The organism is Streptomyces sp. NPDC001781 (genome assembly GCF_053596035.1).
In genome coordinates this window covers 114,236-167,695 of the sequence record NZ_JBSFFI010000003.1, presented here as the reverse complement: position 1 = coordinate 167,695, position 53,460 = coordinate 114,236, and the positions used below count along the sequence as shown (strand labels likewise).

At 67.9% G+C, this 53,460-nt stretch carries 67 protein-coding genes and 4 tRNA genes (2 of these 71 only partly in view); 62 read left to right on the top strand and 9 right to left on the bottom strand.

Translation table 11 applies throughout. The features are described 5' to 3' along the window. The 3 genes from htpX to ACWCV3_RS03945 all read left to right on the top strand — a co-directional run. A protein-coding gene (gene htpX, locus ACWCV3_RS03955; RefSeq protein WP_135783667.1) for a zinc metalloprotease HtpX crosses the window boundary here: on the top strand, positions 1-487 show its 3' portion. 377 nt of this gene lie to the left of the window's left edge; only the last 487 of its 864 coding nucleotides appear in the window; the start codon falls outside the window, past its left edge; its stop codon occupies positions 485-487. After that, on the top strand, positions 484-882 hold the full coding sequence (locus ACWCV3_RS03950; protein ID WP_135783668.1) for a YccF domain-containing protein: 399 nt from the start codon (positions 484-486) through the stop codon (positions 880-882). The genes htpX and ACWCV3_RS03950 overlap by 4 nt, the downstream gene beginning before the upstream one ends. Positions 883-987: 105 nt before the next feature. Further along, positions 988-1,254: a GlsB/YeaQ/YmgE family stress response membrane protein gene (locus ACWCV3_RS03945; protein ID WP_451217894.1), complete on the top strand. Its 267-nt coding sequence runs from the start codon at positions 988-990 to the stop codon at positions 1,252-1,254. Positions 1,255-1,268: 14 nt separating this feature from the next. On the opposite strand, the gene ACWCV3_RS03940 is transcribed toward ACWCV3_RS03945, so the two are convergent. Next, positions 1,269-1,529 carry a hypothetical protein gene (locus ACWCV3_RS03940; RefSeq protein WP_451217891.1) on the bottom strand — a complete coding sequence of 87 codons (261 nt, stop codon included), beginning with the start codon at positions 1,527-1,529 and terminating at the stop codon, positions 1,269-1,271. Between the two features lie 70 nt (positions 1,530-1,599). Further along, entirely contained in the window at positions 1,600-2,088 is a 489-nt protein-coding gene (locus ACWCV3_RS03935) for a YajQ family cyclic di-GMP-binding protein (RefSeq protein ID WP_086693011.1), read from the bottom strand. A gap of 193 nt (positions 2,089-2,281) precedes the next feature. On the opposite strand from ACWCV3_RS03935, the gene ACWCV3_RS03930 reads away from it, so the two are divergent. Beyond that, positions 2,282-2,363, top strand: a tRNA-Tyr gene (locus ACWCV3_RS03930). Between the two features lie 133 nt (positions 2,364-2,496). Here the strand turns inward: ACWCV3_RS03930 and ACWCV3_RS03925 are convergent. Further along, complete coding sequence (locus ACWCV3_RS03925; RefSeq protein ID WP_451217888.1) at positions 2,497-2,673, bottom strand: hypothetical protein; 177 nt, start codon at positions 2,671-2,673, stop codon at positions 2,497-2,499. 394 nt (positions 2,674-3,067) lie between these two features. Then, positions 3,068-3,673, bottom strand: coding sequence for a lamin tail domain-containing protein (locus tag ACWCV3_RS03920; protein WP_451217885.1), 606 nt, complete (start codon positions 3,671-3,673; stop codon positions 3,068-3,070). Between the two features lie 347 nt (positions 3,674-4,020). Here ACWCV3_RS03920 and ACWCV3_RS03915 point away from each other — a divergent pair, with 347 nt between their 5' ends. After that, positions 4,021-4,233, top strand: a complete 213-nt coding sequence (locus ACWCV3_RS03915; protein ID WP_451217882.1) for a hypothetical protein — start codon at positions 4,021-4,023, stop codon at positions 4,231-4,233. 27 nt (positions 4,234-4,260) lie between these two features. Here the strand turns inward: ACWCV3_RS03915 and ACWCV3_RS03910 are convergent, their stop codons facing one another. Next, positions 4,261-4,917 carry an SDR family oxidoreductase gene (locus ACWCV3_RS03910; RefSeq protein ID WP_451217879.1) on the bottom strand — a complete coding sequence of 219 codons (657 nt, stop codon included), beginning with the start codon at positions 4,915-4,917 and terminating at the stop codon, positions 4,261-4,263. A 158-nt stretch (positions 4,918-5,075) separates the two neighbouring features. After that, the gene (locus ACWCV3_RS03905) at positions 5,076-6,314 is read right to left on the bottom strand and encodes an amidohydrolase family protein (protein WP_451217876.1); all 1,239 of its coding nucleotides are present in this window, start codon (positions 6,312-6,314) and stop codon (positions 5,076-5,078) included. A gap of 232 nt (positions 6,315-6,546) precedes the next feature. Here ACWCV3_RS03905 and ACWCV3_RS03900 point away from each other — a divergent pair. From ACWCV3_RS03900 to ACWCV3_RS03875, 6 genes are all read left to right on the top strand, one after another. After that, a tRNA-Thr gene (locus tag ACWCV3_RS03900) sits at positions 6,547-6,619 on the top strand. Between the two features lie 46 nt (positions 6,620-6,665). Next, positions 6,666-6,738 (top strand) — tRNA-Met (locus ACWCV3_RS03895). Between the two features lie 90 nt (positions 6,739-6,828). Further along, positions 6,829-6,993: a 50S ribosomal protein L33 gene (gene rpmG / locus ACWCV3_RS03890; protein WP_003948671.1), complete on the top strand. Its 165-nt coding sequence runs from the start codon at positions 6,829-6,831 to the stop codon at positions 6,991-6,993. Positions 6,994-7,091: 98 nt separating this feature from the next. After that, positions 7,092-7,544: an FAS1-like dehydratase domain-containing protein gene (locus ACWCV3_RS03885; RefSeq protein WP_451217874.1), complete on the top strand. Its 453-nt coding sequence runs from the start codon at positions 7,092-7,094 to the stop codon at positions 7,542-7,544. A gap of 6 nt (positions 7,545-7,550) precedes the next feature. Next, complete coding sequence (locus ACWCV3_RS03880) at positions 7,551-7,979, top strand: MaoC family dehydratase (protein ID WP_451217871.1); 429 nt, start codon at positions 7,551-7,553, stop codon at positions 7,977-7,979. A gap of 79 nt (positions 7,980-8,058) precedes the next feature. Further along, a complete protein-coding gene (locus ACWCV3_RS03875) occupies positions 8,059-9,114 on the top strand; it encodes a UDP-N-acetylmuramate dehydrogenase (RefSeq protein WP_451217868.1) in 1,056 nt (351 codons plus the stop codon). A gap of 45 nt (positions 9,115-9,159) precedes the next feature. Here the strand turns inward: ACWCV3_RS03875 and ACWCV3_RS03870 are convergent, their stop codons facing one another. Then, a complete protein-coding gene (locus ACWCV3_RS03870; protein WP_451217865.1) occupies positions 9,160-10,203 on the bottom strand; it encodes an adenosine deaminase in 1,044 nt (347 codons plus the stop codon). A 127-nt stretch (positions 10,204-10,330) separates the two neighbouring features. Beyond that, a complete protein-coding gene (locus tag ACWCV3_RS03865) occupies positions 10,331-11,557 on the bottom strand; it encodes a pyridoxal phosphate-dependent aminotransferase (protein ID WP_451217862.1) in 1,227 nt (408 codons plus the stop codon). 259 nt (positions 11,558-11,816) lie between these two features. Here ACWCV3_RS03865 and ACWCV3_RS03860 point away from each other — a divergent pair. The 49 genes from ACWCV3_RS03860 to truA all read left to right on the top strand — a co-directional run bounded on the left by ACWCV3_RS03860 (position 11,817) and on the right by truA (position 51,658). Continuing rightward, positions 11,817-11,889, top strand: a tRNA-Trp gene (locus ACWCV3_RS03860). A 111-nt stretch (positions 11,890-12,000) separates the two neighbouring features. Beyond that, positions 12,001-12,285, top strand: a complete 285-nt coding sequence (gene secE / locus ACWCV3_RS03855) for a preprotein translocase subunit SecE (protein WP_030811625.1) — start codon at positions 12,001-12,003, stop codon at positions 12,283-12,285. 80 nt (positions 12,286-12,365) lie between these two features. After that, complete coding sequence (nusG, locus tag ACWCV3_RS03850) at positions 12,366-13,241, top strand: transcription termination/antitermination protein NusG (protein WP_451217858.1); 876 nt, start codon at positions 12,366-12,368, stop codon at positions 13,239-13,241. A gap of 167 nt (positions 13,242-13,408) precedes the next feature. Continuing rightward, on the top strand, positions 13,409-13,843 hold the full coding sequence (rplK, locus tag ACWCV3_RS03845) for a 50S ribosomal protein L11 (protein ID WP_030811629.1): 435 nt from the start codon (positions 13,409-13,411) through the stop codon (positions 13,841-13,843). Between the two features lie 108 nt (positions 13,844-13,951). Continuing rightward, the gene (gene rplA, locus ACWCV3_RS03840; protein WP_030811632.1) at positions 13,952-14,677 is read left to right on the top strand and encodes a 50S ribosomal protein L1; all 726 of its coding nucleotides are present in this window, start codon (positions 13,952-13,954) and stop codon (positions 14,675-14,677) included. Between the two features lie 157 nt (positions 14,678-14,834). After that, positions 14,835-15,698, top strand: coding sequence for a hypothetical protein (locus ACWCV3_RS03835; RefSeq protein ID WP_451217853.1), 864 nt, complete (start codon positions 14,835-14,837; stop codon positions 15,696-15,698). Between the two features lie 283 nt (positions 15,699-15,981). Beyond that, the gene (rplJ, locus tag ACWCV3_RS03830; protein ID WP_086689993.1) at positions 15,982-16,512 is read left to right on the top strand and encodes a 50S ribosomal protein L10; all 531 of its coding nucleotides are present in this window, start codon (positions 15,982-15,984) and stop codon (positions 16,510-16,512) included. A gap of 116 nt (positions 16,513-16,628) precedes the next feature. Next, positions 16,629-17,012, top strand: coding sequence for a 50S ribosomal protein L7/L12 (gene rplL / locus ACWCV3_RS03825; RefSeq protein WP_030811641.1), 384 nt, complete (start codon positions 16,629-16,631; stop codon positions 17,010-17,012). 565 nt (positions 17,013-17,577) lie between these two features. Continuing rightward, a complete protein-coding gene (rpoB, locus tag ACWCV3_RS03820) occupies positions 17,578-21,063 on the top strand; it encodes a DNA-directed RNA polymerase subunit beta (protein WP_451217849.1) in 3,486 nt (1,161 codons plus the stop codon). Between the two features lie 97 nt (positions 21,064-21,160). After that, a complete protein-coding gene (locus ACWCV3_RS03815) occupies positions 21,161-25,060 on the top strand; it encodes a DNA-directed RNA polymerase subunit beta' (protein ID WP_451217846.1) in 3,900 nt (1,299 codons plus the stop codon). Between the two features lie 305 nt (positions 25,061-25,365). Further along, the gene (locus ACWCV3_RS03810) at positions 25,366-25,827 is read left to right on the top strand and encodes a DUF1707 and DUF4190 domain-containing protein (RefSeq protein WP_451217843.1); all 462 of its coding nucleotides are present in this window, start codon (positions 25,366-25,368) and stop codon (positions 25,825-25,827) included. A gap of 336 nt (positions 25,828-26,163) precedes the next feature. Further along, positions 26,164-26,535, top strand: a complete 372-nt coding sequence (gene rpsL, locus ACWCV3_RS03805) for a 30S ribosomal protein S12 (RefSeq protein WP_003948652.1) — start codon at positions 26,164-26,166, stop codon at positions 26,533-26,535. Between the two features lie 2 nt (positions 26,536-26,537). After that, on the top strand, positions 26,538-27,008 hold the full coding sequence (rpsG, locus tag ACWCV3_RS03800; protein WP_003992340.1) for a 30S ribosomal protein S7: 471 nt from the start codon (positions 26,538-26,540) through the stop codon (positions 27,006-27,008). Between the two features lie 39 nt (positions 27,009-27,047). Further along, positions 27,048-29,174, top strand: coding sequence for an elongation factor G (gene fusA, locus ACWCV3_RS03795; RefSeq protein ID WP_135783685.1), 2,127 nt, complete (start codon positions 27,048-27,050; stop codon positions 29,172-29,174). 142 nt (positions 29,175-29,316) lie between these two features. Then, entirely contained in the window at positions 29,317-30,510 is a 1,194-nt protein-coding gene (gene tuf, locus ACWCV3_RS03790; RefSeq protein ID WP_030811655.1) for an elongation factor Tu, read from the top strand. Positions 30,511-30,682: 172 nt separating this feature from the next. Continuing rightward, a complete protein-coding gene (locus ACWCV3_RS03785) occupies positions 30,683-31,117 on the top strand; it encodes a hypothetical protein (protein ID WP_451217838.1) in 435 nt (144 codons plus the stop codon). 9 nt (positions 31,118-31,126) lie between these two features. Next, a complete protein-coding gene (locus ACWCV3_RS03780) occupies positions 31,127-32,953 on the top strand; it encodes an alpha/beta hydrolase (protein WP_451217835.1) in 1,827 nt (608 codons plus the stop codon). Positions 32,954-33,060: 107 nt separating this feature from the next. Then, positions 33,061-33,879 (top strand): hypothetical protein, encoded by an 819-nt coding sequence (locus ACWCV3_RS03775; protein ID WP_451217832.1) that lies wholly within the window; start codon positions 33,061-33,063, stop codon positions 33,877-33,879. Positions 33,880-34,273: 394 nt separating this feature from the next. Next, positions 34,274-34,582: a 30S ribosomal protein S10 gene (gene rpsJ, locus ACWCV3_RS03770; RefSeq protein WP_003948644.1), complete on the top strand. Its 309-nt coding sequence runs from the start codon at positions 34,274-34,276 to the stop codon at positions 34,580-34,582. 17 nt (positions 34,583-34,599) lie between these two features. After that, entirely contained in the window at positions 34,600-35,244 is a 645-nt protein-coding gene (rplC, locus tag ACWCV3_RS03765) for a 50S ribosomal protein L3 (RefSeq protein WP_030811658.1), read from the top strand. Positions 35,245-35,249: 5 nt separating this feature from the next. Beyond that, positions 35,250-35,906 carry a 50S ribosomal protein L4 gene (gene rplD, locus ACWCV3_RS03760; protein WP_030811662.1) on the top strand — a complete coding sequence of 219 codons (657 nt, stop codon included), beginning with the start codon at positions 35,250-35,252 and terminating at the stop codon, positions 35,904-35,906. After that, on the top strand, positions 35,906-36,325 hold the full coding sequence (gene rplW, locus ACWCV3_RS03755) for a 50S ribosomal protein L23 (protein ID WP_030811665.1): 420 nt from the start codon (positions 35,906-35,908) through the stop codon (positions 36,323-36,325). Before rplD ends, rplW begins: the two co-directional genes overlap by 1 nt. Positions 36,326-36,365: 40 nt before the next feature. Then, positions 36,366-37,202: a 50S ribosomal protein L2 gene (gene rplB / locus ACWCV3_RS03750; protein ID WP_030811669.1), complete on the top strand. Its 837-nt coding sequence runs from the start codon at positions 36,366-36,368 to the stop codon at positions 37,200-37,202. Between the two features lie 12 nt (positions 37,203-37,214). Then, entirely contained in the window at positions 37,215-37,496 is a 282-nt protein-coding gene (gene rpsS / locus ACWCV3_RS03745; protein WP_003948639.1) for a 30S ribosomal protein S19, read from the top strand. Between the two features lie 44 nt (positions 37,497-37,540). Then, entirely contained in the window at positions 37,541-37,888 is a 348-nt protein-coding gene (gene rplV, locus ACWCV3_RS03740; RefSeq protein ID WP_003974262.1) for a 50S ribosomal protein L22, read from the top strand. Further along, the gene (gene rpsC / locus ACWCV3_RS03735; RefSeq protein WP_030811675.1) at positions 37,888-38,718 is read left to right on the top strand and encodes a 30S ribosomal protein S3; all 831 of its coding nucleotides are present in this window, start codon (positions 37,888-37,890) and stop codon (positions 38,716-38,718) included. Before rplV ends, rpsC begins: the two co-directional genes overlap by 1 nt. Positions 38,719-38,723: 5 nt before the next feature. Next, a complete protein-coding gene (gene rplP / locus ACWCV3_RS03730) occupies positions 38,724-39,143 on the top strand; it encodes a 50S ribosomal protein L16 (protein WP_030811678.1) in 420 nt (139 codons plus the stop codon). Next, positions 39,143-39,367: a 50S ribosomal protein L29 gene (rpmC, locus tag ACWCV3_RS03725; protein ID WP_007494763.1), complete on the top strand. Its 225-nt coding sequence runs from the start codon at positions 39,143-39,145 to the stop codon at positions 39,365-39,367. Before rplP ends, rpmC begins: the two co-directional genes overlap by 1 nt. Beyond that, complete coding sequence (gene rpsQ, locus ACWCV3_RS03720; RefSeq protein ID WP_030811683.1) at positions 39,364-39,648, top strand: 30S ribosomal protein S17; 285 nt, start codon at positions 39,364-39,366, stop codon at positions 39,646-39,648. The genes rpmC and rpsQ overlap by 4 nt, the downstream gene beginning before the upstream one ends. Before the next feature lie 250 nt (positions 39,649-39,898). Then, positions 39,899-40,267 (top strand): 50S ribosomal protein L14, encoded by a 369-nt coding sequence (gene rplN / locus ACWCV3_RS03715; protein WP_003992364.1) that lies wholly within the window; start codon positions 39,899-39,901, stop codon positions 40,265-40,267. 2 nt (positions 40,268-40,269) lie between these two features. Beyond that, positions 40,270-40,593 carry a 50S ribosomal protein L24 gene (rplX, locus tag ACWCV3_RS03710; RefSeq protein ID WP_018543913.1) on the top strand — a complete coding sequence of 108 codons (324 nt, stop codon included), beginning with the start codon at positions 40,270-40,272 and terminating at the stop codon, positions 40,591-40,593. Continuing rightward, on the top strand, positions 40,593-41,150 hold the full coding sequence (gene rplE, locus ACWCV3_RS03705) for a 50S ribosomal protein L5 (protein WP_007494758.1): 558 nt from the start codon (positions 40,593-40,595) through the stop codon (positions 41,148-41,150). The genes rplX and rplE overlap by 1 nt, the downstream gene beginning before the upstream one ends. 5 nt (positions 41,151-41,155) lie before the next feature. Continuing rightward, the gene (locus ACWCV3_RS03700; protein ID WP_003948630.1) at positions 41,156-41,341 is read left to right on the top strand and encodes a type Z 30S ribosomal protein S14; all 186 of its coding nucleotides are present in this window, start codon (positions 41,156-41,158) and stop codon (positions 41,339-41,341) included. A 211-nt stretch (positions 41,342-41,552) separates the two neighbouring features. Then, positions 41,553-41,951: a 30S ribosomal protein S8 gene (rpsH, locus tag ACWCV3_RS03695; protein WP_030811690.1), complete on the top strand. Its 399-nt coding sequence runs from the start codon at positions 41,553-41,555 to the stop codon at positions 41,949-41,951. Positions 41,952-41,975: 24 nt separating this feature from the next. Next, complete coding sequence (rplF, locus tag ACWCV3_RS03690) at positions 41,976-42,515, top strand: 50S ribosomal protein L6 (RefSeq protein WP_030811694.1); 540 nt, start codon at positions 41,976-41,978, stop codon at positions 42,513-42,515. 3 nt (positions 42,516-42,518) lie between these two features. Beyond that, entirely contained in the window at positions 42,519-42,902 is a 384-nt protein-coding gene (gene rplR, locus ACWCV3_RS03685) for a 50S ribosomal protein L18 (protein WP_030811697.1), read from the top strand. Positions 42,903-42,943: 41 nt separating this feature from the next. Then, positions 42,944-43,549 (top strand): 30S ribosomal protein S5, encoded by a 606-nt coding sequence (gene rpsE / locus ACWCV3_RS03680; protein WP_007494753.1) that lies wholly within the window; start codon positions 42,944-42,946, stop codon positions 43,547-43,549. Then, the gene (gene rpmD, locus ACWCV3_RS03675; RefSeq protein ID WP_003974250.1) at positions 43,549-43,731 is read left to right on the top strand and encodes a 50S ribosomal protein L30; all 183 of its coding nucleotides are present in this window, start codon (positions 43,549-43,551) and stop codon (positions 43,729-43,731) included. The genes rpsE and rpmD overlap by 1 nt, the downstream gene beginning before the upstream one ends. 2 nt (positions 43,732-43,733) lie before the next feature. After that, entirely contained in the window at positions 43,734-44,189 is a 456-nt protein-coding gene (gene rplO, locus ACWCV3_RS03670) for a 50S ribosomal protein L15 (RefSeq protein WP_023547373.1), read from the top strand. 201 nt (positions 44,190-44,390) lie between these two features. Continuing rightward, positions 44,391-45,704, top strand: coding sequence for a preprotein translocase subunit SecY (secY, locus tag ACWCV3_RS03665; RefSeq protein WP_451217822.1), 1,314 nt, complete (start codon positions 44,391-44,393; stop codon positions 45,702-45,704). Then, positions 45,704-46,369 (top strand): adenylate kinase, encoded by a 666-nt coding sequence (locus tag ACWCV3_RS03660; protein WP_451217819.1) that lies wholly within the window; start codon positions 45,704-45,706, stop codon positions 46,367-46,369. Before secY ends, ACWCV3_RS03660 begins: the two co-directional genes overlap by 1 nt. Positions 46,370-46,472: 103 nt before the next feature. Then, on the top strand, positions 46,473-47,309 hold the full coding sequence (map, locus tag ACWCV3_RS03655; RefSeq protein WP_451217816.1) for a type I methionyl aminopeptidase: 837 nt from the start codon (positions 46,473-46,475) through the stop codon (positions 47,307-47,309). 153 nt (positions 47,310-47,462) lie between these two features. Beyond that, complete coding sequence (gene infA / locus ACWCV3_RS03650; protein WP_003948620.1) at positions 47,463-47,684, top strand: translation initiation factor IF-1; 222 nt, start codon at positions 47,463-47,465, stop codon at positions 47,682-47,684. Between the two features lie 60 nt (positions 47,685-47,744). Continuing rightward, entirely contained in the window at positions 47,745-47,858 is a 114-nt protein-coding gene (gene rpmJ / locus ACWCV3_RS03645) for a 50S ribosomal protein L36 (protein WP_003974245.1), read from the top strand. Positions 47,859-48,045: 187 nt separating this feature from the next. Then, positions 48,046-48,426 (top strand): 30S ribosomal protein S13, encoded by a 381-nt coding sequence (gene rpsM, locus ACWCV3_RS03640; RefSeq protein ID WP_030811707.1) that lies wholly within the window; start codon positions 48,046-48,048, stop codon positions 48,424-48,426. A gap of 70 nt (positions 48,427-48,496) precedes the next feature. After that, entirely contained in the window at positions 48,497-48,901 is a 405-nt protein-coding gene (gene rpsK, locus ACWCV3_RS03635) for a 30S ribosomal protein S11 (RefSeq protein ID WP_003956432.1), read from the top strand. Between the two features lie 124 nt (positions 48,902-49,025). Further along, positions 49,026-50,048: a DNA-directed RNA polymerase subunit alpha gene (locus ACWCV3_RS03630; protein WP_003966937.1), complete on the top strand. Its 1,023-nt coding sequence runs from the start codon at positions 49,026-49,028 to the stop codon at positions 50,046-50,048. A 179-nt stretch (positions 50,049-50,227) separates the two neighbouring features. Then, positions 50,228-50,713, top strand: a complete 486-nt coding sequence (rplQ, locus tag ACWCV3_RS03625; RefSeq protein WP_030811710.1) for a 50S ribosomal protein L17 — start codon at positions 50,228-50,230, stop codon at positions 50,711-50,713. A 90-nt stretch (positions 50,714-50,803) separates the two neighbouring features. Next, entirely contained in the window at positions 50,804-51,658 is an 855-nt protein-coding gene (truA, locus tag ACWCV3_RS03620) for a tRNA pseudouridine(38-40) synthase TruA (protein ID WP_451217811.1), read from the top strand. A gap of 39 nt (positions 51,659-51,697) precedes the next feature. Here the strand turns inward: truA and ACWCV3_RS03615 are convergent, their stop codons facing one another. Further along, complete coding sequence (locus ACWCV3_RS03615; RefSeq protein WP_451217808.1) at positions 51,698-52,576, bottom strand: hypothetical protein; 879 nt, start codon at positions 52,574-52,576, stop codon at positions 51,698-51,700. 330 nt (positions 52,577-52,906) lie between these two features. Between ACWCV3_RS03615 and rplM the strand changes: the two genes are divergently transcribed. Both rplM and rpsI read left to right on the top strand, forming a co-directional pair. Continuing rightward, the gene (gene rplM / locus ACWCV3_RS03610) at positions 52,907-53,350 is read left to right on the top strand and encodes a 50S ribosomal protein L13 (protein WP_030811719.1); all 444 of its coding nucleotides are present in this window, start codon (positions 52,907-52,909) and stop codon (positions 53,348-53,350) included. A gap of 42 nt (positions 53,351-53,392) precedes the next feature. Further along, a protein-coding gene (gene rpsI, locus ACWCV3_RS03605; protein ID WP_135783691.1) for a 30S ribosomal protein S9 crosses the window boundary here: on the top strand, positions 53,393-53,460 show its 5' end (the start). 454 nt of this gene lie beyond the right edge of the window; only the first 68 of its 522 coding nucleotides appear in the window; the start codon lies at positions 53,393-53,395; its stop codon lies beyond the right edge, outside the window.

Below are 53,460 nucleotides of genomic sequence, written 5' to 3'. Positions count from 1 at the left end.
GCTGCGCGGTGTCCTCGGCCACGAGCTGAGCCACGTCTACAACCGGGACATCCTGATCTCGTCGGTGGCCGGCGCCCTCGCCTCGGTGATCATGTTCCTGGTCAACTTCGCGTGGCTGATCCCGGTCGGCCGCTCGGACGACGACGAGGGCCCCGGGCTGATCGGCATGCTGCTGACCATGCTCCTCGGCCCGATCGCGGCCACCCTCATCCAGATGGCCGTGAGCCGCTCCCGCGAGTACGAGGCGGACGCCTCCGGCGCCCAGCTCACCGGCGACCCGCTGGCCCTCGCGTCGGCGCTGCGCAAGCTGGAGGGCGGCACCCAGCAGCTCCCGCTGCCCCCCGAGCCGCGCATCGAGACCGCCAGCCACATGATGATCGCCAACCCGTTCCGTCCCGGCCAGGGACTGTCGCGGATGTTCTCCACGCACCCGCCCATGGCCGAGCGGATCGCCCGACTGGAGAAGATGGCAGGTCGAAACCGGTGAAAACCCTTCTGAACATCATCTGGCTCGTCCTGAGCGGCTTCTGGCTGTTCCTCGGCTACGTGCTCGCCGGCGTGCTGCTCTGCGTCACGATCATCGGCATCCCCTTCGGGATCGCCGCCTTCCGCATCGCCGTCTACGCCCTGTGGCCCTTCGGGTACACCACCGTCGAGCGGCGGGACGCGGGCGCGCCGTCCTGCGTCGGCAACGTGCTCTGGCTGGTGCTGGCGGGGTGGTGGCTGGCCCTGGCCCACATCACCACGGGCATCGCGCTGTGCCTGACGATCATCGGCATCCCGTTCGGCATCGCCAACTTCAAGCTGATCCCGGTCTCGCTGCTCCCGCTGGGCCGCGAGATCGTCCGTACCGACGAGCCGTTCGGCGCGCGCGTCGCCTGAGGCAACCGGAACCGGCCCGCGCGGCGTCCTGGCAGGGGACGGGGCACACCGGCTTCTTACGGAGCGAGGGTGTGCGCAAGCGGCACCGAAGGGCAGGTTCCTGGCATGAGCATTCTCGGTTGGATCATCCTGGGCCTGCTGGCCGGTGCCATAGCCAAGCTGCTGCTGCCGGGCCGCGACCCCGGCGGCTTCCTCGGCACGACCCTGATCGGCATCGCGGGCGCGTTCCTCGGCGGCTGGATCTCGTCCCGCTGGCTGGACCACCCCGTCTCCAAGCACTTCTACGACGGGGCGACCTGGGCGGCCGCGATCGGCGGCTCGCTGGTGCTGCTGATCCTGTACCGGGTGGTCTTCGGCAACTCGCGCGACTGAGTCCCGTCCGCGGGTCAGTCCTCGGAACGCCGCTCACTGCGGTGCGTGCCGCGGGCCAGTTCCTGGAGGATCTCGTGCTCGGACCGCCGCGTCGTACGGGCCAGCGTGTGCAGCAGCGCCGCGCACAGGGCCGCCGTACCGTCCAGCAGCGTCTCCGTCGCCCCGGGGTCCTCCTGCCTCCGCTCCTCCAGATACTCCGTCAGGAGGTCGTCCCCGGAGACATAGGCAGTCATGAACTCGATACCGGTGCGCACACGGTCGTAGTCACTGCTCATGCCGGAACGATCGCACATACCGAGCCCCGCCGCCGGGGAAGCCGGGGCGGGGCGGGGTGCGCGGCCACAACTACCGGTAGTTCACGAACTGGAGCGCGAAGTCGAAGTCCTTGCCCTTGAGCAGGGCGATGACGGTCTGGAGGTCGTCGCGGCTCTTGGAGCTGACACGCAGCTCCTCGCCCTGGACCTGCGCCTTGACGCCCTTGGGGCCCTCGTCACGGATGATCTTCGCCACCTTCTTGGCGTTGTCCTGGGAGATGCCCTCCTCGATGGACGCGAAGATCTTGTACTCCTTGCCGGACAGCTGCGGCTCGCCCGCGTCCAGCGCCTTCAGCGAGATGCCACGCTTGATCAGCTTGGACTCGAAGACGTCGAGCACGGCCTTCACCCGGTCCTCGGAGTTGGCCTCCATGAGGATCTTCTCGCCCGACCACGAGATCGAGGCGCCCACGCCCTTGAAGTCGTAGCGCTGCGAGATCTCCTTGGCGGTCTGGTTGAGGGCGTTGTCGACCTCCTGCCGCTCGACCTTCGAGACGATGTCGAAACTGGAGTCGGCCATGTCCTGTGGCTCCTTGCATCGGGGGCGGAACGGGGTGCGCACCGTCCGGCCGCACCGCATCCGCCCCAGCCTAGCCACCCCCGGCCCCGGAAGACGGCGATCAACCGGGTGGCGGAGCACCCCCGCGCATCAGGTATTGTTTACGTCGTTGCCAGGGAGCACCGCCAAGGCGGGCCCTCTTACAACAACCCCCGGCGGTGTGCCCGAGCGGCCAAAGGGAGCAGACTGTAAATCTGCCGGCTCAGCCTTCCCAGGTTCGAATCCTGGCGCCGCCACACTGGGGAAAACCCCCTCCGACCAGCCTTTACGGCAGGTGGGAGGGGGTTTCTTCGTTTCCGGTGCCCGTTCGAATCGTCGCGGACAGGCGCGGACGTGTCTCACTCAGTCCCGCCCGAATCCCACTTCTGATCAGTGCGTGTCCCCCAGGTGTCCCCCGGGGGAGAGCATGATCACTCCGCCTCGTTCCCACTCCCTCAGGGCCGCGTCGAACCGGCTGTTCGCTCGCTCCCGCGTCTGGTCGAGCAGCTCGGTGCACACCCTGTGCGGCACCGCGATCCCGTGCCCCGCGCGACGGGCGTACTCCATGGCGTCCACTTTGGAGCTCACGACGTGTGGCGGGGTGGGAACCGGACGGGAGTCCCTCCTGGCACGGGCTTTCAGGTGGCGTGTCTCGTCAGCCGATCCGTCGTCGGTCCAACTGAGGCCCGCTCGAACGATGCCCTGCCGAAGCGTGAGCGTCCCCCCACGCCGTCTCGGAGAGGTGACACCGGCTCACCCCGAAGCCCGGTCGCTGCAACCCTGCCGGCTCGGCCTTCCCAGGTCCGAGTCCTGGTGCCGCCGCACGGCCAAGGGCCCGTGACCTGTTGCTCGACAGGTCACGGGCCCTTGGCCGTGTTTGCGGAGAGCCAACCGGCGCGGGCCCCCCAGAAGGGTCCGCGCCGGTCGTCGTGAGTCCGGGCCCGCCCGTCAGGGCGCCGGATCAGCGGCGGCCGTCGTGGTCGTGGTGGTCACGGCCGTTGTTGTCGCGACCGTCGTGGTCGCGGCCGCGGTGGTCGCGGTTGTCGTCCCAGCGCGAGCCGCGGTTGTCGTCCCAGCGGTGGCCGCGGTTGTCGTCCCAGCGCGGGCCACGGAACCCGCCCCACGTCGCGCTGTCGACGAAGCGGCGCTCGTCGTTGCGGAGGGTGGCGGTGTCGCGGCGGTTGTCCCAGACGTAGTTGCGGCGGTCCTGGAAGACGTCGCTGTCGGTGTCGCGGCCGATGCCCGTGTGGACTCGGACGGTCTCGTGGCCGCCGAGGCTGAAGTCACGGAAGGTGTAGGTCACCCCGCGCCGGTCCTCCGTCAGCCTCCAGCCGTCGAGGTCGACGCGGTGGCGGGAGTTGTTGGTGATCTCGACCCACTCGCCGTTCAGGGAGCGGTTGGAGCCGTCGTCCCAGCCGGGGGAGTCGTACTGCACGCGGCTGATCTCGACGTTGTCGCGGTGAAAGCGGTCCGCGGCGGTGGCCGGCAGGGCCGCCGCTCCGACCAGCGCCCCGGCAGCGAGAGCGGCGGCGGCCAGGCGACGGGCGGTCACGGAAGACGAAGTCACAGGATCTCCTGCATGGTGCGGGCACCCGCCCACGGGACGACCGGGGCGGAAAGCGTGCGATGTGCGGACGGCGACCTGCTGGCCGCGCAGACACCACTTTGACGGGATGCGGAGGAGATGTGGTGGAAAAGTGAACCGTGTTACCGATCGACCATGTTTCCGTTACCGTCGGCTGTACTGTCCATTCATAGGAAGAATGCACCGAATTGACGCCGTGAAAGGCTCAATTCCCGTGCGGTCACTGGGCAGAAGCGTTCCTGCGCCATGCCACGCCACCCCGGCGCCCTCGCACCCGTCACCCGAAAGTGAGTAACAGCCTCGTCAGACCCGCAGGGCACACTGGTCCCATGTCCTCGCGCCGCAGCACCTGCCCCATGTGTCACCGCGAGATCGCCGTCGTCGCCGGCCGATTCGCGCGCCACGACCCGCCCGGCGGGCGGGAGAGCCGGGAGATGGTCTCCTGCGCGGGCTCCCGGCAGCACGCCCTGATCGGCGCCGCCCAGCCCACGCTGGACGGCCATGTCGTCCCCGGCTTCCCCGGCCAGCTCCCGCTGTTCTGAGCCGGCCGGGGCGCCACTGAGGGCCCCTCAGTTCCCAGCGACCGCCTTCACCGCCACCGCCACCGGCACCGAACCCTCGATCAGCTCCAGCGTCAGCCCCGCCGTCGACGAGGACTCCACCAGTTCCGCCAGCACGGCCGCCACGTCGTCCCGCGGGACCGGGCCCCGCCCGGTGTGGGCCGCCAGCTTGACCAGCCTCGTGCCCGGCTCGTCCGTCAGTGAACCGGGGCGCAGGATCGTCCAGTCGAGGGCGTCCTGCGCGGTGACGTACGCGTCCGCCTCGCCCTTGGCCCGCAGGTACACGTCGAAGACCTCGTCACCGGTGTGCCGGGGGTCCGCGCCCATCGAGGACACCACCACGAACCGGCGCACTCCGGCCCGCACGGCCGCGTCGGCGAACAGCACCGCCGCGCCCTTGTCCACCGTCTCCTTGCGCTCCGTGCTGCTGCCCGGACCGGCGCCCGCCGCGAACACGACGGCGTCGGCACCCCTGAGCGCCTCCGCGGCCTCCTCCACCGACGCGGACTCCAGGTCCAGCACGACCGGCTCGGCGCCGGCCGCCCGCAGCTCCGCCGCCTGTTCAGGCTTGCGGATGATGCCCGCGACCTCGTCCCCGCGCGCCGAGAGCAGCCGCTCCAGCCGCAGCGCGATCTGACCATGACCTCCAGCTATGACAATGCGCATGGCTACGACCGTACGCCCGCCGCGACCCATCCGCCCCATGAGCCCGCCCCGGCCGGCGAACGTCGCCCCGCAGGACCGGGGCGCGTGAGGGCGAGCAGGGGCGCACGCGGCCCCCACCCGTGCCACGAGTGAGTCAACTTCCCATGGGAGAAGCGCTGTCAGGACAGCCTCTTCCGTGCCTGCCGGGGCAGCCCCAGCTCTGCCTCGGCGTCCGAGTTGCAGTACTCCCGCACCGCGCTGGTACGGGCCACCACCCGTCCCCGGTGCACGACGATCCTGCTGTACGCCAGCGACAGCGCCCCCGCCAGCTCCTCCCCGCGCACCGCCAGAAGTTCGGCGGGGAACCCCGCCTCCACCCGAACCTCCGGCAGCCCCAGCACCGCCCGCGCCGACGCGCTCACCGTGTCGTACGCGTCGGCCGGGCGCATCCCGTGCACGGAGGCGAGGAGGTACGCCGCCTCCAGGGGGTCGCCGCGGCCCACCGGGTTGGCCAGGTCCCGCAGGGCGCCGCTGCCGGCCGCGACCCTCACCCCGGCCGCGCGCAGCAGCCGTACCGGCGCGATGCCCCGGCGGTCGGTACCGGCGCAGCCGCCCTGGGGGAGGCAGACCACCGCGATCCCGGCGGCCGCGAGCCGGTCCGCGACGCGGTGCGCGGTCTCGGCGGGCAGCCGGGAGAGGGCCGCGCACGGGCCGAGGGCCACGCAGGGACGCATGCCCCCCGCCATCGCCGCGAGCCGGGACAGCCGGGCCGAGTCCGCCGCGTCGGTGTGCAGATCGACCGGGCAGCCCTGCTCGGCAGCCACCTCCAGCACCGTCTCCACGTAGCCGATGGGGTCGGGGTCCAGGTCGGGGCAGCCGCCCACCACGTCGGCACCCATCTTCACAGCGTCCCGCAGCATCGCCAGCCCGTTCGCACCGGCCACCCCGGTCAGCAGCCTCGGCATCGCCACCGCGGTCAGCTCCGCGAGCCCGCGCAGCGAACGGCGGGCCTGGAGCACCGCCCCCAGCGCGCCGAGCCCCTGCACGTCGCCGATCCGTACCTGGGCCCGTACCGCCGTCGCGCCGTGGCCGAGCTGGAGCAGGGTCGCCTCGGTCACTCTGCGTGCCACCTCCTCGGGGGCGGCCGGGGGCGGGCCGGGCGGCTCGGCGGTGAGGCAGGTGTCGCCGTGGGCGTGCGGCTCGGCGGGGGCCGGGAGCAGCAGGTAGCCGCGCAGGTCCACGCGAGAGGCGCCCGCGCGGGCCGGGCCGCGGGCCAGGGTGCCCGCCGTACCGACCGCCTCGATACGGCCGCCGCCGAGCCGCACGTCCACCGTCCGGCCGTCGGTGAGGCGTGCCCCGCACAGCACGAGGGCGCCCTGGTCGGGTGCGGAAGAGGGCTGCTGCCGGCTGTCTGGCATCGGGCGCTCGGACTCCAGGAGGCGGGGGACACGGGAGCAAGATCACGCAGAGTGTCCGAGCGTAGGGTCGGCGGCCGCGCGGACCGCGCAGGAGGGCAATAGTCGTACCGGCGTGCCACGGGTCTTCCAGGGGTGCCGGAGCGGCCCCGGGGGCCGGGGGGACGGCCCGCGATGGGCGCCCGGATACGGATTTGGGCGATCGGCGGCGGACCGTGTAATGTCTTCCTCGCTCGCCCCAATAGCTCAGTCGGCAGAGCGTCTCCATGGTAAGGAGAAGGTCAACGGTTCGATTCCGTTTTGGGGCTCTGGTGTGAGAGGTACCCGTCGCGAGACGGGTTCCGATCTCATCAAAGCGGTGTAGCTCAGTCGGTAGAGCAAGCGGCTCATAATCGCTGTGTCACCGGTTCAAGTCCGGTCACCGCTACTGACAGTAGCCGATTGCGGGGTCGGTCCTTCGATCGGCTACTCTTACATGCGTTGAACTAGCCCATCCGTTCGTCCTAGGAGCACTCACGTGGCTGCCACCGACGTCCGCCCGAAGATCACGCTGGCCTGCGTGGAGTGCAAGGAGCGGAACTACATCACCAAGAAGAACCGGCGTAACAACCCGGACCGTCTTGAGATGAAGAAGCACTGCCCGCGTTGCAATGCGCACACCGCGCACCGCGAAACGCGATAAATCAGGCTCGTACTCGAGGCCGCCCCCGCAGTATTGGGGGGCGGCCTCGAGTCGTTTTTCCCAAGCGTCACTCCGCTAGACCAGGAGGTACCGGGCCCATGGCGCTCGACCAGTCCTTCGTGGGGCGTAGCTACCCGCCCACCGAGCCCTACGAGGTGGGCCGGGAGAAGATCCGCGAGTTCGCCGAGGCAGTCGGCGACACCAACCCGGCGTACCGGGACCCGGAGGCCGCCAAGGCGTACGGGCACGCCGACGTGATCGCCCCGCCGACCTTCGTGTTCTCCATCACCTTCCGCGCCGCCGGACAGGTCGTCGAGGACCCCCAGCTCGGCCTGGACTACAGCCGGGTGGTGCACGGCGACCAGAAGTTCGCCTACACCCGCCCGGTGCGCGCCGGCGACCGCCTCACCGTCACCTCCACCATCGAGGCCATCAAGTCCATGGCGGGCAACGACATCCTGGACATCCGGGGCGAGGTGCACGACGCGTCCGGCGAGCACGTGGTGACCGCCTGGACCAAGCTGGTGGCCCGCGCGGCCGAGGAGGCCTGAGCAGCGATGACCGCGAAGATCGCGTACGACGACGTCGAGGTCGGCACCGAACTCCCGGCAGGTACCTTCCCCGTGACCCGCGCCACTCTGGTGCGCTACGCGGGTGCCTCCGGGGACTTCAACCCGATCCACTGGAACGAGCGGTTCGCCAAGGAGGTGGGACTGCCGGACGTCATCGCGCACGGCATGTTCACCATGGCCGAGGCCGTCCGCGTCGTCACCGACTGGACCGGTGACCCGGCCGCCGTCGTGGAGTACGGCGTCCGCTTCACCAAGCCGGTCGTCGTGCCCGACGACGACAAGGGCGCGCTGATCGAGGTCTCGGCGAAGGTCGCGGCCAAGCTGGACGACCACACCGTCCGCGTCGACCTCACCGCGACCTGCGCGGGGCAGAAGGTGCTCGGCATGTCCCGGGCGGTCGTCCGCCTGGCCTGACCGACCGCGTCGGGAGCAAGGGGCGTCCGGCGATGCCGGGCGCCCTTCACCGTTCCCGCCGCCCCGTAGTCTTGCCACCGTGCACGTACTCCACGACGCCCCCCTCGCCCCGCTGACCACCTTCCGGCTGGGCGGTCCCGCCACCCGGCTGGTCACCGCCACCACCGACGCCGAGGTGATCGACGCCGTCCGTGAGGCCGACGGCAACGGCACCCCGCTGCTGATCATCGGTGGCGGCTCCAACCTGGTCATCGGCGACAAGGGCTTCGACGGCACCGCCCTGCGCGTCGCCACCCGGGGCGTCGAACTGCGCGGCACCACGCTGGAACTGGCCGCCGGCGAGGTCTGGACCGACGCCGTCGCCCGCACCGTCGAGGCCGGGCTGGCCGGGATCGAGTGCCTGGCCGGCATCCCCGGTTCGGCCGGCGCCACCCCGATCCAGAACGTCGGCGCCTACGGCCAGGAGGTCTCCTCCACCATCACCGAGGTGACCGCCTACGACCGCCGCGCGGGCGAGACCGTCACGCTCACCGGCGAGGAGTGCGCCTTCTCCTACCGCCACAGCCGCTTCAAGGCCGACCCCGAGCGCTACGTCGTGCTCCGCGTCCGCTTCGGGCTGGAGGACGCGGGCGGCCTGTCGGCGCCGATCCGGTACGCCGAGACCGCGCGCGTGCTCGGCGTGGAGCCCGGCGACCGGGTGCCGCTGGCCGACGCCCGCGAGAGCGTGCTGAGGCTCCGGGCGGGCAAGGGCATGGTCCTCGATCCCGAGGACCACGACACCTGGTCCGCCGGGTCCTTCTTCACCAACCCGATCCTGGACGAGGAGCGGTTCGCCGCCTTCCAGGACCGGGTGCGCGACCACCTCGGCGCGGACGCCGTGCCGCCCGCCTACCCGGCGGGGGAGGGGCTCACGAAGACCTCCGCGGCCTGGCTGATCGACAAGGCCGGCTTCACCAAGGGATACGGCACCGGGCCCGCCCGCATCTCCACCAAGCACACCCTGGCCCTCACCAACCGGGGCGAGGCCACCACCGAGGACCTGCTCGCGCTGGCCCGCGAGGTCGTCGCCGGGGTCAGGGACGTCTTCGGTGTGACGCTGGTCAACGAGCCGGTGACCGTGGGCGTCAGCCTCTAGTCAGCCCGGCCGGTGCGCCGCCCGCACCGCCGCACGCGGGCGGCCTCACAGGCCCACCGGCTCGGTCAGCCACTTGTCCACGCCGGTCAGCAGACGCTCCTTCGTCTCGGCCGGCGCCGCCGAGCCGCGCACCGACTGGCGGGCCAGCTCGGCGAGTTCGCCGTCGGTGAAGCCGTGGTGGTGGCGGGCGATCTCGTACTGGGCGGCCAGCCGGGAGCCGAAGAGGAGGGGGTCGTCGGCGCCGAGGGCCAGCGGGACGCCGCTCTCGAACAGAGTGCGCAGGGGGACGTCCTCGGGCTTCTCGTAGACGCCGAGCGCCACGTTGGAGGCGGGGCAGACCTCGCAGGTGACGCCCCGGTCCGCCAGCCGCCTCAGCAGACGCGGGTCCTCCGCCGCGCGCACCCCGTGCCCGATCCGGGTCGCGTGCAGGTCGTCCAGGCAGTCCCGCACCGAGGCCGGGCCGGTCAGCTCGCCGCCGTGCGGCGCCGAGAGCAGGCCCCCCTCGCGGGCGATGTGGAAGGCCCGGTCGAAGTCGCGGGCCATGCCGCGCCGCTCGTCGTTGGACAGGCCGAAGCCGACGATGCCCCGGTCCGCGTACCGCACCGCCAGCCGGGCCAGGGTGCGGGCGTCCAGCGGGTGCTTCATCCGGTTGGCGGCCACCAGCACCCGCATCCCGAGCCCGGTGTCGCGGGAGGCGGTGTCCACCGCGTCCAGGATGATCTCCAGCGCCGGGATCAGCCCGCCCAGCCGGGGGGCGTACGAGGTGGGGTCCACCTGGATCTCCAGCCAGCCCGAGCCGTCCCGGACGTCCTCCTCGGCGGCCTCCCGCACCAGCCGCTGGATGTCCTCGGGCTCGCGCACGCACGAGCGCGCGGCGTCGTAGAGCCGCTGGAAGCGGAACCAGCCGCGCTCGTCGGTGGCCCGCAGCCTCGGTGGCTCGCCGCTGGTGAGGGCCTCGATCAGGGTCTCGGGCAGCCGGACGCCGTACTTGTCGGCCAGCTCCAGGACGGTGCCGGGGCGCATCGAGCCGGTGAAGTGCAGATGCAGATGGGCCTTGGGAAGCTCCGAGAGATCACGTACACGCTCCATCCGGAGATCCTGCCGCACCCGGGGCCGCACCGGTAGCCGGTTCCCCTTCCGCGGTCCTGCTCGCACACAGAAACGGGGCCCGGTCCCCCCCCGCGGGAGTGGACCGGGCCCCGCCTGGCGGGTGCTCTCAGTCGCGCGCCTCGGCCAGCAGCTTCTGCATCCGGCTGACGCCCTCGACCAGGTCCTCGTCACCCAGCGCGTAGGACAGCCGCAGGTAGCCCGGCGTGCCGAACGCCTCACCGGGGACGACCGCGACCTCGGCCTCCTCCAGGATCAGCGCGGCCAGCTCGACCGTGGTCCCGGGGCGCCTGCCCCGGATCTCCTTGCCCAGCAGGTCCTTCACCGACGGGTAGACGTAGAAGGCCCCCTCGGGCTCCGGGCACAGCACGCCGTCGATCTCGTTCAGCATCCGCACGATCGTCCGGCGGCGCCGGTCGAACGCCTCGCGCATCTCCGCCACGGCCTTCAGGTCGCCGGACACCGCGGCCAGCGCGGCGACCTGCGCCACGTTGGAGACGTTGGAGGTGGCGTGCGACTGAAGGTTGGTCGCGGCCTTGACCACGTCCTTCGGGCCGATGATCCAGCCCACCCGCCAGCCGGTCATCGCGTACGTCTTGGCGACACCGTTGACCACGATGCACTTGTCCCGCAGCTCCGGCAGGATCGCCGGCAGCGAGGTGAAGGTGGCGTCGCCGTAGACCAGGTGCTCGTAGATCTCATCGGTCAGCACCCACAGGCCGTGCTCGACGGCCCAGCGGCCGATGGCCTCCGCCTCGGACTCGCCGTAGACCGCGCCGGTCGGGTTGGACGGCGAGACGAAGAGGACGACCTTCGTCTTCTCGGTGCGGGCCGCCTCGAGCTGCTCGACGGTGACGCGGTAACCGGTCGTCTCGTCGGCCACGACCTCCACCGGCACACCGCCGGCCAGCCGGATCGACTCCGGGTACGTGGTCCAGTACGGGGCCGGGACGATGACCTCGTCGCCCGGGTCGAGGATCGCGGCGAACGCCTCGTAGATGGCCTGCTTGCCGCCGTTGGTCACCAGGATCTGCGAGGCGTCGACCTCGTAGCCCGAGTCCCGCATGGTCTTCGCGGCGATGGCGGCCTTCAGCTCCGGCAGGCCGCCGGCCGGGGTGTAGCGGTGGAACTTGGGGTTCCGGCAAGCCTCTACGGCTGCCTCGACGATGTAGTCCGGGGTCGGGAAGTCGGGTTCACCGGCGCCGAAGCCGATCACCGGACGTCCGGCGGCCTTGAGGGCCTTGGCCTTGGCGTCCACGGCGAGGGTGGCGGACTCGGAGATCGCGCCGACTCGGGCGGAGACCCGGCGCTCGGTGGGAGGGATTGCAGCGCTCATACACCCATCGTTCCAGACCGGAAACACGGCGGGCACACGGGTTTCACAGACTGAACAGCACCGGGCGGCCGGCGGAACAAGGGTCCGAATCCGGGCCGCGGCCAGGACGATCTTCCACTCCGGGCGCCCGGCCGGGCACTTTCTGTTCGACGCCGGGCCGTGGAGCACGTACACTCATCCCTCGTTGGCCTCCAGCAGCCACCGCGTGAGCGCCCCGCACCGGGCGGTCGTGCGGATGCGGTAGGTTGGGGGACACCAAAGGGTCGTAGCTCAATTGGTAGAGCACCGGTCTCCAAAACCGGCGGTTGGGGGTTCAAGTCCCTCCGGCCCTGCTACACACACCGCCAGGATGTGTGCGCATGTACGTACAGCAATGCACCGCCGTGCGGCTCTGAATTCACCGGGCGCGGCACGGCCACGATTCCGGGATCAGGTGAGGACGCATGACGGACGCCGTGGGCTCCATCGACACGCCTGACGCCCAGGACGAGCTGTCGGATGCCAAGAAGCCCCGCAAGGGCGGCAAGCGTGCCAAGAAGGGCCCGCTGAAGCGCCTTGCCACCTTCTACCGCCAGATCATCGCGGAACTCCGCAAGGTCGTCTGGCCGACCCGCAATCAGCTGACGTCGTACACGACCGTCGTGATCGTCTTCGTCGTCATCATGATTGGCTTGGTCACCGTGATTGACTATGGCCTCAACCACGCGGCCAAGTACGTCTTCGGCTGAACCAAGAGCGAAGGGCGCCGTGGTACCGGCGCCTTTTTTCGCATGTTCCACCCCTATGTATCCAGGAAGAAGCAGCCATCGTGTCTGACCCGAACCTGAACGACGCCACCGAGGCTCGCCGAGACACCGCCGAGGCGGTGGACGCCGAGCTCGACATCGTCGAGGGCGCGGACGAGCAGGACGAGTTCGAGGCTGCCGAGGCCGCTGCGGGCGAGCCCGCCGAAGCGGTCACCGAGGTCGAAGAGGACGTCGTCGAGACGGCCGCGACGGACGAGGCCGGCGACGTCGCCGAGGCCGAGGAAGCCGTCGAGACCGTCGAGGAGGAGCCGGCCGAGCCGGTCGACCCCGTCGCCGCGCTCCGCGAGGAGCTGCGCACGCTGCCCGGCGAGTGGTACGTCATCCACACCTACGCGGGTTACGAGAACCGCGTGAAGACGAACCTGGAGCAGCGCGCCGTCTCGCTGAACGTCGAGGACTACATCTTCCAGGCCGAGGTGCCGCAGGAAGAGGTCGTCCAGATCAAGAACGGCGACCGCAAGACGATCAAGCAGAACAAGCTGCCGGGTTACGTCCTGGTCCGCATGGACCTGACGAACGAGTCCTGGGGCGTCGTCCGCAACACGCCCGGCGTCACCGGCTTCGTGGGCAACGCCTACGACCCGTACCCGCTCACCCTGGACGAGATCGTCAAGATGCTCGCCCCGGAGGCCGAGGAGAAGGCCGCCCGCGAGGCCGCCGAGGCCGAGGGCAAGCCCGCCCCGCAACGCAAGGTCGAGGTCCAGGTGCTGGACTTCGAGGTCGGCGACTCGGTCACCGTCACCGACGGCCCCTTCGCCACCCTCCAGGCCACGATCAACGAGATCAACGCCGACTCGAAGAAGGTCAAGGGCCTCGTCGAGATCTTCGGCCGCGAGACCCCGGTCGAGCTCAGCTTCGACCAGATCCAGAAGAACTAGTTCTTCTGGTCACACGCTTCCGTGCAGGTCAGACCGGCTCTCAGGGCCGGTCTGACCTGCACGGTTTTTAGCCGCACATCCATACCCGCTATCGTTGTGCGGTATGCCTGCGTCCGGGTTGGTCCCCTTACGCGGGCAGGACCCGAATCGAAAGGACCCGGAGAGCTATGCCTCCCAAGAAGAAGAAGGTCACGGGGCTCATCAAGCTCCAGATCAACGCCGGTGCGGCGAACCCGGCCCCGCCGGTCGGCCCCGCGCTCGGTCAGCACGGCGTCAACATCATGGAGTTCTGCAAGGCCTACAACGCCGCGACCGAGTCGCAGCGTGGCTGGGTCATCCCGGTGGAGATCACGGTCTACGAGGACCGCTCCTTCACCTTCGTGACCAAGACCCCGCCGGCCGCGAAGATGATCCTCAAGGCCGCTGGTGTCGAGAAGGGCTCCGGCGAGCCGCACAAGACCAAGGTCGCGAAGATCACCGACGCGCAGGTCCGCGAGATCGCCACCACGAAGATGCCCGACCTCAACGCCAATGACCTGGACGCCGCGGCGAAGATCATCGCCGGTACCGCGCGCTCCATGGGCATCACGGTCGAGGGCTGAGCCCCACCTTCGTAGTTCCCCGCGGCCGCCGAACGGGCGGTCGCACGTGGTAGGGCCTGCTCGGCCCGTACACCACGACTCCTTTTCCAGAACACACAGGAGCAAGTTGTGAGCAAGCGCAGCAAGGCTCTCCGCGCTGCGGACGCCAAGGTCGACCGGGAGAAGCTGTACGCCCCGCTCGAGGCCGTCCGTCTCGCCAAGGAGACCTCCACGACCAAGTTCGACGGCACCGTCGAGGTCGCCTTCCGCCTGGGTGTCGACCCGCGCAAGGCCGACCAGATGGTCCGTGGCACCGTGAACCTCCCGCACGGCACCGGTAAGACCGCTCGGGTCCTGGTCTTCGCGACCGGTGACCGTGCCGAGGCCGCGCGTGCCGCCGGCGCCGACATCGTCGGTGCCGACGAGCTGATCGACGAGGTGGCGAAGGGCCGTCTGGACTTCGACGCCGTCGTCGCCACCCCGGACCTCATGGGCAAGGTCGGCCGCCTCGGCCGCGTCCTCGGCCCGCGTGGTCTGATGCCGAACCCGAAGACCGGCACCGTGACCCCGGACGTGGCCAAGGCCGTGACCGAGATCAAGGGCGGCAAGATCGAGTTCCGCGTCGACAAGCACTCGAACCTGCACTTCATCATCGGCAAGACGTCGTTCGACGACGACAAGCTGGTGGAGAACTACGGCGCCGCGCTGGAGGAGATCCTCCGCCTGAAGCCGTCCGCCGCCAAGGGCCGCTACATCAAGAAGGCCGCCATCAGCACCACGATGGGCCCCGGCATCCTGGTGGACCAGAACCGCACCCGCAACCTCCTCGTCGAGGAGGACCCGGCCGCCGTCTGAGCCTTCGCTCACCGGTAGCCGCGTCAGCGACGCGTACGCAGGTCGAGGACCCCGCACCCCTCCCGGGTGCGGGGTCCTCCCGTTCTCCCGTCCCCTCCCGGCAGGGAGCAGCCCTGGGTTACGGTGCGGACAGGCGCGTACAGGGTGGGGGGACCGGATGAGGAGTACGACCGTCCGCCGGGCGGGGTTCGTGGTGCTGGCGCTGGCCCTGTCCACCCCGGCCGCGTGCGGCGACGCCCACGACGAGGGCGGGGGCCGTCCGCCGGCCGCCCTGCGCTCCGCCGAGCGCTCCACCGACCGCGCCGAGTCGGTGCGGGTGCGCTCCACGCTCAGCTACGGCACGGCACTCTCCCTGTCCTCCGAGGGAGCCCTGCGCTGGCACGACGGGGTCACCGGCCACCTCACCATCCGCTACACCGGCGGCGCCCTGGCGGCCGCGATGCGCAAGGCCGGCACGCCTTCCATGGAGGCCCGCTACCTCCCGGACGCCTACTACGCCCGCATGAGCGACCGCTTCGCCAGGCGGGCCGGCGGCAGGCACTGGATCAAGTACGGGTACGCCGACCTGGCGCGCGGCGGCGAGGGCTTCGGGATGTACCTGAAGGACCAGATGCGCAACACCACCCCCAACCAGTCGGTGAAGATGCTGCTGGCCTCCGGGGACGTGCGCCGGGTCGGCACCGAGCATGTCCGGGGCGCCCGGACCGCGCACTACCGGGGCCGGGTCCGCGTCGCCGACCTGGCGACCCGGGACAGTGGGCTCGGCCGGCGGGAACTGGCCGGGCTGAAGCGGCAGCTCGACCAGGCCGGGGTGCGCGCGGAGACCGTCGACCTGTGGATCGACCGCCAAAACCTGCTGGTCAAGAAGGTGGAGCGGGCCGAGACCGCCCAGGGCAGCCTGGTCAGCACCGCCTACTACCGGGACTACGGTGTCCGTGTTCCGGCCGAGGCGCCCCCGGTCTCGGACACCCGGGACTTCACGGAGCTGGCCCGCCCCAAGGGGCCCGCCAAAAGCCGCTGAGCAACGGATTTGCCCGTCGGTGCCCGAGTCCCGTACTCTCCTCGAGAAGCCAAAGACCGCTGGTCGTTGCCGCACGCTCACCTGAGGGTGTGGTGGCCGAAGGACCTACTGCAAAGTGGGCGACCCGCGCAGGTGTCAGTGGAAGAACTCCCGGAGCAGACGCGCTCACGCGTAAGCGCCCGGTCGAGTCCGCCCCGAGCGCCTGCGCCGGGGCGTTTCGTTTTCCCAGTCTCCTCCTTCGGGTCCGCGCGGTCAGAATCACCCGGAAGGAGGCCGAGGCTCTATGGCGAGGCCCGACAAGGCTGCCGCAGTGTCCGAGTTGACGGAAGCGTTCCGCAACTCCACCGCTGCCGTGCTTACCGAGTACCGCGGTCTCACCGTGGCGCAGGTCAAGACCCTGCGCCGGTCGCTCGGTGAGAACGCCAAGTACGCCGTGGTGAAGAACACGCTGACCAAGATTGCGGCCAACGAGGCCGGGATCACCACGCTGGACGACCTGTTCAACGGTCCGACGGCTGTCGCCTTCGTCACCGGTGACCCGGTGGAGTCGGCGAAGGGTCTCCGTGACTTCGCCAAGGACAACCCGAATCTCGTCATCAAGGGCGGTGTCCTTGACGGTAAGGCGCTGTCCGCCGACGAGATCAAGAAGCTTGCGGACCTCGAGTCCCGCGAGGTTCTGCTCAGCAAGCTGGCCGGTGCCTTCAAGGGCAAGCAGTCCCAGGCTGCTCAGCTCTTCCAGGCGCTGCCCTCGAAGCTCGTCCGCACCGTGGACGCGCTCCGTGCCAAGCAGGCCGAGCAGGGCGGTGCCGAGTAATTCGGCTCGCTTTCTGACCCTTGCCGCATGAGGCGGCCGGGGTCGCAGCGGGCCGACGTACGCCCGCCACATCCAGTACATACGGCACCCGCCGATCGAGTGGAAGGACCGCCATCATGGCGAAGCTCACCCAGGACGAGCTGCTTGCCCAGTTCGAGGAGATGACCCTCATCGAGCTCTCCGAGTTCGTGAAGGCCTTCGAGGAGAAGTTCGACGTCACCGCCGCCGCCGCGGTCGCCGTCGCCGGCCCGGCCGCCCCCGGCGCCCCGGCCGAGGCTGCCGAGGAGCAGGACGAGTTCGACGTCGTCCTCACCGGCGCCGGCGAGAAGAAGATCCAGGTCATCAAGGTCGTGCGCGAGCTGACCTCCCTGGGTCTGAAGGAGGCCAAGGACCTCGTCGACGGCACCCCGAAGCCGGTCCTCGAGAAGGTCTCCAAGGAGGCCGCTGAGAAGGCTGCCGAGTCCCTCAAGGCCGCCGGCGCCTCCGTCGAGGTCAAGTAACACCTCACGGGGTTCCGCGAACCTCACCCGCGTGACCGCGGCCTGAAGAGGCTGTAACGCGAACGCACCGAAGAGCGATCATCCATCCGGGTGGTCGCTCTTCGGCGTCTGCGCGGGGGGCCACGGTTGCCTTGCGCTCGTCGTGGCGAGGGGTATGGTGATCTTCGTCGTGTCTCCGGAAGGCCCCGTTCCGGCTGGGGGGCCTTGACGAACCGCACGCAGCGCGCAATTCTCAGGACGCGTCGTCACAACGATCCGAATCCGAGGCATGGATCGACGGCGAAGAGGGCAGGATCATCCTGCGTCGAGGGCAACAGGCCGAGGGCGTCGAAGACGAGGGCGTTGAGAACAACGAGGGTCTCCGAAACCGGGACTGGACATCAGTGTGCCAAGTGGCTACACTGACCCTTTGCGCTGCCTGTTAGCTGTCCCCTGCCCGTCACCAGGGGTCTGCCCTCACTCGAGCACCGACACCGAACTTCCCTGACCTGGGGTTTCCCGTCGTGAGCCTGAGAGAGGGACCGGTACGCGCGTAGTGAGTCCGAGCCCTCGGAAGGACCCCCTCTTGGCCGCCTCGCGCACTGCCTCGACCGCGAATACGAACAACGGCGCCAGCACCGCCCCGCTGCGCATCTCCTTTGCAAAGATCAAGGAGCCCCTCGAGGTTCCGAACCTTCTTGCGCTCCAGACCGAGAGCTTCGACTGGCTGCTCGGCAACGACGCCTGGAAGGCTCGCGTCGAGAAGGCTCTCGAGAACGGTCAGGACGTTCCCACCAAGTCCGGTCTGGAGGAGATCTTCGAGGAGATCTCCCCGATCGAGGACTTCTCCGGGTCGATGTCGCTGACGTTCCGCGACCACCGCTTCGAGCCGCCGAAGAACTCCATCGACGAGTGCAAGGACCGCGACTTCACGTACGCCGCGCCGCTCTTCGTCACCGCCGAGTTCACCAACAACGAGACCGGCGAGATCAAGTCCCAGACCGTCTTCATGGGCGACTTCCCGCTCATGACGAACAAGGGCACCTTCGTCATCAACGGCACCGAGCGTGTCGTGGTGTCGCAGCTCGTCCGCTCGCCGGGTGTCTACTTCGACTCCTCCATCGACAAGACGTCCGACAAGGACATCTTCTCCGCCAAGATCATCCCGTCCCGGGGTGCCTGGCTGGAGATGGAGATCGACAAGCGCGACATGGTCGGTGTCCGCATCGACCGCAAGCGCAAGCAGTCGGTCACCGTCCTGCTCAAGGCGCTCGGCTGGACGACCGAGCAGATCCTCGAGGAGTTCGGCGAGTACGAGTCCATGCGCGCCACCCTGGAGAAGGACCACACCCAGGGCCAGGACGACGCGCTGCTGGACATCTACCGCAAGCTGCGTCCGGGCGAGCCGCCCACGCGTGAGGCCGCGCAGACGCTGCTGGAGAACCTCTACTTCAACCCCAAGCGCTACGACCTCGCCAAGGTCGGCCGTTACAAGGTCAACAAGAAGCTCGGTGCCGACGCCCCGCTCAACGCGGGTGTGCTGACCACCGAGGATGTCATCTCGACGATCAAGTACCTGGTCAAGCTGCACGCCGGCGAGACCGAGACGGTCGGCGACAGCGGCCAGTCGATCGTCGTCGAGACCGACGACATCGACCACTTCGGCAACCGTCGCCTGCGCAGCGTCGGCGAGCTGATCCAGAACCAGGTCCGTACGGGTCTCGCCCGTATGGAGCGCGTCGTGCGTGAGCGCATGACCACCCAGGACGTCGAGGCGATCACGCCGCAGACCCTGATCAACATCCGGCCGGTCGTCGCCTCCATCAAGGAGTTCTTCGGCACCAGCCAGCTCTCGCAGTTCATGGACCAGAACAACCCGCTGTCGGGTCTCACCCACAAGCGCCGTCTGTCGGCGCTCGGTCCGGGTGGTCTGTCCCGTGAGCGGGCCGGCTTCGAGGTCCGCGACGTGCACCCCTCGCACTACGGCCGCATGTGCCCGATCGAGACGCCCGAAGGCCCGAACATCGGTCTGATCGGCTCGCTCGCCTCCTACGGCCGGGTCAACGCGTTCGGTTTCGTCGAGACCCCGTACCGCAAGGTCGTCGACGGCCAGGTCACCGACGAGGTGGACTACCTGACCGCCGACGAGGAGGACCGCTTCGTCATCGCGCAGGCCAACGCCACGCTCAACGACGACATGCGGTTCGAGGAGGCCCGCGTCCTGGTCCGCCGGCGTGGCGGAGAGGTCGACTACGTCCCCGGTGACGACGTCGACTACATGGACGTGTCGCCGCGCCAGATGGTGTCGGTCGCCACCGCCATGATCCCGTTCCTCGAGCACGACGACGCCAACCGCGCCCTCATGGGCGCGAACATGATGCGCCAGGCCGTGCCGCTCATCAAGAGCGAGGCCCCGCTCGTCGGCACGGGCATGGAGTACCGCTCCGCCGTCGACGCCGGCGACGTGGTCAAGGCCGAGAAGGCGGGTGTGGTCCAGGAGGTCTCCGCGGACTACGTCACCACCGCCAACGACGACGGCACGTACATCACGTACCGCCTGCACAAGTTCTCGCGCTCCAACCAGGGCACGTCGGTCAACCAGAAGGTCATCGTCAACGAGGGCGACCGGATCATCGAGGGCCAGGTCCTGGCCGACGGTCCGGCCACCGAGAACGGCGAGATGGCCCTGGGCAAGAACCTGCTCGTGGCGTTCATGCCGTGGGAGGGTCACAACTACGAGGACGCGATCATCCTGTCGCAGCGCCTCGTGCAGGACGACGTCCTCTCCTCGATCCACATCGAGGAGCACGAGGTCGACGCCCGTGACACCAAGCTCGGCCCCGAGGAGATCACCCGGGACATCCCGAACGTCTCCGAGGAGGTCCTGGCCGACCTCGACGAGCGCGGCATCATCCGCATCGGCGCCGAGGTCACCGCGGGCGACATCCTCGTCGGCAAGGTCACGCCCAAGGGTGAGACCGAGCTGACGCCGGAGGAGCGTCTGCTCCGCGCGATCTTCGGTGAGAAGGCCCGCGAGGTCCGCGACACCTCCCTGAAGGTGCCGCACGGCGAGACCGGCAAGATCATCGGTGTCCGCGTCTTCGACCGCGAGGAGGGCGACGAGCTGCCCCCGGGCGTCAACCAGCTGGTCCGCGTCTACGTCGCGCAGAAGCGCAAGATCACCGATGGTGACAAGCTGGCCGGCCGTCACGGCAACAAGGGTGTCATCTCCAAGATCCTGCCGATCGAGGACATGCCGTTCCTGGAGGACGGCACCCCGGTCGACATCATCCTCAACCCGCTGGGTGTCCCGTCCCGAATGAACCCGGGACAGGTCCTGGAGATCCACCTCGGCTGGCTCGCCAGCCGCGGCTGGGACGTCTCCGGCCTCGGCGAGGACTGGGCGCAGCGCCTGCAGGTGATCGGCGCCGACCAGGTCGACCCCGGCACGAACGTCGCCACCCCGGTGTTCGACGGCGCGCGCGAGGACGAGCTGGCGGGTCTGCTGCAGCACACCATCCCGAACCGGGACGGCGAGCGCATGGTGCAGCCGACCGGTAAGGCGAGGCTGTTCGACGGCCGCTCCGGTGAGCCGTTCCCGGACCCGATCTCCATCGGGTACATGTACATCCTCAAGCTCCACCACCTGGTCGACGACAAGCTGCACGCCCGCTCGACCGGTCCGTACTCGATGATCACCCAGCAGCCGCTGGGTGGTAAGGCCCAGTTCGGTGGCCAGCGCTTCGGTGAGATGGAGGTGTGGGCGCTGGAGGCTTACGGCGCCGCCTACGCCCTCCAGGAGCTGCTGACCATCAAGTCCGACGACGTGACCGGCCGCGTGAAGGTCTACGAGGCCATCGTCAAGGGCGAGAACATCCCCGAGCCCGGCATCCCCGAGTCCTTCAAGGTGCTCATCAAGGAGATGCAGTCGCTCTGCCTCAACGTGGAGGTGCTGTCCAGCGACGGCATGTCCATCGAGATGCGCGACACCGACGAGGACGTCTTCCGCGCTGCGGAGGAGCTCGGCATCGACCTGTCCCGGCGCGAGCCGAGCAGCGTCGAAGAGGTCTGACGGGAGTCCGGCGGGGTCCTCTCACCGAGGACCCCGCCGACCCCCAGGCCCCCGTTTCAGACCACAGACTTACGACACTGAGAGGGATTGACGCATAGTGCTCGACGTCAACTTCTTCGACGAGCTCCGGATCGGCCTGGCCACCGCGGACGACATCCGCCAGTGGAGCCACGGCGAGGTCAAGAAGCCCGAGACCATCAACTACCGCACCCTCAAGCCCGAGAAGGACGGACTCTTCTGCGAGAAGATCTTCGGTCCGACCCGGGACTGGGAGTGCTACTGCGGCAAGTACAAGCGCGTCCGCTTCAAGGGCATCATCTGCGAGCGCTGTGGCGTCGAGGTCACGCGCGCCAAGGTGCGCCGTGAGCGGATGGGCCACATCGAGCTCGCCGCTCCCGTCACCCACATCTGGTACTTCAAGGGCGTTCCGTCGCGGCTGGGCTACCTGCTCGACCTCGCCCCGAAGGACCTCGAGAAGGTCATCTACTTCGCCGCGTACATGATCACGTACGTCGACGAGGAGCGCCGTCAGCGCGACCTGCCGTCGCTGGAGGCCCACGTCTCCGTCGAGCGTCAGCAGATCGAGAACCGCCGCGACTCCGACCTGGAGGCCCGCGCCAAGAAGCTCGAGACCGACCTGGCCGAGCTGGAGGCCGAGGGCGCCAAGGCGGACGTGCGCCGCAAGGTGCGCGAGGGCGCCGAGCGCGAGATGAAGCAGCTCCGCGACCGCGCGCAGCGCGAGATCGACCGCCTCGACGAGGTGTGGAACCGCTTCAAGAACCTCAAGGTCCAGGACCTCGAGGGCGACGAGCTGCTCTACCGCGAGCTGCGTGACCGCTTCGGCACGTACTTCGACGGTTCGATGGGTGCCGCGGCGCTGCAGAAGCGCCTGGAGTCCTTCGACCTGGAGGAGGAGGCCGAGCGCCTCCGCGAGATCATCCGCACCGGCAAGGGCCAGAAGAAGACCCGTGCGCTCAAGCGCCTCAAGGTCGTCTCCGCGTTCCTGCAGACCTCCAACAGCCCCAAGGGCATGGTCCTGGACTGCGTCCCGGTCATCCCGCCGGACCTGCGTCCGATGGTGCAGCTCGACGGTGGCCGCTTCGCGACCTCCGACCTGAACGACCTGTACCGCCGTGTCATCAACCGCAACAACCGCCTGAAGCGGCTTCTCGACCTCGGCGCGCCCGAGATCATCGTGAACAACGAGAAGCGCATGCTCCAGGAGGCCGTGGACGCCCTCTTCGACAACGGTCGTCGTGGTCGCCCGGTCACCGGTCCCGGCAACCGCCCGCTGAAGTCCCTGAGCGACATGCTCAAGGGCAAGCAGGGTCGTTTCCGTCAGAACCTGCTCGGCAAGCGAGTCGACTACTCGGCGCGTTCCGTCATCGTCGTCGGCCCGCAGCTCAAGCTGCACCAGTGCGGTCTGCCCAAGGCGATGGCGCTGGAGCTGTTCAAGCCGTTCGTGATGAAGCGCCTGGTCGACCTGAACCACGCGCAGAACATCAAGAGCGCCAAGCGCATGGTGGAGCGCGGCCGCACCGTCGTGTACGACGTCCTCGAAGAGGTCATCGCCGAGCACCCGGTCCTGCTGAACCGTGCTCCCACCCTGCACCGCCTCGGCATCCAGGCCTTCGAGCCGCAGCTGGTCGAGGGCAAGGCCATCCAGATCCACCCGCTCGTCTGCACCGCGTTCAACGCGGACTTCGACGGTGACCAGATGGCCGTGCACCTGCCGCTCTCCGCGGAGGCGCAGGCCGAGGCCCGCATCCTGATGCTGTCCTCGAACAACATCCTCAAGCCCGCCGACGGCCGTCCGGTGACGATGCCGACCCAGGACATGGTCCTCGGTCTGTTCTTCCTCACCACCGACGGCGAACTCCGTGACACCAAGGGCGAGGGCCGCGCGTTCGGCTCCACGGCCGAGGCGACCATGGCGTTCGACGCCGGCGAGCTGGCCCTGCAGTCGCCGGTCGACATCCGCTTCCCGGTGGGCACCATCCCGCCGCGTGGCTGGACGCCGCCGGAGCGCGAGGAGGGCGAGCCCGAGTGGCAGCAGGGGGACTCGTTCCGCCTGCGCACCACGCTGGGCCGCGCGCTCTTCAACGAGCTGCTGCCCGAGGACTACCCGTTCGTCGACTACTCGGTGGGCAAGAAGCAGCTCTCCGAGATCGTCAACGACCTGGCCGAGCGCTACCCCAAGGTCATCGTGGCGGCGACGCTCGACAACCTGAAGGCGGCGGGCTTCTACTGGGCGACCCGTTCCGGTGTCACCGTGGCCATCTCCGACGTCGTCGTCCCCGAGGCGAAGAAGGAGATCGTCAAGGGCTACGAGGCGCAGGACGAGAAGGTCCAGAAGCAGTACGAGCGCGGTCTGATCACCAAGGAAGAGCGCACTCAGGAGCTCATCGCGATCTGGACCAAGGCGACCAACGAGGTCGCCGAGGCGATGAACGAGAACTTCCCCAAGACGAACCCCATCTTCATGATGGTTGACTCGGGTGCCCGAGGAAACATGATGCAGATGCGGCAGATCGCCGGTATGCGTGGTCTGGTGTCGAACGCCAAGAACGAGACCATCCCGCGGCCCATCAAGGCGTCGTTCCGTGAGGGTCTCTCCGTGCTGGAGTACTTCATCTCCACGCACGGTGCCCGTAAGGGTCTGGCGGACACCGCCCTGCGTACCGCCGACTCGGGTTACCTCACCCGTCGTCTGGTGGACGTCTCGCAGGACGTCATCATCCGCGAGGAGGACTGCGGCACCGAGCGCGGCCTCAAGCTGTCGATCGCCGAGCGCGGCGCCGACGGCGTGCTGCGCAAGGCGGACAACGTCGAGACGTCCGTGTACGCGCGCTGCCTCGCCGAGGACATCGTCGTCGACGGCAAGGTGCTGGCCCCGGCCGGCACCGACCTGGGCGACGTGCTCATCGACGAGCTGGTCAAGCACGGCGTCGAGGAGGTCAAGACCCGCTCGGTCCTGACCTGCGAGTCCGCCGTCGGCACCTGCGCGATGTGCTACGGCCGTTCGCTGGCCACCGGCAAGCTGGTCGACATCGGTGAGGCGGTCGGCATCATCGCCGCCCAGTCCATCGGTGAGCCCGGTACCCAGCTCACGATGCGTACCTTCCACACCGGTGGTGTGGCCGGTGACGACATCACCCAGGGTCTGCCCCGTGTGGTCGAGCTCTTCGAGGCCCGTACCCCGAAGGGTGTCGCCCCGATCTCCGAGGCCAGCGGCCGCGTGCGGATCGAGGAGACCGAGAAGACCAAGAAGCTCGTCGTCACCCCGGACGACGGCAGCGACGAGACGGCGTTCCCGATCTCCAAGCGTGCCAAGGTCCTGGTCCGCGAGGGCGAGCACGTCGAGGTGGGCCAGCAGCTCACCGTGGGTGCCACCAACCCGCACGACGTGCTCCGCATCCTGGGTCAGCGTGCCGTCCAGGTCCACCTGGTCGGCGAGGTCCAGAAGGTCTACAACTCGCAGGGTGTGTCGATCCACGACAAGCACATCGAGATCATCATCCGGCAGATGCTCCGCCGCGTGACGATCATCGAGTCCGGCGACGCCGAGCTGCTGCCCGGCGAGCTGGTCGAGCGCTCGAAGTTCGAGACCGAGAACCGTCGTGTGGTCCAGGAGAACGGACACCCGGCCTCCGGCCGTCCGCAGCTCATGGGTATCACCAAGGCGTCGCTGGCGACCGAGTCGTGGCTGTCCGCGGCCTCCTTCCAGGAGACGACCAGGGTCCTGACGGACGCGGCGATCAACGCCAAGTCCGACTCCCTGATCGGCCTCAAGGAGAACGTCATCATCGGTAAGCTCATCCCGGCCGGTACGGGCCTCTCCCGCTACCGCAACATCCGGGTCGAGCCGACCGAGGAGGCCAAGGCCGCGATGTACTCGGCCGTCGGCTACGACGACATCGACTACTCGCCGTTCGGCGCGGGCTCCGGCCAGGCCGTTCCGCTGGAGGACTACGACTACGGTCCGTACAACCAGTAGGCGAGCGGCCGTAAGGCACTCGAACTGAAGGGCGGCATCCCCCGGGGATGCCGCCCTTCGGCGTTTTCCCCTCGTGCCGCGGACATTCGGGCGCATGATGGAAGACCCCCGGCCGGGGGTTCGGGAGGTGCTCCGTGTCGCATCCGTCGTCGCAACCGTCGTGGCAGCCGCCGCGCCCGCAGAACTGGCCCGCGGCGAACTGGCCCGTGGCGCCGCACCCCGGCGTCTTCCCCGGTCACTTCCCGCCGCAGCCTCCCGCCTACTGGCCGATGCCGCCCCAAGGGCCGGTCGGGGGAGCGGCGTTCATGCTGGCCTCGCACGCCGACCGGGAGCGGGCGGTGGGCGTGCTGAGTGCCGGCTTCGCCGAGGGGCGGCTGGAGAAGGACGAGTTCGACCTGCGGGTCGGCCGGGTCCACGCGGCCCGTACGGTGGGGGAGCTGTCCCTGGTGGTGGCCGACCTGCCGCAGGGCCCCGTGCCGCATCCGGGGCCCGTGGCGGCCGTGCCGCAGGTGTTCCTGGCCACACCGCGGCCGGCGCGGAACGGCAGGGCGCTCGGGTCCGCGGTGTGCGGGCTGCTGTGCGTGCCGACCGCGGGGCTCACCGGAATCCCGGCCGTGGTGCTCGGGCACACCGCCCGCGCGGAGATCCGGCGCACCGGTGAGGACGGCGACGGCCTGGCTCTGACCGGCCTCGTTCTGGGCTGGCTGTCCCTCGGCGGCTGGGCGCTGTTCTGGCTGCTGCTGATCGCGGTGGACGTGCTGGACTGACGGCGGGGGGATGGCAGAGGTGTGGCGCGGTGTGCGCGCCACGTGAAATCGAAGATCGTTGACGGCGTCGGGACTTGACATGCCCTGTCCGTCACGGGGGCCGCCTCGCATTTGTTTTGACCGAAGTCCGTGCGATAGGTACGCTCAGACCTTGTGCCTGGGGTGTGCCCTGGCTCCCGTGTGTGCCACTCACCGCACGGCGAGCCGTCAGCGGCCACCGAGATCCGCGCTCTTCCCTTTGCGGCGGGAGTCCGCGGGTTCGACACACCCGACCGCGTGGGTCGGTAGTCGTTCCAGGTTAGCTTCACCATTCGGCACACAGAAACCGGAGAAGTAGTGCCTACGATCCAGCAGCTGGTCCGTAAGGGCCGGCAGGACAAGGTCGAGAAGAACAAGACGCCCGCACTCGAGGGTTCGCCCCAGCGTCGTGGCGTCTGCACGCGTGTGTTCACGACCACCCCGAAGAAGCCGAACTCGGCCCTGCGTAAGGTCGCGCGTGTGCGTCTGACCAGCGGCATCGAGGTCACGGCCTACATTCCGGGTGAGGGACACAACCTGCAGGAGCACTCCATCGTGCTCGTGCGCGGCGGCCGTGTGAAGGACCTGCCGGGTGTTCGCTACAAGATCATCCGCGGCTCGCTCGACACCCAGGGTGTCAAGAACCGCAAGCAGGCCCGCAGCCGCTACGGCGCCAAGAAGGAGAAGTAAGAATGCCTCGTAAGGGCCCCGCCCCGAAGCGCCCGGTCATCATCGACCCGGTCTACGGTTCTCCTCTGGTGACCTCCCTCATCAACAAGGTGCTGCTCAACGGCAAGCGCTCCACCGCCGAGCGCATCGTCTACGGCGCCATGGAGGGTCTGCGTGAGAAGACGGGCAACGACCCGATCATCACGCTGAAGCGCGCGCTGGAGAACATCAAGCCGACCCTCGAGGTCAAGTCCCGCCGCGTCGGCGGTGCGACGTACCAGGTGCCGATCGAGGTCAAGCCCGGTCGCGCCAACACGCTCGCGCTGCGCTGGCTCGTCGGTTACTCCCGCGCCCGTCGCGAGAAGACGATGACCGAGCGTCTGCTCAACGAGCTTCTCGACGCTTCGAACGGCCTCGGTGCGGCCGTCAAGAAGCGCGAGGACACGCACAAGATGGCCGAGTCCAACAAGGCCTTCGCGCACTACCGCTGGTAGTCGCTACCCACATCGAGACCGAGAGAAGACTGAAGCCTTATGGCTACCACTTCACTTGACCTGGCCAAGGTCCGCAACATCGGGATCATGGCCCACATCGACGCGGGCAAGACGACCACCACCGAGCGGATCCTGTTCTACACCGGTGTGTCGTACAAGATCGGTGAGGTCCACGACGGCGCCGCCACGATGGACTGGATGGAGCAGGAGCAGGAGCGTGGCATCACGATCACGTCTGCTGCGACCACCTGCCACTGGCCCCTCGAGGGCAGTGACTACACCATCAACATCATCGACACCCCGGGTCACGTCGACTTCACCGTCGAGGTGGAGCGTTCGCTCCGCGTGCTCGACGGTGCCGTGACGGTGTTCGACGGTGTCGCCGGTGTGGAGCCGCAGTCCGAGACGGTGTGGCGTCAGGCCGACCGTTACGGCGTGCCGCGCATCTGCTTCGTCAACAAGCTGGACCGTACCGGCGCCGAGTTCCACCGCTGCGTGGACATGATCTCGGACCGCCTGGGCGCCCAGCCGCTCGTCATGCAGCTCCCGATCGGTGCCGAGGCGGACTTCAAGGGCGTCATCGACCTGGTCCGCATGAAGGCCCTCGTGTGGTCCGCCGAGGCGGCCAAGGGCGAGATGTACGACACCGTCGACATCCCGGCCACGCACACCGAGGCCGCCGAGGAATGGCGCGCCAAGCTGGTCGAGGCCGTCGCGGAGAACGACGAAGAGATCATGGAGCTGTACCTGGAGGGCGAGGAGCCCACCGAGGAGCAGCTGTACGCCGCGATCCGTCGTATCACCATCGCGTCCGGCAAGTCCGACGGCACCACCGTCACCCCGGTGTTCTGCGGCACCGCGTTCAAGAACAAGGGCGTCCAGCCCCTGCTCGACGCGGTCGTGCGCTACCTGCCGACCCCGCTCGACGTCGAGGCCATCGAGGGCCACGACGTCAAGGACCCCGAGGTCGTCGTCAAGCGCAAGCCGTCCGAGGACGAGCCGCTGTCCGCGCTCGCGTTCAAGATCATGAGCGACCCGCACCTGGGCAAGCTCACCTTCGTCCGGGTCTACTCGGGCCGCCTGGAGTCCGGCACCTCGGTGCTGAACTCCGTCAAGGGCAAGAAGGAGCGCATCGGCAAGATCTACCGCATGCACGCCAACAAGCGTGAGGAGATCGAGTCGGTGGGCGCCGGCGACATCGTCGCCGTCATGGGCCTGAAGCAGACCACCACCGGTGAGACGCTGTCCGACGACAAGAACCCGGTCATCCTGGAGTCCATGGACTTCCCGGCGCCGGTGATCCAGGTCGCCATCGAGCCCAAGTCCAAGGGTGACCAGGAGAAGCTGGGTGTGGCCATCCAGCGTCTCGCGGAGGAGGACCCCTCCTTCCAGGTCCACTCGGACGAGGAGACCGGCCAGACCATCATCGGCGGTATGGGCGAGCTGCATCTCGAGGTGCTGGTCGACCGCATGCGCCGTGAGTTCAAGGTCGAGGCCAACGTCGGCAAGCCGCAGGTCGCGTACCGCGAGACGATCCGCAAGGGCGTCGAGCGTCACGACTACACCCACAAGAAGCAGACCGGTGGTACCGGTCAGTTCGCGAAGGTGCAGATCGCGATCGAGCCCATCGAGGGCGGCGACGCGTCGTACGAGTTCGTGAACAAGGTCACCGGTGGCCGCATCCCGAAGGAGTACATCCCTTCGGTGGACGCCGGTGCGCAGGAGGCCATGCAGTTCGGCATCCTGGCCGGCTACGAGATGACGGGCGTCCGCGTCATTCTTCTCGACGGTGGCTACCACGAGGTCGACTCCTCCGAGCTCGCCTTCAAGATCGCCGGTTCGCAGGCCTTCAAGGAGGCCGCGCGCAAGGCTTCGCCCGTGCTCCTCGAGCCGATGATGGCCGTCGAGGTCACCACGCCCGAGGACTACATGGGTGAGGTCATCGGCGACATCAACTCCCGCCGTGGCCAGATCCAGGCCATGGAGGAGCGGGCCGGTGCCCGCGTCGTGAAGGGCCTCGTGCCCCTCTCGGAGATGTTCGGCTACGTCGGAGACCTCCGCAGCAAGACCTCGGGTCGCGCAAGCTACTCGATGCAGTTCGACTCCTACGCCGAGGTTCCCCGGAACGTCGCCGAGGAGATCATCGCGAAGGCCAAGGGCGAGTAACGCACCGCGTTTGCACGCTTTAGGCTTGACACCGAACGCCGGGGTCGGACCACTCGGAAAGACCCCGGCGGGCGGCATCCCAGCAAAGATCACCTGGCGCCGATGAGTAAGGCGTACCAGAACCACTCCACAGGAGGACCCAGTGGCGAAGGCGAAGTTCGAGCGGACTAAGCCGCACGTCAACATCGGCACCATCGGTCACATCGACCACGGTAAGACGACCCTCACGGCCGCCATTACCAAGGTGCTGCACGACGCGTACCCGGACCTGAACGAGGCCTCGGCCTTCGACCAGATCGACAAGGCTCCCGAGGAGCGCCAGCGCGGTATCACCATCTCGATCGCGCACGTCGAGTACCAGACCGAGACGCGTCACTACGCCCACGTCGACTGCCCCGGTCACGCGGACTACATCAAGAACATGATCACCGGTGCCGCGCAGATGGACGGCGCCATCCTCGTGGTCGCCGCCACCGACGGCCCGATGCCGCAGACCAAGGAGCACGTGCTCCTGGCCCGCCAGGTCGGCGTTCCGTACATCGTCGTCGCCCTGAACAAGGCCGACATGGTGGACGACGAGGAGATCCTGGAGCTCGTCGAGCTCGAGGTCCGTGAGCTCCTCTCCGAGTACGAGTTCCCGGGCGACGACCTGCCGGTCGTCAAGGTCTCGGCGCTCAAGGCGCTCGAGGGCGACAAGGAGTGGGGCAACACCGTCCTCGAGCTCATGAAGGCCGTGGACGAGAACATCCCGCAGCCCGAGCGTGACGTCGACAAGCCGTTCCTGATGCCGATCGAGGACGTCTTTACGATCACCGGTCGTGGCACCGTCGTCACCGGTCGTATCGAGCGTGGTGTCCTCAAGGTCAACGAGACCGTCGACATCGTGGGCATCAAGCCGGAGAAGACCACCACCACGGTCACCGGCATCGAGATGTTCCGCAAGCTGCTCGACGAGGGCCAGGCCGGTGAGAACGTCGGTCTGCTGCTCCGCGGCATCAAGCGCGAGGACGTCGAGCGCGGCCAGGTCATCATCAAGCCCGGTTCGGTCACCCCGCACACCGAGTTCGAGGCCCAGGCCTACATCCTGTCCAAGGACGAGGGTGGCCGCCACACGCCGTTCTTCAACAACTACCGCCCGCAGTTCTACTTCCGTACCACGGACGTGACCGGCGTCGTGACCCTCCCCGAGGGCACCGAGATGGTCATGCCGGGCGACAACACTGAGATGACCGTTTCGCTCATCCAGCCCGTCGCCATGGAAGAGGGCCTGAAGTTCGCCATCCGCGAGGGTGGCCGCACGGTGGGCGCCGGCCAGGTCACCAAGATCGTCAAGTAAGTACCCCTTGCTTGAGGGTCACTGACTGACCCGGGGAGGCCCGCACGACTTCGGTCGTGCGGGCCTCTTCGCTGTTCTGCCCGTGGCCCGTTCTGAGCATGGGCGGATCAAGGGATGCGCAAGACGCGCTAGCGTACGTCGAAGCACGGCTCGACCAGGGGGAGGACGCGAAATGGCGTGGAGTGAGTGGGAGCAGGCCAAGGCGGTTTCTGTCGGGCGGCAATCCGCGCAGATGCAACTCAACGGCGTCCCGTCCGATGCCGGCGGGTCGGGCACGCTTGTCTCCGACCGTCCCGCTTGGGCGAAGGCCGGGAATGACGTTGCTGCCTTGCGTGACGGCATGGACAAGGCCCGCGGGCGTCTTGAAGACGGCCAGGAGGGCCTCGCCAAGCAGGCCGGTTGTCAGACCGCCGCAGCTCAGAGTGATGTCTTCGCGTCCTGGAAGAAGTACGTGACCAAGGTGAGCGACCGCTGCGCGAAGTTGGCGACTGTGCTGGAGAGCGCCGGCAAGAACGAGCTGAGGACCGAAGAGGCCATCAAGGCCGAGATCGGTGCGATGAGGACGGCCTACGCTGACACGCCGGCCACCGGCAAGCACGGGAAGTGATCGGCGGTCATGGACCTGGCGACACTGAAGGCCATCAAGCCGTCCGAATACTCCGATGCGGCGGACGGTTACCGTGCCACCGGCGAGGGCGCCGCCTCCGCGAAGGAGCGCGTCGACAACCAGATCATTCGAGCTATGAAACAGGCGCTCAAGGGGGAGGCCGCCACAGCGGCAGTCCAGCAGCTTCAAGCCCTGTCCGAGAACTTCCACTATGTGCAGGTCGAATGTGGCTTGGTCGCCACAGCCTTGGAAGGCTTCGCCTACGACATCGAAGCGGCCAAGAGGAAACTGGTGGCCGCACTGGAGGACGCGCAGGCCGCGAAGTTCACGGTGGACTCCGCCGGTACAGTCACCTACCCGGCCGGGGGCGAGAAGAACGACGGCAAGCTTCCGGACGGCGGGGCAGCTTCCGGGACCATGGACCCGACGGTGGCCGCCATCAACCGGCAGGCCGGCAATTTCGACCCCAACCCCAACTATCGGCTTGCCCAGGACATCGCAGACCGCATAACGGCTGCTCTCCAGGAAGCCGCGGACGCGGACGACAAGTGGGCTCCCAAGCTGCGGGCTCTCAAGGCCGATGACGACCTGACGGTCTCGTCGAGCGACTGGACGGACGTGGAGCGGGACACCGGTGGTGTCCTCAAGGGCGCGGCCGACTACCTGGAGTCGCTTCCTCACCCACCGACGGATGGCAGACCGAAAGACAACGCCGCATGGTGGAAGAGCCTGACGGACGAGCAGCGAGCGGACTACTTGTCCGTCCACCCCGGCGCGGTCGGTGCCATGGACGGCCTTCCTGCCGACATCCGTGACGAGGCCAACCGCACGGTCCTCTCCGAAGCTCACGGCAAGGCGGCGCTGGGCTACGAGGCGTGGCTCAAGAAGCACCCGGAGCCGGAGAAGTACACGGACTACATCAATCCGATGACAGGGACCGTGATGAAGGGCGTCCAGGTCGAGAGCCAGGAGTGGCTGGACTGGCAAGAGGCACGCGCGGATGCGCGGGCACCGCTGGGGGGCATGGAAGCCATCCAGACGCGCTTCGACAGCTACCCGAGGGACGAGGGCCGTCCGTACCTGTTGGGTTTCGATGACAAGAACAATGGGCGCGTCATCATCTCTATCGGTAATCCGGACAAAGCGGATAACGTGGTGACCTATGTGCCAGGGACCGGTACGAAATTGAGCAGCATCGGTGGCGACATCCGTCGAGCCGATGTGCTCCAGGGCCAGGCCACCGTCGTCGATCCCGGGCATAGGACCGCATCGATCATGTGGCTGGGATACGACGCGCCGCAGGAGTTGTTGGGCGATGCAACCGACCCGAAATACGCCGACGACGCCCGTGGGTCGTTGAGTGATTTCCTGACTGGTATCGACACCACCCATGACGGCGACGTGAACTCGACGGTCCTCGGTCACAGCTATGGCACGCTCGTGGCCGGTGAGACGATGCGCGACTATCCGCGTCTACCAGTTGACAATGCCATCCTGGTGGGTAGCCCAGGTGTCGGGGTGAATCACGCTCAGGATCTCAACCTTCCGGTTGACCGTGTGTACGCGGCGACAGCGAAAAACGACCTGGTGAATCTCGCGCCGCCGCCGGCCGGAGCGTTGGCGCCGCTAAACCCCAAGGCGTACGCACGTCTCTTCGACGACCACTCGATCATGTACGGGTACGATCCCACGTCCGACGAATTCGGTGGGCGGACGTTCGCGGTCGCGGACGGGAAGCTGCCCGGATCGGACGGCCTGATGCCTGCGCACTCGCAGTACTGGGAGGGGAATTCGTTGAAAGCCATGGCGAAGATCGCGACCGGAGGAACTCCGTGAAGCTGCGATGCTGCGTGCCGCTCGTGGCCCTGTTGGCCCTGCTGGTGACGGGATGCGGCTCGGGGAAGACTGCAGGTACGACCGATGGCACACCCACAAAGCAGGTCATGATGGATGAGCAGAAGGCAACCAAGCGGGCGGAACAGGTTGTGCAGGAGGCGGTTGCTGGTATGTCTCCCAAGCCCACTCTCAAGCCTGCCGGTCCGACCCCGCTGGGTGACTGCTTGGCTGATGACCACAGCGCGGGTGAACGTCTGCAGGTCAGCCTCACTTACCAGTTGACGGGAGTCTCTGGCCAGGACGCCAAGAAGCTGGTGCGGCAGGCCAGGGACGCGTGGGTCAAGCGCGGCTACAAGTTCCAGGGCTCCGACGGTGACTGGTCCGACCCGTTTCCTTCCGTCAGCATGCGTACGGTGCCCGACGACTTCTGGATGACGGCCTTGACCGGTGTCCTGGACAAGGCCAAGCAGGAGGGATTGGCGGCGATCAGCGTCACCTCCCCCTGCTTCGACGCGGAGGAGCCGACGGCCACCGACCCCGCATCGCTCCGGCGGACGGTCTCGGACCAGCAGGCGGAGAGTCGTGCCCGCGAGCACTCCAGTCGTGTCTATGACGCGCTGCGCGTTCCGGCCGGGGGCGCCCGGCAGGGGGAGGGGCTGGCCACGTACCAGGAGAACGGGGACGTGTTCGCGCACCACGCGTGGGCGACGCAGCCGATCTCGGACGAGACTGCTGTCCAGGCGCTGGACCGGGCGCGGGCGCACTTCGACAGCAGCGGATGGGCAGTCAGGCATGTTCCCGCCCCGACGGGAGCCTCCAGCATTCTTGCTCGCAACCCCGACGACGGGAGCGTGGCCCACTTGGCGGCCGCCGCCGACGGCACGCTGCGCGTCGGAGTTACCACCCCGGCCGCCCGTCTGGTTTGACCTGCGTCACTCCCGGGGTAATCTACTCGGCTCGATTGGCCAGGGGGGTGGGCCATATGGCAGACTGTCGGAGTTGCTCGGTCGAGTGTTGATGCTGCGCGCCTCCCGCCGGGAGGACCGGAAGCGAGTCCCACAGTACTCGTCAACCCCCTGGGGTTGGACGTACGGGAATCTTCCGGGAAGCGTGGGCGCAGCACCGACCAGGCGCCCGGTGGGCCTTCCGCCCCCGTCCCGCGGTTCCGGCAGGGCCGTGTGCATTCCCTGGAGGGATGTTCCAGTGATGGGCATCTGCGTCAGCGGAAGTGCGACACGCCCGACCGCGTGGGTCGGAGAGAAGGCAGTGTGAAACTGCCGGGTTCCAGAGCGTGAGAGAAGACAGGACTACTGAGTAGCCATGGCGGGACAGAAGATCCGCATCCGGCTCAAGGCCTACGACCACGAGGTCATCGACTCCTCGGCGAAGAAGATCGTCGAGACGGTGACCCGCACTGGTGCGTCGGTCGCGGGCCCGGTGCCGCTGCCCACTGAGAAGAACGTGTACTGCGTCATCAAGTCGCCGCACAAGTACAAGGACTCGCGCGAGCACTTCGAGATGCGCACGCACAAGCGCCTGATCGACATCCTCGACCCGACGCCCAAGACCGTTGACTCCCTGATGCGACTCGACCTCCCGGCCGGTGTCGACATCGAGATCAAGCTCTAAGGGTCGGTGATCTGAGAATGGCTAAGCAGATCAAGGGCATCCTGGGCGAGAAGCTCGGCATGACGCAGGTGTGGGACGAGAACAACCGTGTTGTTCCGGTCACCGTCGTCAAGGCCGGCCCCAACGTCGTCACCCAGGTCCGTACGAACGACGTCGACGGCTACGAGTCGGTCCAGATCGCCTTCGGCGAGATCGACCCGCGCAAGGTGAACAAGCCCCTCAAGGGCCACTTCGCCAAGGCCGACGTCACCCCGCGCCGCCACCTGGTGGAGCTCCGCACCTCCGACGCCAGCGACTACACGCTGGGTCAGGAGATCACTGCCGAGGTCTTCGAGTCGGGCGTCAAGGTCGACGTCACCGCGAAGAGCAAGGGCAAGGGCTTCGCGGGTGTCATGAAGCGCCACAACTTCAAGGGTGGCAAGGCGTCCCACGGTGCCCACCGTGTGCACCGCATGCCCGGTTCCATCGGTGGCTGTGCCACCCCCGGTCGTGTCTTCAAGGGCATGCGCATGGCGGGTCGCATGGGCAACGAGCGGGTCACCACCCAGAACCTGACCGTTCACGCCGTTGACGCGGAGAAGGGCCTGCTCCTCATCAAGGGCGCGGTTCCTGGTCCGAACGGCGGCCTCGTCCTGGTCCGCACCGCGGCCAAGGGGGCCTGAGGACTATGAGCACCATTGACATTCTGTCGCCCTCCGGCGACAACGCCGGGACCGTAGAGCTCCCGGCCGAGATCTTCGACGTCGAGAAGATCAGCGTTCCGCTGCTTCACCAGGTCGTCGTCGCGCAGCTTGCCGCCGCCCGTCAGGGCACGCACAAGGTCAAGCGTCGTGGCGAGGTCCGCGGTGGTGGCCGCAAGCCGTACCGCCAGAAGGGCACCGGCCGCGCGCGCCAGGGTTCGACCCGTGCGCCGCAGTTCGCCGGCGGTGGCGTCGTCCACGGCCCCACGCCGCGTGACTACTCGCAGCGGACCCCCAAGAAGATGAAGGCCGCGGCCCTGCGCCACGCCCTCACCGACCGGGCCCGCAACGCTCGTATCCACGTCATCACCGGCGTGGTCGAGGGCGACACCCCCTCCACCAAGGCCGCGAAGAGCTTCCTCGGCAAGGTCAGCGAGCGCAAGAACGTGCTCCTGGTCATCGAGCGCTCCGACGAGGCCGCGCTGCTTTCCGCGCGCAACCTGCCCCAGGTCCACATCCTGGAGCCGGGCCAGCTGAACACGTACGACGTTCTCGTCTCGGACGACGTGGTCTTCACCCAGGCCGCTTTCGAGTCCTTCGTGTCCGGCCCGAAGGCCAATGACACCGAAGGGAGCGAAGCCTGATGGCTACGCGCCACCCGAGCATCGCCTCGAAGGCCGCCAAGGCCGCCAAGGCCGCGCGCGTCGCCAAGGCGAAGCGTCACGCCACCGAGGGCAAGAACACCGTCGAGACCCCGCTGAGCAAGTCCTTCACGGACCCCCGTGACGTGCTGCTCAAGCCGGTCGTGTCGGAGAAGAGCTACGCGCTCCTCGACGAGGGCAAGTACACGTTCATCGTCGCCCCCAACGCCAACAAGACCCAGATCAAGCAGGCCGTCCAGGCGGTCTTCGACGTCAAGGTCACCGGGGTCAACACGATCAACCGCCAGGGCAAGCGCAAGCGCACGAAGACCGGTTTCGGTCAGCGTGCCGGCAGCAAGCGCGCGATCGTGACCCTCGCCGAGGGCGACCGTATCGACATCTTCGGCGGTCCGACCGCCTGACGGCGGTCTGGATCGTCCGATATCGGACGAGGACTGAGAAATGGGAATCCGCAAGTACAAGCCGACTACGCCGGGCCGTCGTGGCGCCAGCGTCGCCGACTTCGTCGAGGTCACGCGGTCCACGCCGGAGAAGTCGCTGGTCCGCCCCCTGCACAGCAAGGGCGGCCGTAACAACGCCGGTCGTGTGACCGTTCGCCACCAGGGTGGCGGACACAAGCGCGCCTACCGAGTGATCGACTTCCGTCGTCACGACAAGGACGGCGTGCCGGCGAAGGTCGCGCACATCGAGTACGACCCCAACCGCACCGCGCGCATCGCGCTGCTGCACTACGCGGACGGCGAGAAGCGCTACATCCTCGCCCCGCGCAACCTGCAGCAGGGCGACCGCGTCGAGAACGGTCCGGGCGCCGACATCAAGCCGGGCAACAACCTGGCGCTGCGCAACATCCCGGTCGGTACCACGATCCACGCGATCGAGCTCCGTCCCGGTGGCGGCGCCAAGTTCGCCCGCTCCGCCGGTGCGTCCGTGCAGCTCCTTGCGAAGGAGGGCTCCATGGCCCACCTCCGCATGCCGTCCGGCGAGATCCGTCTCGTCGACGTGCGCTGCCGCGCCACCGTCGGTGAGGTCGGCAACGCCGAGCAGAGCAACATCAACTGGGGTAAGGCCGGCCGTAAGCGGTGGCTGGGCGTTCGCCCGACCGTCCGTGGTGTGGTCATGAACCCGGTCGACCACCCGCACGGTGGTGGTGAGGGCCGGACCTCCGGTGGTCGCCACCCTGTGTCCCCGTGGGGCAAGAAGGAAGGCCGTACTCGTTCGCCCAAGAAGGCGTCGAACAAGTACATCGTCCGCCGCCGCAAGACGAACAAGAAGCGCTAAGGACGGGTTGAGATGCCTCGTAGCTTGAAGAAGGGGCCCTTCGTCGACGACCACCTGATCAAGAAGGTGGACGTCCAGAACGAAGCCGGCACCAAGAACGTCATCAAGACCTGGTCCCGTCGCTCGATGATCGTCCCGGCGATGCTGGGCCACACGATCGCGGTGCACAACGGCAAGACCCACATCCCGGTGTTCGTCACCGAGTCGATGGTCGGCCACAAGCTCGGCGAGTTCTCGCCGACCCGCACCTTCCGCGGCCACGTCAAGGACGACCGGAAGTCGAAGCGCCGCTAGTAGCGGATCGCATTCAGACACGTAAGTAACTGAGAGGGACAACCATGGAAGCCAGGGCCCAGGCGCGGTACATCCGCGTTACGCCCATGAAGGCCCGCCGCGTGGTGGACCTTATCCGTGGCATGGATGCCACGGAGGCTCAGGCTGTTCTGCGATTCGCTCCGCAGGCAGCCTCCGTGCCGGTCGGCAAGGTGCTCGACAGCGCCATCGCCAACGCCGCGCACAACTACGACCACACCGACGCCGACAGCCTCTTCATTTCCGAGGCCTACGTCGACGAGGGCCCGACCCTGAAGCGGTTCCGGCCGCGCGCCCAGGGCCGTGCCTACCGGATCCGCAAGCGGACCAGCCACATCACTGTGGTCGTCAGCAGCAAGGAAGGAACCCGGTAATGGGCCAGAAGGTAAACCCGCACGGGTTCCGGCTCGGTGTCACGACCGACTTCAAGTCGCGTTGGTACGCCGACAAGCTGTACAAGGACTACGTCAAGGAAGACGTGGCCATCCGTCGCATGCTGACGCAGGGCATGGAGCGCGCGGGCATCTCCAAGGTGGAGATCGAGCGCACCCGTGACCGCGTCCGCGTCGACATCCACACCGCGCGTCCGGGCATCGTCATCGGCCGCCGTGGTGCGGAGGCCGACAAGATCCGCGGTCAGCTGGAGAAGCTGACGGGCAAGCAGGTCCAGCTGAACATCCTCGAGGTCAAGAACCCCGAGACGGATGCCCAGCTCGTGGCCCAGGCCGTCGCCGAGCAGCTCTCCTCCCGCGTCTCCTTCCGCCGTGCCATGCGCAAGAGCATGCAGTCGGCGATGAAGGCGGGCGCCAAGGGCATCAAGATCCAGTGCGGTGGCCGCCTCGGTGGCGCCGAGATGTCCCGCTCGGAGTTCTACCGCGAGGGCCGTGTGCCCCTGCACACGCTCCGCGCGAACGTGGACTACGGCTTCTTCGAGGCCAAGACGACCTTCGGCCGCATCGGCGTGAAGGTCTGGATCTACAAGGGCGACGTCAAGAACATCGCCGAGGTCCGCGCCGAGAACGCTGCGGCCCGTGCGGGTAACCGCCCGGCCCGTGGCGGCGCCGACCGCCCGGCCCGTGGTGGCCGTGGTGGCGAGCGTGGCGGGCGCGGTCGCAAGCCGCAGCAGGCTGCCGGCGCCGAGGCCCCCAAGGCCGAGGCTCCCGCTGCCGCCGCTCCGGCTGAGAGCACCGGAACGGAGGCCTGACCGTCATGCTGATCCCCCGTAGGGTCAAGCACCGCAAGCAGCACCACCCGAAGCGCAGTGGTATGGCCAAGGGTGGCACGCAGGTCGCGTTCGGCGAGTACGGCATCCAGGCGCTGACCCCGGCGTATGTGACGAACCGTCAGATCGAAGCGGCTCGTATCGCCATGACCCGCCACATCAAGCGTGGCGGCAAGGTCTGGATCAACATCTACCCGGACCGTCCCCTCACCAAGAAGCCTGCCGAGACCCGCATGGGTTCCGGTAAGGGTTCCCCGGAGTGGTGGATCGCCAACGTCAAGCCCGGACGCGTCATGTTCGAGCTGTCGTACCCCAACGAGAAGATTGCGCGTGAGGCCCTCACTCGTGCGGCCCACAAGCTGCCGATGAAGTGCCGGATCGTCAAGCGCGAGGCAGGTGAAGCGTGATGTCGGCCGGTACCAAGGCGTCCGAGCTGCGCGAGCTGGGCAACGAGGAGCTTCTTGCGAAGCTCCGCGAGGCCAAGGAAGAGCTGTTCAATCTCCGCTTCCAGGCGGCGACGGGCCAGCTCGAGAACCACGGCCGTCTGAAGGCGGTCCGCAAGGACATCGCGCGGATCTACACCCTGATGCGCGAGCGTGAGCTGGGCATCGAGACGGTGGAGAACGCATGAGCGAGAAGAACGTGACTGAGAACGCAGAGGCCCGCGGCTTCCGCAAGACCCGTGAGGGTCTCGTCGTCAGCGACAAGATGGACAAGACCGTCGTCGTCGCCGTCGAGGACCGCGTGAAGCACGCGCTGTACGGCAAGGTCATCCGCCGTACGAACAAGCTCAAGGCCCACGACGAGCAGAACGCCGCCGGCGTCGGCGACCGTGTCCTCCTCGCGGAGACCCGGCCGCTGTCCTCGACGAAGCGCTGGCGCATCGTCGAGATCCTCGAGAAGGCCAAGTAATCCCTGCGGGGCCTCGCCCCGCAGACAGATTCGCCGTCCTGGCGAGGGGCTCCGTGGGGCGACTCACGGACCCCCTCGCCGGGAAACCGGCCGGGCCGGGTGAATCACCGGCGCTCAGCGCGCGGGGGACTCACGCGGCCCGCCGGGCGGCCATGTAATTCCTGCGGGAGTTCACCCGCAGGAGAGTTCCGCCAGGCTCTTTGGGTTCGACCCGACCCGGAGGGAACCGGCAGACAAACAGGAGATAGACGTGATCCAGCAGGAGTCGCGGCTGCGTGTCGCCGACAACACTGGTGCGAAGGAAATCCTTTGCATCCGTGTGCTCGGTGGCTCCGGTCGCCGCTACGCGGGCATCGGTGACGTCATCGTCGCCACCGTCAAGGACGCGATCCCCGGCGGCAACGTGAAGAAGGGTGACGTCATCAAGGCGGTCATCGTTCGCACCGTCAAGGAGCGCCGCCGTCCGGACGGCTCGTACATCCGCTTCGACGAGAACGCCGCTGTCATTCTCAAGAACGACGGCGACCCTCGCGGCACCCGTATCTTCGGCCCCGTCGGCCGTGAACTGCGCGAGAAGAAGTTCATGAAGATCATCTCGCTCGCGCCGGAGGTGCTGTAAGCATGAAGATCAAGAAGGGCGACCTGGTCCAGGTCATCACCGGTAAGGACAAGGGCAAGCAGGGCAAGGTCATTGCCGCTTACCCGCGCGACGAGCGCGTCCTGGTCGAGGGTGTCAACCGGGTCAAGAAGCACACCAAGGCCGGCCCCACCGCCAGCGGTTCGCAGGCGGGCGGCATCGTCACGACCGAGGCGCCCATCCACGTCTCCAACGTCCAGCTGGTCGTTGAGAAGGATGGCAACAAGGTCGTCACGCGTGTCGGCTACCGCTTCGACGACGAAGGCAACAAGATCCGCGTTGCCAAGCGGACGGGTGAGGACATCTGATGGCTACCACCACCACTCCGCGTCTGAAGACGAAGTACCGCGAGGAGATCGCGGGCAAGCTGCGTGACGAGTTCAAGTACGAGAACGTCATGCAGATCCCCGGCCTCGTCAAGATCGTGGTCAACATGGGTGTGGGCGACGCCGCCCGCGACTCCAAGCTGATCGAGGGCGCCATCCGCGACCTCACCACGATCACCGGTCAGAAGCCGGCCGTCACCAAGGCCCGCAAGTCCATCGCGCAGTTCAAGCTGCGCGAGGGTCAGCCGATCGGTGCCCACGTCACGCTCCGTGGCGACCGCATGTGGGAGTTCCTGGACCGCACCCTGTCGCTCGCGCTCCCGCGCATCCGCGACTTCCGCGGCCTGTCCCCCAAGCAGTTCGACGGCCGTGGCAACTACACCTTCGGTCTCACGGAGCAGGTCATGTTCCACGAGATCGACCAGGACAAGATCGACCGCGTCCGGGGTATGGACATCACCGTGGTCACCACGGCGACCAACGACGCTGAGGGCCGCGCGCTCCTTCGTCACCTCGGCTTCCCGTTCAAGGAGGCGTGAGCGAGATGGCGAAGAAGGCTCTTATCGCTAAGGCTGCTCGCAAGCCCAAGTTCGGTGTGCGTGGCTACACGCGCTGCCAGCGCTGCGGCCGTCCGCACTCCGTGTACCGCAAGTTCGGCCTCTGCCGCGTGTGCCTTCGTGAGATGGCTCACCGTGGCGAGCTGCCGGGCGTGACCAAGAGCTCCTGGTAATCCCCTCAACAGGGATTCCTGAAGCTCTCGGTAAGCATCTGGGCCGACAGGGGCCCGCCCCCACATGCCGTAGGCTTGCGGGGTCGGGCGTCTGTCGCGCCCGTACGACTTACTACGCCGTAGGTCCACCGCGCCGCACCCGTCCCGTCCCGGATCGGGGAGAGGGATGGCGCACCAGGAAACCCCGGCGAGAGAGGCCGAAGGCCAATTCATGACCATGACTGATCCGATCGCAGACATGCTTACGCGTCTGCGGAACGCGAACTCGGCATACCACGACTCCGTGACGATGCCGTCCTCGAAGATCAAGTCTCACATCGCAGAGATCCTCCAGCAGGAGGGCTTCATCACGGGCTGGAAGGTCGAGGACGCCGAGGTCGGCAAGAACCTCGTCCTGGAGCTGAAGTTCGGCCCCAACCGTGAGCGCTCCATCGCGGGGATCAAGCGCATCTCCAAGCCCGGTCTCCGGGTTTACGCGAAGTCCACCAACCTGCCGAAGGTGCTCGGCGGCCTGGGCGTGGCGATCATCTCCACGTCGCACGGTCTCCTCACCGACAAGCAGGCCGGCAAGAAGGGCGTGGGTGGGGAAGTCCTCGCCTACGTCTGGTAACGGAAGGGAACGGAGGAAACAGCTATGTCGCGTATTGGCAAGCTCCCCATCACGGTTCCCGCCGGCGTGGACGTCACCATCGACGGCCGTACGGTCGCGGTCAAGGGTCCCAAGGGCTCGCTGACCCACACCGTCGTCGCGCCGATCGACATCGTCAGGGATGAGGACGGCACCCTCGCGGTGACCCGTCCCAACGACGAGCGTCAGAACAAGGCCCTGCACGGCCTGTCCCGCACGCTGGTGGCGAACATGATCACCGGCGTGACCCAGGGTTACGTGAAGAAGCTCGAGATCAGCGGTGTCGGTTACCGCGTGACGGCCAAGGGCTCGAACCTCGAGTTCGCGCTCGGCTACAGCCACCCGATCGTCGTCGAGGCGCCCGAGGGCATCACCTTCAAGGTGGAGAGCCCGACCCGCTTCCAGGTCGAGGGCATCGACAAGCAGAAGGTCGGCGAGGTTGCGGCCAACATCCGCAAGCTGCGCAAGCCCGACCCGTACAAGGCCAAGGGTGTCAAGTACGAGGGCGAAGTCATCCGCCGCAAGGTCGGAAAGGCGGGTAAGTAAGCCATGGCATACGGACAGAAGATCCTCAAGGGCGACGCCTACAAGCGCGCCGCGATCAAGCGCCGCCACATCCGGATTCGCAAGAACATCTCCGGTACGGCGGAGCGTCCGCGTCTGGTCGTGACCCGCTCCAACCGTCACATCGTGGCGCAGGTGATCGACGACCTCAAGGGCCACACCCTGGCCTCCGCGTCCACGCTGGACGCGTCGGTCCGGAGCGGCGAGGGCGACAAGTCCGCGCAGGCCAAGCAGGTCGGCGCCCTGGTCGCCGAGCGTGCCAAGGCCGCCGGTGTCGAGGCTGTCGTGTTCGACCGTGGTGGCAACCAGTACGCCGGGCGCATCGCCGCCCTGGCGGACGCCGCCCGCGAAGCCGGCCTGAAGTTCTGAGCCGGTTCCGTAGCTAGCGGAAACAGAGAGAGGTAATTCCAATGGCTGGACCCCAGCGCCGCGGTGGCGGTGCCGGTGGCGGCGAGCGGCGGGACCGGAAGGGCCGTGACGGCGGCGCAGCCGCCGCCGAGAAGACCGCTTACGTTGAGCGCGTTGTCGCGATCAACCGTGTCGCCAAGGTTGTGAAGGGTGGTCGTCGCTTCAGCTTCACCGCGCTGGTCGTGGTGGGCGACGGTGACGGCACCGTGGGTGTCGGTTACGGCAAGGCCAAGGAGGTGCCGGCCGCCATCGCCAAGGGTGTTGAGGAGGCCAAGAAGCACTTCTTCAAGGTCCCCCGTATCCAGGGCACCATCCCGCACCCCATCCAGGGTGAGAAGGCTGCCGGCGTCGTGCTGCTCAAGCCCGCGTCCCCGGGTACCGGTGTTATCGCCGGTGGTCCGGTGCGTGCCGTGCTCGAGTGCGCCGGTATCCACGACATCCTGTCGAAGTCCCTGGGCTCCGACAACGCGATCAACATCGTGCACGCGACCGTGGCGGCCCTCAAGGGCCTGCAGCGTCCCGAGGAGGTCGCGGCCCGCCGCGGTCTGCCGCTCGAGGACGTCGCCCCCGCGGCTCTGCTGCGTGCGCGTGCCGGGGCTGGTGCGTAATGGCGCAGCTCAAGATCACGCAGGTCAAGTCCTACATCGGCAGCAAGCAGAACCACCGTGACACCCTGCGTTCCCTTGGTCTCAAGGGGATCAACACGCAGGTCGTCAAGGAGGACCGCCCCGAGTTCCGCGGCATGGTGCACACCGTCCGCCACCTCGTGACGGTCGAGGAGGTCGACTGATCATGGCGGAGCAGAACCCGCTCAAGATCCACAACCTCCGTCCGGCCCCCGGCGCCAAGACCGCCAAGACCCGTGTCGGTCGTGGTGAGGCGTCGAAGGGTAAGACGGCCGGTCGTGGTACCAAGGGCACGAAGGCCCGTTACCAGGTTCCGGAGCGCTTCGAGGGTGGCCAGATGCCCCTCCACATGCGTCTTCCGAAGCTGAAGGGCTTCAAGAACCCGTTCAAGACCGAGTTCCAGGTCGTGAACCTCGACAAGCTGGCCGCGCTCTACCCCGAGGGTGGCGAGGTCACCGTCGAGGGTCTGGTGGCCAAGGGTGCCGTTCGCAAGAACAGCCTCGTCAAGGTCCTGGGCCAGGGCGAGATCTCCGTGGCGCTGCAGGTGACGGTCGACGCCGTCTCCGGCTCCGCCAAGGAGAAGATCACCGCCGCCGGCGGTACGGTCACCGAGCTGGTCTGAGGCCCTCAAGGGTCCCTCAGGGTCACTCGATGACGTAGACGATCCCGACCGGGGATACCCCACAGTGGGGTATCCCCGGTTGGTCGTTCCTAGGGGGGCGGTGTCGCCGGTAAGGTGGCCAGCGCTGTTCCCTTCCACTTATTCGTCGAACCTCTAGACCGTCACCCTTGACGCAGTTGCGCGGGGGTCGCAGGAGGCACCGTGCTCACCGCGTTCGCCCGGGCGTTCAGGACGCCCGACCTGCGCAAGAAGCTGCTCTTCACGCTGGGCATCATCGTGGTCTACCGGGTCGGTACCCACATCCCGATCCCCGGCGTCAACTACAAGGCCGTCCAGACCTGCGTGACCGAGGCCTCCGGCAACCAGGGCCTGTTCGGTCTGGTCAACATGTTCAGTGGTGGAGCGCTGCTCCAGATCACGATCTTCGCCCTCGGCATCATGCCGTACATCACGGCGAGCATCATCCTTCAGCTTCTGACCGTGGTGATCCCGCGGCTGGAGGCCCTCAAGAAGGAGGGGCAGGCCGGCACCGCGAAGATCACGCAGTACACCCGCTACCTCACCGTGGCGCTCGCCATCCTGCAGGGCACCGGCCTGGTGGCCACAGCCCGCAGCGGCGCGCTGTTCAGCGGGTGCACGGTCGCCGGGAACATCGTCCCGGACCAGGCGATCTTCACCACGATCACCATGGTGATCTGCATGACCGCCGGTACGGCGCTGGTGATGTGGCTCGGTGAGCTGATCACCGACCGCGGCATCGGCAACGGCATGTCGATCCTGATGTTCATCTCGATCGCCGCGACCTTCCCGTCCGCGCTGTGGGCCATCAAGAAGCAGGGCACGCTGGCCGGCGGCTGGATCGAGTTCGGCACCGTCATCCTCGTCGGCCTGGTCATGGTCGCGCTCGTGGTCTTCGTGGAGCAGGCCCAGCGCCGCATCCCGGTGCAGTACGCGAAGCGGATGATCGGCCGCCGGTCCTACGGGGGTACGTCGACGTACATCCCGCTGAAGGTGAACCAGGCCGGTGTGATCCCGGTCATCTTCGCCTCGTCGCTGCTCTACATCCCGGCGCTGATCGCGCAGTTCGCGGGCGGGGACTCGGGCTGGAAGCGATGGATCACGGCCAACCTGACCAAGGGCGACCACCCGATCTACATCACGATGTACTTCCTTCTCATCGTGTTCTTCGCGTTCTTCTACGTGGCGATCTCGTTCAACCCCGAGGAAGTCGCCGACAACATGAAGAAGTATGGTGGCTTCATTCCGGGTATCCGGGCTGGCCGGCCGACCGCTGAGTACCTGAGTTACGTGCTCAACCGGATCACCTGGCCCGGCTCGCTGTATCTGGGTCTGATCGCTCTCGTACCGACGGTGGCGTTGGTGGGCTTCGGAGCAAGTCAGAACTTCCCCTTCGGCGGGACGAGCATCCTGATCATCGTGGGTGTGGGTCTCGAGACGGTGAAGCAGATCGAGAGCCAGCTCCAGCAGCGCAATTACGAAGGGTTCCTCCGCTGATGCGTATCGTCCTCGTCGGGCCGCCGGGTGCCGGTAAGGGAACGCAAGCCGTCCGTCTCGCCGAGAAGCTGGGCGTACCGCACATCTCCACGGGCGACCTGTTCCGCGCCAACATCTCTCGGCAGACGGAGCTGGGCAAGCTGGCCAAGTCCTACATGGACGCGGGCAACCTCGTTCCGGACGAGGTCACCATCGCCATGGCCAAGGACCGCATGGAGCAGCCGGACGCCGAGAACGGCTTCCTGCTCGACGGCTTCCCGCGCAACGTCTCCCAGGCCGAGGCGCTGGACGAGCTGCTGCAGAGCGAGGGCATCAAGCTGGACGCCGTCCTGGACCTGGAGGTCCCGGAGGAGGAGGTCGTCAAGCGGATCGCCGGCCGGCGCATCTGCCGCAACGACTCCTCGCACGTCTTCCACGTGACGTACAGCGCGCCCGAGACCGAGGGCGTCTGCGACGTCTGCGGCGGCGAGCTGTACCAGCGCGACGACGACTCCGAGGACACCGTCCGCAAGCGGCTCGAGGTCTACCACACGCAGACCGAGCCGATCATCGACTACTACAAGGCGCAGGGGCTCGTCGTGACGATCTCCTCGCTGGGTCCGGTGGACGAGATCACCAAGCGGGCGCTGGAGGCACTCAAGCGCGAGAAGGCCGGCAGCGAGTAAGACCCCCGGTCCTTCCGGCCGCGGTGCCCGCCCTGGGCGCCGCGGCCGTAGTGTTGTGCAGGTAACCCCAGTCGGTGACGAGTGACGGAGAGCGCAGGCCCCCATGGTGCAGATCAAGACCCCCGAGCAGATCGCGAAGATGCGGGCGGCGGGCCTGGTCGTCGCCGCGATCCACGCGGCCACCCGCGAGGCGGCGGTGCCCGGCGCGACCACCAAGGACCTGGACGACGTGGCGCGCAAGGTGCTGGACGAGCACGGCGCGAAGTCGAACTTCCTCGGGTACGGCGGCTTCCCCGCGACCATCTGCACGTCGGTCAACGACGTGGTGGTGCACGGCATCCCCTCCGAGAACGTCGTGCTGGGCGACGGCGACATCATCTCCATCGACTGCGGCGCGATCGTGGACGGCTGGCACGGTGACGCGGCCTACACCGCCTTCGTCGGCTCGGGGCACGCTCCGGAGCTGGTCGAGCTGTCCCGCGTGACCGAGGAGTCGATGTGGGCGGGGATCGCCGCGATGAAGCCGGGCAACCGGCTGGTCGACATCTCCCGCGCGATCGAGACCTACATCCGCCGGCAGCCGAAGCCCGGCGGCGGCAAGTACGGCATCGTCGAGGACTACGGCGGCCACGGCATCGGCACCGAGATGCACATGGATCCGCACCTGCTGAACTACGTCGAGCGGCGCCGCGGCAAGGGCCCCAAGCTGGTCCCCGGTTTCTGCCTGGCCATCGAGCCCATGGTGTCCCTCGGCACACCCCGCACGAAGGTCCTCGAGGACGACTGGACCGTCATCACCACGGACGGCACCTGGTCCTCGCACTGGGAGCACTCGGTGGCCCTCACCGAACAGGGCCCGCTGGTCCTCACCGCCCCGGACGGCGGCAGGGCCAAGCTGGCGGAGTACGGCGTCACGGCCGCCCCCGATCCGCTCGCATAAGGATCAGCGGTATGGGGCAGAATTCTTCGATTCGTTTTTCCGGGTGCGCTGACGTAGACTGACTCGTCGGCTCTCGTGCACCCGCATGTCCGCATGCGCCCATCAGGGAAACGCGGGGGAGTCGATCAAGGTAGTCGATTCGAAGGGCGAAGCGTGGCCAAGAAGCAAGGTGCCATCGAGATCGAGGGCACTGTCGTCGAGTCTCTGCCGAACGCCATGTTCAAGGTCGAGCTCCAGAACGGCCACCAGGTCCTGGCACACATCAGCGGCAAGATGCGCATGCACTACATCCGCATCCTCCCTGACGACCGGGTCGTGGTGGAGCTGTCTCCGTACGACCTGACGCGTGGCCGGATCGTCTACCGGTACAAGTAGATCTTGCCCGCATCCCGGCTCGCGCCGGGGTGATGGCACTGACCCGGAGAACCTCACCCCATGAAGGTCAAGCCGAGCGTCAAGAAGATCTGCGACAAGTGCAGGGTGATCCGCCGTCACGGCCGGGTCATGGTCATCTGCGACAACCCGCGCCACAAGCAGCGCCAGGGCTGACGCAGGGCCGAACCCTCTGCACCTCTCGCAGAGTTTCGCGCGACGCAAGCTGAATTGTTCATACGCAGAGCCCGAGCCAACCAGCTCGACACCCTCGGTCGGAGGCCGAGGACCCGGTTCGTACCTCGTACGGCGGCCGGGAGCCGGTTCTGTGGAAGACCTCCGAAGAATCACCAGGAGCCATTGAATGGCACGCGTTTCCGGTGTTGACATCCCGCGCGAAAAGCGCGTGGAGGTCGCCCTCACCTACGTGTTCGGCATCGGCCGGACCCTCTCCCAGGAGACGCTGGCTGCGACCGGCGTCGACCCGAACACCCGCGTCCGCGACCTGAGCGAAGAGCAGCTCGTCGCGATCCGCGAGTACGTGGACAACAACATCAAGACCGAGGGTGACCTCCGTCGCGAGATCCAGGCCGACATCCGCCGCAAGGTCGAGATCGGTTGCTACCAGGGTCTCCGTCACCGTCGCGGCCTGCCCGTCCGCGGTCAGCGCACCAGCACCAACGCCCGCACCCGCAAGGGCCCGCGTCGCGCCATCGCCGGCAAGAAGAAGCCGGGCAAGAAGTAGTCCTCAGCGGACAACGCTTCATCAGCGGTCTTCGCTGTAGGACCGACCACCTCCCCGTAGGAGTTTGTAGATGCCCCCCAAGGGACGTCAGGGCGCTGCCAAGAAGGTGCGCCGCAAGGAAAAGAAGAACGTCGCTCACGGCCACGCGCACATCAAGAGCACGTTCAACAACACGATCGTCTCGATCACGGACCCGTCCGGCAACGTGATCTCCTGGGCCTCCGCCGGCCACGTCGGCTTCAAGGGCTCCCGGAAGTCCACGCCGTTCGCCGCGCAGATGGCCGCCGAGTCGGCTGCCCGCCGCGCCCAGGAGCACGGCATGCGCAAGGTCGACGTGTTCGTCAAGGGCCCGGGTTCCGGTCGTGAGACCGCGATCCGCTCCCTGCAGGCCACGGGCCTCGAGGTCGGCTCCATCCAGGACGTCACCCCGACCCCGCACAACGGCTGCCGCCCGCCGAAGCGCCGCCGCGTCTGACGCACAGCGCTCCGCTGGTTTCGCGGGTCCGGGCGGTACGGCTCTTTCGGGCCGTGCCGCCCGTACCCTTGCAGTACTGAGTCGGGCGTCAAATAGCGGGCGCCCCTGACTGAAGGATTCACACATGCTGATCGCTCAGCGTCCCTCGTTGACCGAAGAGGTCGTCGACGAGTTCCGCTCCCGGTTCGTGATCGAGCCGCTGGAGCCGGGCTTCGGCTACACCCTCGGCAACTCCCTCCGCCGTACCCTCCTCTCCTCGATCCCCGGTGCCGCTGTCACCAGCATCCGGATCGACGGTGTCCTGCACGAGTTCACCACCGTGCCGGGCGTCAAGGAGGACGTCACCGACCTGATCCTCAACATCAAGCAGCTCGTGGTCTCCTCGGAGCACGACGAGCCGGTCGTGATGTACCTGCGCAAGCAGGGCCCGGGTCTGGTCACCGCCGCCGACATCGCGCCCCCGGCCGGTGTCGAGGTGCACAACCCCGACCTCGTCCTCGCCACGCTCAACGGCAAGGGCAAGCTGGAGATGGAGCTGACCGTCGAGCGCGGTCGCGGCTACGTCTCCGCCGTGCAGAACAAGCAGGTGGGCCAGGAGATCGGCCGTATCCCGGTCGACTCGATCTACTCGCCGGTTCTCAAGGTCACGTACAAGGTCGAGGCCACGCGTGTCGAGCAGCGCACCGACTTCGACAAGCTGATCGTCGACGTCGAGACCAAGCAGGCGATGCGTCCGCGTGACGCCATGGCCTCCGCCGGCAAGACCCTGGTCGAGCTGTTCGGTCTCGCGCGCGAGCTGAACATCGACGCCGAGGGCATCGACATGGGTCCGTCCCCGACGGACGCCGCGCTGGCGGCCGACCTCGCGCTGCCGATCGAGGAGCTCGAGCTCACCGTCCGGTCGTACAACTGCCTCAAGCGTGAGGGCATCCACTCCGTGGGTGAGCTCGTCGCCCGCTCCGAGGCCGACCTGCTCGACATCCGCAACTTCGGTGCGAAGTCCATCGACGAGGTCAAGGCCAAGCTCGCGGGCATGGGCCTGGCGCTCAAGGACTCGCCCCCCGGGTTCGACCCGACCGCCGCTGCCGACGCGTTCGGCGCGGACGACGACGCGGACGCGGGCTTCGTGGAGACCGAGCAGTACTGAGTGCTCCGCGGGGAGGCCGTACTGCGTCTGCGGGCCGGCTGTGGCTGGTCGCGCAGTTCCCCGCGCCCCTTCCGAGCGGGCCTCTTCGAGGCCTGCTCGGATCTCCGAAGAGCAACCGCTCGCTCGGATACTGACCTCGGTACCTGACACGGCCGGGGCAGACACATAGGAGAAACATCATGCCGAAGCCCTCCAAGGGTGCCCGTCTGGGCGGCAGCGCCGCGCACGAGAAGCTGCTCCTCGCGAACCTCGCGAAGAGCCTCTTCGAGCACGGCCGCATCACCACCACCGAGGCGAAGGCGCGCCGTCTGCGCCCGTACGCCGAGCGTCTGGTCACCAAGGCGAAGAAGGGCGACCTTCACAACCGCCGTCAGGTGCTCCAGGTGATCACGGACAAGAGCGTCGTCCACACGCTCTTCGCCGAGATCGGCCCGCGCTACGAGAACCGCCCCGGTGGTTACACCCGCATCACCAAGATCGGTAACCGCCGTGGCGACAACGCGCCCATGGCCGTCATCGAGCTGGTCGAGGCGCTGACCGTCGCGCAGCAGGCCACCGGTGAGGCCGAGGCCGCCACCAAGCGTGCGGTCAAGGAGTCCGAGGAGGCGAAGGTCGAGCAGACCGAGGCCACCGAGGCTCCCGCCGAGGAGTCCAAGGACGCCTGAGGCTGACGCCTGAGAAGCGGGCCCGTCCCTGTGGGGGCGGGCCCGCTTTCACGTTTTCCCCCAGCACGGCGCCCTTGAGAGGATTCCCGCGTGAGTGACGAAGCACAGCCCGGACATGTCCGTATCCGCCTCGACCTGTCCTACGACGGCACCGACTTCCACGGGTGGGCCAAGCAGGCCGGCGGGCGGCGGACCGTGCAGGGCGAGATCGAGGACGCCCTGCGCACGGTGACCCGGTCGAAGGAGACGTACGAGCTGACGGTGGCCGGGCGGACGGACGCCGGGGTGCACGCGCGCGGCCAGGTCGCCCATGTCGACCTGCCGGAGCCGGTGTGGGCCGAGCACCGGGAGAAGCTGCTGAAGCGGCTCGCCGGCCGGTTGCCCAAGGACGTACGGATCTGGTCCCTGACCGAGGCCCCGCCCGGTTTCAACGCCCGTTTCTCCGCCGTCTGGCGGCGCTACGCGTACCGCGTCACCGACAACCCCGGCGGGGTGGACCCGCTGTTGCGCAACCATGTCCTGTGGCACGACTGGCCGCTGGACGTGGACGCGATGAACGAGGCGGCCCGTGCCCTGCTGGGCGAGCACGACTTCGCGGCTTACTGCAAGAAGCGCGAGGGCGCCACCACCATCCGCACCCTCCAGGAGCTGAGCCTGGTGCGCGGGGCGGACGGGGTGATCACGGCCACCGTGCGCGCGGACGCCTTCTGCCACAACATGGTGCGCTCGCTGATCGGCGCCCTGCTGTTCACCGGCGACGGCCACCGCGGGCCCCAGTGGCCGGGGAAGGTGCTGGCGGCCGGGGTACGGGACTCCGCCGTGCACGTGGTGCGGCCGCACGGGCTGACGCTGGAGGAGGTCGGCTACCCCGCCGACGAACTGCTGGCCGCCCGGAACAAGGAGGCGCGCAACCGGCGCTCGCTGCCGTCGGCGGGCTGCTGCTGAGCGGGCCGGAGTGCGCGGGCGGGGGAGCGCCGGCGGCCGCTACCGGTTGGCGGCCGCCGACGCCTGGGCCTCGCCGCGCCGCCGGATCTGGCGGAAGGAGAACTGCGCCAGGTCGTTGCCGGCCGCGAACACCTTGGTGTCCTTGGTGGTCACGTCCTTGCCGTCGGTGAACCCGGCGATGGTGAAGTAGGCGTACCGGCCGAGGGTGTTGGTGGTGGAGCGGCAGATCGCGGAGTCGCAGAACGCCTTGACACCCTTGCCGGGCAGCGCGGCGACGATGCTCTTCCGGTCGGCACGGTCCTTGAAGCGCCGGGCGTCGGTGTCGTTGTCGAAGACGGCGACACCCACGGTCACGGCCACGCCGTCCTTCACGTAGCTGACCCGCATCAGCCGGGTGCACCTCCCCGCGGCGAGCGCCTTGGCCAGGGTGCCGCCGGCGCCGGACGCGCAGTTCCGGCTGTCGCTGGTGGCGCCCTTCTTGTACACCGTCTCGCCCATGGTGAGCTGGGTGCCGGGGAACAGGGTCTCCGGGCTCAGCGGGGCGGTGTCCTTGTCGGCGCCGGCTATGAAGTCCTTCGGGTCCAGCGGCGGGGGCGCGCTGGTCGGGGCGAAGGAGGGGGCCGTGGTCGCCGTGCCGCCCGGCAGGGAGGCGGTCGCGGGCAGGCTGGAGGGACCTCCCGCCCGGCTGTCACCGCCCGCGTTCGACACGGCCATGGCGACGGCGGTGCCTATCGCGCCCGTGGCGAGTACGCCGCCCGCGACGAGCAGCACCTTGCGACGCTTCTTACGGTTCTCCGAGGCGTCCGCGAGCGCGGCCCAGTCCGGGGTCCCGTCGTCGTCGCCGCTCTTCCACGGCTGCTGGGATTGAGGTGTCCAAGGGTCCCACTGAGACTGGGGACCCCCCTGCCCGTAACTCATGGGGCGCATCTTAGAGGGGGTCGCGCGGTCCCGGCGCGCCCGAGGGGAACGGGCTCCGAGGCGATACGGGGACCTTCGGCGCACGGGGGAACATTGCGGCCGGGAGGATTTCCGGCAAGCTCGTTTTGACCCGTCCGGGGGCGGACCGGTAACCTAGCTCCTCGTTGTGTATTGGCTTGCTCATTCTCACGGGACGGGCCCTTACACCGGTCCACCGGGCCGATGACCAGCGATCAGCACGCGGTTGCGTCACCGCAGTGCGATCGAGGCTGTCGTGATCGTTTCGGTGACCTGTTCAGGACCATTCACTCGAAGCGAAGGCTACGAACCGTGCGTACGTACAGCCCCAAGCCCGGCGATGTGACGCGCCAGTGGTACGTCATCGACGCTCAGGACATCGTCCTGGGTCGTCTCGCCACCACCGCCGCGACCCTTCTCCGGGGCAAGCACAAGCCGATCTACGCGCCGCATGTCGACACCGGTGACTTCGTCATCGTCGTCAACGCCGACAAGGTGCACCTGTCCGGCAACAAGCGGACCCAGAAGATGGCTTACCGTCACTCCGGCTACCCGGGTGGTCTGCGCTCCGTCCGTTACGACGAGCTGCTGGACAAGAACCCCGAGAAGGCCGTCGAGAAGGCCGTCAAGGGCATGCTCCCCAAGAACTCCCTTGGCCGTCAGATGCTCTCGAAGCTGAAGGTCTACAAGGGTGACCAGCACCCGCACGCTGCCCAGCAGCCGGTGCCGTTCGAGATCACCCAGGTCGCGCAGTAATTCCGGCCACCCTTTAAGACTGAAGAGAATCTGAGGAGAATCGTGGCCGAGACCACCCCCGAGCAGCCGGTCGAAGAGACTGAGCTCGTCGACATCGAGAGCTACACCAC

What these genes read in the sequence shown, in the direction of transcription:
- ACWCV3_RS03945 (WP_451217894.1), top strand. Translation starts at nt 988, where the DNA reads ATGAGCATTCTCGGTTGGATCATCCTGGGCCTGCTGGCCGGTGCCATA.
- ACWCV3_RS03940 (WP_451217891.1), bottom strand. Translation starts at nt 1,529, where the DNA reads ATGAGCAGTGACTACGACCGTGTGCGCACCGGTATCGAGTTCATGACT.
- ACWCV3_RS03935 (WP_086693011.1), bottom strand. Translation starts at nt 2,088, where the DNA reads ATGGCCGACTCCAGTTTCGACATCGTCTCGAAGGTCGAGCGGCAGGAG.
- ACWCV3_RS03925 (WP_451217888.1), bottom strand. Translation starts at nt 2,673, where the DNA reads ATGGAGTACGCCCGTCGCGCGGGGCACGGGATCGCGGTGCCGCACAGG.
- ACWCV3_RS03915 (WP_451217882.1), top strand. Translation starts at nt 4,021, where the DNA reads ATGTCCTCGCGCCGCAGCACCTGCCCCATGTGTCACCGCGAGATCGCC.
- ACWCV3_RS03910 (WP_451217879.1), bottom strand. Translation starts at nt 4,917, where the DNA reads ATGCGCATTGTCATAGCTGGAGGTCATGGTCAGATCGCGCTGCGGCTG.
- ACWCV3_RS03905 (WP_451217876.1), bottom strand. Translation starts at nt 6,314, where the DNA reads ATGCCAGACAGCCGGCAGCAGCCCTCTTCCGCACCCGACCAGGGCGCC.
- ACWCV3_RS03885 (WP_451217874.1), top strand. Translation starts at nt 7,092, where the DNA reads ATGGCGCTCGACCAGTCCTTCGTGGGGCGTAGCTACCCGCCCACCGAG.
- ACWCV3_RS03880 (WP_451217871.1), top strand. Translation starts at nt 7,551, where the DNA reads ATGACCGCGAAGATCGCGTACGACGACGTCGAGGTCGGCACCGAACTC.
- ACWCV3_RS03870 (WP_451217865.1), bottom strand. Translation starts at nt 10,203, where the DNA reads ATGGAGCGTGTACGTGATCTCTCGGAGCTTCCCAAGGCCCATCTGCAT.
- ACWCV3_RS03865 (WP_451217862.1), bottom strand. Translation starts at nt 11,557, where the DNA reads ATGAGCGCTGCAATCCCTCCCACCGAGCGCCGGGTCTCCGCCCGAGTC.
- secE (WP_030811625.1), top strand. Translation starts at nt 12,001, where the DNA reads ATGACGGACGCCGTGGGCTCCATCGACACGCCTGACGCCCAGGACGAG.
- rplK (WP_030811629.1), top strand. Translation starts at nt 13,409, where the DNA reads ATGCCTCCCAAGAAGAAGAAGGTCACGGGGCTCATCAAGCTCCAGATC.
- ACWCV3_RS03835 (WP_451217853.1), top strand. Translation starts at nt 14,835, where the DNA reads ATGAGGAGTACGACCGTCCGCCGGGCGGGGTTCGTGGTGCTGGCGCTG.
- rplJ (WP_086689993.1), top strand. Translation starts at nt 15,982, where the DNA reads ATGGCGAGGCCCGACAAGGCTGCCGCAGTGTCCGAGTTGACGGAAGCG.
- rplL (WP_030811641.1), top strand. Translation starts at nt 16,629, where the DNA reads ATGGCGAAGCTCACCCAGGACGAGCTGCTTGCCCAGTTCGAGGAGATG.
- ACWCV3_RS03810 (WP_451217843.1), top strand. Translation starts at nt 25,366, where the DNA reads ATGCTGGCCTCGCACGCCGACCGGGAGCGGGCGGTGGGCGTGCTGAGT.
- rpsG (WP_003992340.1), top strand. Translation starts at nt 26,538, where the DNA reads ATGCCTCGTAAGGGCCCCGCCCCGAAGCGCCCGGTCATCATCGACCCG.
- fusA (WP_135783685.1), top strand. Translation starts at nt 27,048, where the DNA reads ATGGCTACCACTTCACTTGACCTGGCCAAGGTCCGCAACATCGGGATC.
- ACWCV3_RS03785 (WP_451217838.1), top strand. Translation starts at nt 30,683, where the DNA reads ATGGCGTGGAGTGAGTGGGAGCAGGCCAAGGCGGTTTCTGTCGGGCGG.
- ACWCV3_RS03780 (WP_451217835.1), top strand. Translation starts at nt 31,127, where the DNA reads ATGGACCTGGCGACACTGAAGGCCATCAAGCCGTCCGAATACTCCGAT.
- ACWCV3_RS03775 (WP_451217832.1), top strand. Translation starts at nt 33,061, where the DNA reads ATGATGGATGAGCAGAAGGCAACCAAGCGGGCGGAACAGGTTGTGCAG.
- rpsJ (WP_003948644.1), top strand. Translation starts at nt 34,274, where the DNA reads ATGGCGGGACAGAAGATCCGCATCCGGCTCAAGGCCTACGACCACGAG.
- rplC (WP_030811658.1), top strand. Translation starts at nt 34,600, where the DNA reads ATGGCTAAGCAGATCAAGGGCATCCTGGGCGAGAAGCTCGGCATGACG.
- rplD (WP_030811662.1), top strand. Translation starts at nt 35,250, where the DNA reads ATGAGCACCATTGACATTCTGTCGCCCTCCGGCGACAACGCCGGGACC.
- rplW (WP_030811665.1), top strand. Translation starts at nt 35,906, where the DNA reads ATGGCTACGCGCCACCCGAGCATCGCCTCGAAGGCCGCCAAGGCCGCC.
- rplB (WP_030811669.1), top strand. Translation starts at nt 36,366, where the DNA reads ATGGGAATCCGCAAGTACAAGCCGACTACGCCGGGCCGTCGTGGCGCC.
- rpsS (WP_003948639.1), top strand. Translation starts at nt 37,215, where the DNA reads ATGCCTCGTAGCTTGAAGAAGGGGCCCTTCGTCGACGACCACCTGATC.
- rplV (WP_003974262.1), top strand. Translation starts at nt 37,541, where the DNA reads ATGGAAGCCAGGGCCCAGGCGCGGTACATCCGCGTTACGCCCATGAAG.
- rpsC (WP_030811675.1), top strand. Translation starts at nt 37,888, where the DNA reads ATGGGCCAGAAGGTAAACCCGCACGGGTTCCGGCTCGGTGTCACGACC.
- rplP (WP_030811678.1), top strand. Translation starts at nt 38,724, where the DNA reads ATGCTGATCCCCCGTAGGGTCAAGCACCGCAAGCAGCACCACCCGAAG.
- rpmC (WP_007494763.1), top strand. Translation starts at nt 39,143, where the DNA reads ATGTCGGCCGGTACCAAGGCGTCCGAGCTGCGCGAGCTGGGCAACGAG.
- rpsQ (WP_030811683.1), top strand. Translation starts at nt 39,364, where the DNA reads ATGAGCGAGAAGAACGTGACTGAGAACGCAGAGGCCCGCGGCTTCCGC.
- rplX (WP_018543913.1), top strand. Translation starts at nt 40,270, where the DNA reads ATGAAGATCAAGAAGGGCGACCTGGTCCAGGTCATCACCGGTAAGGAC.
- rplE (WP_007494758.1), top strand. Translation starts at nt 40,593, where the DNA reads ATGGCTACCACCACCACTCCGCGTCTGAAGACGAAGTACCGCGAGGAG.
- ACWCV3_RS03700 (WP_003948630.1), top strand. Translation starts at nt 41,156, where the DNA reads ATGGCGAAGAAGGCTCTTATCGCTAAGGCTGCTCGCAAGCCCAAGTTC.
- rpsH (WP_030811690.1), top strand. Translation starts at nt 41,553, where the DNA reads ATGACCATGACTGATCCGATCGCAGACATGCTTACGCGTCTGCGGAAC.
- rplF (WP_030811694.1), top strand. Translation starts at nt 41,976, where the DNA reads ATGTCGCGTATTGGCAAGCTCCCCATCACGGTTCCCGCCGGCGTGGAC.
- rplR (WP_030811697.1), top strand. Translation starts at nt 42,519, where the DNA reads ATGGCATACGGACAGAAGATCCTCAAGGGCGACGCCTACAAGCGCGCC.
- rpsE (WP_007494753.1), top strand. Translation starts at nt 42,944, where the DNA reads ATGGCTGGACCCCAGCGCCGCGGTGGCGGTGCCGGTGGCGGCGAGCGG.
- rpmD (WP_003974250.1), top strand. Translation starts at nt 43,549, where the DNA reads ATGGCGCAGCTCAAGATCACGCAGGTCAAGTCCTACATCGGCAGCAAG.
- rplO (WP_023547373.1), top strand. Translation starts at nt 43,734, where the DNA reads ATGGCGGAGCAGAACCCGCTCAAGATCCACAACCTCCGTCCGGCCCCC.
- ACWCV3_RS03660 (WP_451217819.1), top strand. Translation starts at nt 45,704, where the DNA reads ATGCGTATCGTCCTCGTCGGGCCGCCGGGTGCCGGTAAGGGAACGCAA.
- map (WP_451217816.1), top strand. Translation starts at nt 46,473, where the DNA reads ATGGTGCAGATCAAGACCCCCGAGCAGATCGCGAAGATGCGGGCGGCG.
- rpmJ (WP_003974245.1), top strand. Translation starts at nt 47,745, where the DNA reads ATGAAGGTCAAGCCGAGCGTCAAGAAGATCTGCGACAAGTGCAGGGTG.
- rpsM (WP_030811707.1), top strand. Translation starts at nt 48,046, where the DNA reads ATGGCACGCGTTTCCGGTGTTGACATCCCGCGCGAAAAGCGCGTGGAG.
- rpsK (WP_003956432.1), top strand. Translation starts at nt 48,497, where the DNA reads ATGCCCCCCAAGGGACGTCAGGGCGCTGCCAAGAAGGTGCGCCGCAAG.
- ACWCV3_RS03630 (WP_003966937.1), top strand. Translation starts at nt 49,026, where the DNA reads ATGCTGATCGCTCAGCGTCCCTCGTTGACCGAAGAGGTCGTCGACGAG.
- rplQ (WP_030811710.1), top strand. Translation starts at nt 50,228, where the DNA reads ATGCCGAAGCCCTCCAAGGGTGCCCGTCTGGGCGGCAGCGCCGCGCAC.
- ACWCV3_RS03615 (WP_451217808.1), bottom strand. Translation starts at nt 52,576, where the DNA reads ATGAGTTACGGGCAGGGGGGTCCCCAGTCTCAGTGGGACCCTTGGACA.